Here is a 54,665-nt window from a genome sequence, read left to right on the forward strand (position 1 = left end):
CCTTCGAGGCGGCGCGCAGCGTGCGGGCGGAACGCAGGGGGCTGCTCGGCCCGGACGCGGTGCGCGGGCTGGGCAAGCTCCTGGTCGTCGCGCCAGACCAGATGCAGGCGCGGCGCTACCTCGATATCCTTCGCGGCTGGGTGCCCGCGGCACAGGCTGGCAGCATGGCGCTTGCTGTCTCGGAGGAGCGCGGCGCGCACGAAACCCTGGCCGCGTTCCGCCTCACGGCCGATCCTGCAGTGCTCGTCACCGTTGCCATGGCTTATGAGGGGCTGGACGCGCCAGAGGTCTCGGTGGTGGCAGCGCTGACTCATGTCCGCTCCCGGCCCTGGCTGGAGCAAATGGTCGCGCGGGCGACGCGCGTGGACCCGAATGCCGGTCCTTACGAGAGGCAACGCGCCCTGGTCTTCCATCCCGACGATCCACTCTTCGCCCGCTTCCGCTGGCGGATGGAGCGAGAGCAGGGGACGCGTGCAAAGCCACCTCTGCCACCGCGACAGGCAAGGCTGGCACTGCCCGGCTGGTTGGAGGAGGAGATGGCGGAGGCGCGCGAGCGTCACGGCATCGTGCCGCTTGAAAGCAATGCGCTCGCCCTTCGTCTGAGCACCCTGCGACCCGGCCCTGATCTCGCTGCGGGGCTTGCGGCCGCACGCGAGCCAGACGCGCAAGGCGAGTTGCTCGAACCGCCCTCTGCGGCGGAACGGCGCCTTCGGCAGCGCCTCGCCGAACTCGTCGCCGCGCAGGCAGTGGAGGACGGGCAGGGAGGCGGCCCCGATGCTTCTGTTTCACCAGCACCCGTCGCGCCACGCGGGACTGGCTTGTTCCACGCGTACAACGCGGTGCTGAAGCGTGCTCTCGGCGGGAAGCCGCGGGCAGAGATGGAGCTTGCGGAGTTGGAAGCGGCGCTCGAATGGCTGGGACGCAACCGACTGCGTGACCACCTGCACCTATTGGAAGGTGACCACCGTTACGGGTGGGCGGCAAGGCGCCGCGGTGAGTGGCGACCGCCGGTCGGCCGGCCTGCAGCGCTCTGGGGCGGCGGCAGGAAGGTTGCGGATCACCGAGGGACAACGAAGAGACGCGTCGGACCGACAGGTGGCTGACGCAAATCACTTCCACTTTCACAGATGGGCGAGAGCAATGCGCCGACGCCATAATTAGTCATCCCCGCCGGGCGATAAACAACATGGATTAGAGTCACCTGCTGCTTGCCAGTGAAGGGTGTCGCTGAACGACACGCCCGGAGTTCTGCATACGCCCGCACCTGCCGATCCACTGCCTGGAAGATGGTGCGCATCATATGCGTCTTTCAGCTTGCGACTTTGATGCAGGCGTGGCGTTCCAGCACAGAGCGCTGTCCGAATCCTCCTGTCCGGAGCAGTCATCGCAACAAATCTCTGTGCTGACGACACGTTGTCGGGGTGCGCGTGCATGACGGGTGTGCGGCCATACAGCCGCTCCTGATCTTGGACGACACCGGAGTGGATGCATGAGGCGTGCAGTGATAAGCGGAGGCAAGGGTCTTGCCCTTGCCGCGATCGGCTTGTTCGCGGCAGTGGAGGCGCGGGCTGCCGATGCACCTGCTGGTGCCGCCTGCCTGTCCGATGCCTCGCGTGCGGCCGCCGCGCGGGAGCGCGCGCCGGAAGATCAGCGCGGTCATCTCGACGAGCTGATCGCGACCGCCGAACGTGCTGCCCGCGACAAGGACGGTGAGGCCTGCAGACGTGCTGCCGACGACGCGCTGCGCACGGCCGGCCTTCCGCCGCTCGCACCCATTCTTCTCTCCACCAGCATGGCCGGTGAGCGCCGCGGTGCAGAGGCGGCAGTCCCGCCGCCGCCCCGCCACAACAGGGCGCGCAGCAGCAGGCCGCCGCACCGGCTGCAGCGCCGGCACCGCCACCACAGCAGCCCGCGCCAGCCGCTCCTTCGCCATCCGCTCAGGCATCGGCTCCCGCTCCTGCTGGAGACGCCGCTCCCTGGCTGATCACCGGTCGGGAACTGCTTGGCAAGCGGGTCGTGGCGATGTGCAACTACGGCACGGAACTCGGGACCATTGAGGATCTCGTGGTCTCTGGCGCGACGGAAGGCCGGGTTACCTACCTCATCGTTCGTCCGGCCGGTGCGCGCGGCGGAGCTGTGGCCTCCCTGTTTGGAGCGGCGGCCGACGTGATCGTGCCCTTGCAGGCGATGCGCTTCAGCGGCCAGACCGATGCCGTACGCCTTGATGCCACCATTGAGAAGCTGCGTGATGCACCGCGCTTCAGGGCCGAGGATGTTCGTCGTCTTCAGGACGATCCGACGCTAGGCCGCGCGCTGGCTGTCTACTACGGCGTGGAGCAGGCGCCAGCCGAGCAGGCCCCAGCGCCTGCCCCCACGCAACAGGCCGCGGCGGCACCTCCTCCCGCGGCCGCGCCGGCGCCGGCACCGGCACCGGCACCGGCCGGACCGACGAACCAGAGGGTAGTCGCGCCAGCCCCAGCCGCCCCGGCGGGAGGAGCGAGCCAGCCCAGCCCACCCGCCCAGCAGGCCGATGCTGCGCACGGCAAGACCGTGGCCAGCCGCGTCTGCACGGCTTGCCACAGCCTTGATCGGGGTGGGCCGGTGCGCGTGGGACCGCCGCTCTGGGGTGTGGAGGGGCGTCAGGTCGCCTCCGTGTCCGGCTTCAGCTACTCGGGCGGGTTGCGTAACCGCGGCGGCACTTGGGACGACGCATCGCTCGATGCGTTCCTCAAGAACCCGCGCGGCTACGCGCCGGGCACGCGGATGGCTTATCCCGGCATTCAGAACAACCGCGACCGCGCCGACGTCGTCGCGTTCCTCAACACGCTTCGCTAGGGCATCGGACGATGGCAGCGCCACCCAGTCATTGCTTCAACCGTCGCGGCTTTCTCGTGTCCACGGCGGCAACACCACTGGCCGGACTCGTCGGTCAGGCTGAGGCACAAACACCGCCCGCTGCACCAGCAGCCCCGCCGGCAGGCCCAGAGCACGCGCCGCCGGCAACGGAGCAGGGCGCCCGGATTTTCCTGAACAACCCAGAATCGGACATGCTGACCGCGCTGGTCGACCGGCTGATCCCGGCCGGGGAGGGCGGACCGGGCGGCGTCGAGTCCGGTGTCGTCACCTTCATCGATCATCAGCTGTCCGGTACCTTCGGCGCTGCGAGCAACTGGTACATGCGCGGCCCCTTTGCGGAGGGAAAGCCAAGCCAGGGTTGGCAGTACGCGCTGACGCCGGCCGCCATGTACCGCCACTCCCTCGAAGCGCTGAACCGCGTCGTGCGGGCGGAGAGCGGCAAGGGTGTTGCCGAATTGGATGAGGTGCAGCGTGACGCGCTGCTGACGCGGATGGAGAAGCAGCCTTTCGATCTCAACGGGCTCTCCTCCTCCGTGTTCTTTGGGCTGCTGTTGAATAACACCATCGAGGGCTACTTCCCGGACCCGCTCTACGGCGGCAACCGCGGTGCCGCCACCTGGAAGCAGATTGGCTATCCCGGCGCGAACCCTGTGCGTGGCGACCTAGTTACCGACAAGACCCCTTACGACGGCGATCCCGTCTCGATCGGATAGAGGAAGAACGCCGTGAAGGAGATGCCGAAGGCGGACGTCGTGATCGTGGGAATGGGCTGGACAGGTTCCATCGCCGCCCGCGAACTTGCAGCCGAAGGATTGCGCGTGGTTGGGCTGGAGCGCGGCGGCTTCCGTGACACCGCCAGCGACTTCCCTGCACCGAACGTGCTCGATGAGCTGAAATACTCCCTCCGCGGAGCCCTGTTCCAGGATCTTTCGCGGGACGCGCTGACTTTTCGGAACAACCCCAACGAGGCAGCGCTGCCGATGAGGAGGCTCGGTGCTTTTCTCCTGGGGGACGGGCTGGGTGGGGCTGGCGTTCACTGGAACGGGCAGCACTTCCGGTTCCTGCCAGCTGACTTCCAGATGCTGAGCCACAACAAGCAGCGCTACGGCGACGGTGCGATCACCGATGACATGACGATCCAGGATTGGGGCGTCACCTACGAGGACATGGAGCCGCATTACGACCGCTTCGAATATCTTTGCGGCACCTCCGGCAAAGCGGGCAACCTGCGCGGCCAGATCCAGGAGGGCGGCAATCCCTTCGAAGGGGCGCGGGCCCGCGAGTATCCCACTCCGCCGATGGAGATGGGACTGGTGCAGCAGCGCTTCATGGAAGGCGCGCGCAAGCTCGGGTTGAAGCCTTACCCTCAGCCTTCGTCGAACCTGTCTCAGGACTACACCAATCCTGACGGCGCGCAGATGCAGGCCTGCACCTACTGCGGCCACTGCGAACGCTTCGGCTGCTACAACTGGTCCAAGGCGAGCCCGCTCACGACCGTGCTGCCGGTAGCGCTGCGTAACCCGAACTTCGAGCTGCGGTTGGGCTCCCGCGTAACCAGGGTGGAGCTCACCCCGGACAAGAAGCACGCGACTGGCGTGGTTTACGTCGATGCGCTGGGGCACGAGACGCGTCAGCCCGCAGACATGGTCCTGCTTTGCGCCTTCCAGATCCACAACGTGCGCCTGATGCTGCTCAGCGGCATCGGGACCCCCTATGACCCCGCCACGGGGTAGGGACAGGTGGGGCGCAACTTCAGCTACCAGACGGTCGCAACGGCGCGCGCCTTCTTCGAGAAGGTACGCTTCAATCAGTTCGCTGGCGCCGGCGCACTCGGTGCGATCGTGGACGAGTTCAACGGGGACAACTTCGACCACGCCCCGCACGGCTTCATCGGCGGCGGCTACATCATCGGTCAGAACACCGGGCTGCGACCGATCGAGCAGCGTGTGCTGCCCGCGGATTCACCGCGTTGGGGCGCCGCCTGGAAGCAGGCGAACAACAAGTGGTACGATCACAACGTCAATGTCGGGGTCCATGCAGGCAGCACGTCCCGGCGACAAAACTACATTTCGCTCGATCCGACCTATACGGATGACCTCGGCTTGCCGCTCGCGCGCATGACCTTCGACTTCTCCCCGAATGACCTGCGGATGCGAAGCTTCATGCTTGCGCGCGCGGAGGAAATCGCGCGGGCTATGAACCCGGACATCGTGAACACCAGCGCGCCGCCCGTACCGGCAAGCGTCGTGCCCTATCAAACGACCCATATCTGTGGCGGCGCCATCATGGGCACCGACCCGTCCAACTCGGCGGTGAATAAGCGGCTGCAGAGTTGGGACGTGCCGAATGTCTTCTCGATCGGCGCGAGCGCCTTCCCGCAGAACGCCGGGTACAACCCGACGAACACCGTGGGGGCACTTACCTACTTGTCGCTGCAAGGGATCAAGGAGGGATACCTCAAGAACCCTGGTCGGTTGATCGACATGTGAACCGTAGTGGGCGCCACTCCGCAGCGCTGCGGAGATGGCGCTCTCTCTACATTACTCGGGCTGGTAGTTAACGCTGCGGAGCAGTTCCCGCGCTCGGGTGATCTCTGAACTGATGAACCGCTTGGTTTCGTCAATGCTTTCGGTCACGGGCTCCAGCACCTGCGTCGTGAGGCGTTGCACCATGGCCGGCTCGCGCATCGTTTCCTGCATCAGCGTATTCACGCGGTTGCAGATCTCGGCCGGTGTACCCTTGGGTGCCCAGACGCCGTACCAGGACTGAAATTCGTAGCCCGGCAGCCCGGCCTCGCCCATCGTCGGCACGTCTGGGGCAAGGTTGGAGCGTTCGGCGGCGGCGATGCCCAGCGCACGGATCTTGCCGTCCCCGGCGGCAGGCAGCAGGTTGAAGCTGGGGTCGATCAGAAGCTGGGTGTTCCCGGACATGAGGTCAGTCAGTGCCGGCTGCGTGCCACGATAGTTCACCATGTTCAGATCGAGCCCAGTGCGCCGGTTGAACTCGATGGTCGCAAGGTGACCGGCCGAACCAAGTGAAGAAATGGCGATATTCCACTCCCGTGGGCGGGCCTTCACTGAGGCAATAACTTCCGCCAGGGTCTTCTCCGGCCTCGTTCCGCTAACCACCATCACCAGCGGTGCGCGAGCTGTGCGGGCCATGACCTCCAGGTCGATCTGCGGGTCGAAATTGGCGCCGCGCAGCACGAGCGGCATGACTGCAGTATTGAACGCGGATGCAAGCAGCGTATAGCCATCGGCCGGTGCCTGGAGCACGGCATTGGTTCCGACTAGGCCCGCACCGCCGGTGCGGTTCTCGGCCACCGCCGTTGCGCCGAGCTTCTCCTGCAACCGGGCGGCAAGGAGGCGGGCGAGGGTGTCGTTGGCCGCACCTGGAGGCCAGGGGCAGATCACGCGGATAGGCTTTCCGGTCGGCCAGACGCCTTGGGCGTGCACCGCCGGTGCGGCGAGCAGGCCAACCGCGCCGGCAGCCCTTATCAGGTCGCGTCTAAACATCCTCTTCCTCCTTTTAAGGCCGGCCTTTTCGGGCCGGCTCGGTCGTGGTTCAGCCGGCGAGCAGCGCTGTCGCCTCATCAGGCAGCAGCGGCAGCATCGGCGGGCGCATGCGGGTCCAGCCCTCGTCATTCAGCCGGGCGGCGAGAAGCGTCTTCAGGGAAGCCATCTGCGCGAAACGGGACGCCTGGTTCCGAGCCGCCACGACGCGGGCCTGTGCGGCCTCAACCGCTGCCGCGCGGCTCTCATCGGCAAAATGCCGGAAAACAAATGCCAGGTCGGATGCGACGAGGTTGGAAGTGGCGGTAATGCAGCCCGCTCCTCCACGCCGCAGCAGGGGCAGCATCAGCGGGTCGGCGCCCGCGAGCACAGCGAGGCCTGGGAAGCGTTCCACCAGGGCCTCCATGTGAGAGATCTCGCCGGCGGAGTCCTTGATGCCCGTGAAGGTACCCGGGAAGCGTTCCCGCAGCCGCTCGATGACCGGGAAGGTGATGGGCACTGCGGAGAACTGCGGAATGTGGTAGAGGACGACCCGTAGCCGTGGATCGCCCACGCGCTCCACCACCTCGGCGTAGCTCGCGAAGACGCCGTCGTCGGACACGCCCTTGTAGTAGAAGGGCGGCAGCATCACGACCGTCGTAACACCCAGCGACAGCGCGTGGCGCGTGAGCGCGACCGTCTCCGTCAGCGCGGCGACGCCCGTGCCGGGAAGCAAGCTCTCCGGCGCAATGCCGGAGGCGACGGCGGCCTCCAGCAGGCCCTGTCGTTCGGCTGTGGAGAAGGAGTTCGCCTCGCCGGTGGTGCCGAGAAGGGCGATGCCGTCGCACCCATCCTGAAGGAGGCGGTGGCAATGCTTGGTGAAGCGATCGTGGTCGGGCGAGAGGTCGGCTGTGACGGGAGTCAGTGCCGCGCAGAACACGCCGCGCGGATGAAGGGCGATGCTCAACGGACTTCTCCTCGAACCCACGCCGCGGTTACCCGGACGTATTTGATGGCCTGTCGCCAGTAGGTGTAGCTGATATGCAGTGCCCCGTCGGCCGTCTCGCAGATCGAAGGGTAGGAGAACTCGCGGTTCAGGCGGTCCTTCGAATTGTTCGTCATGCAGTATCCGTCCCCTGTCTCGAGGATCCGGCGATGCGGCCAGGTCCGGCCCCCGTCATCGGAGATAGCGACGGTCATCGGCGCGCGCGGGGCGCCCCAGAAGGCGCTTCGCTCGGTGAGCGGCGCCACCTCGTCGCCACCAATGTCGTCATAGAGCGACAGACGACGGCCGGTCGCATCGGCAGCACTGGATTCGTTGAAGACGATGGCGATGCCACCGTCGGAAAGGCGCGTCGCCTGGATCGAGGAATTATTGTTCGGCAGTGGGGTCGGCGTGGGGGCAGTCCAGCTGCGGCCGCCATCCTCCGATCGGCTCGCATAGATCCAGTCGGCCCAACGGCTGCGGAAGAAGGAGACGAAGCGGTCACCACCAAGGTCCACGAGGCTCATATGCACGAGGCCGGTGCTTTCCGGCACAGGGTGCTCCGCCCAGCTCGCGCCACCGTCCGAGGAGATCATGACCGAGCTGGTGTCCAGGTCACCCGTCCAGGCGCCGACAGGCGGCTTCGTGCATCGCCAGATCGGTAGGAGCCAATCGCCGCGACCGGTGACGAGGATGGGGTTGCGGATGAAGGTGCCGAAGCCCGGCTGCTCCGGGAACAGCGTCTCCACTGGACCCCAGCTGCGCCCGTCATCGCTCGAGATGCGACGGCGCACCATCGCGGTGTCCTGATTACCGGCGATCTGCGCCGTCCAGAGCAGCCAGAGGCGGCCGTCGGGCGCGGGGAAGAGCAGGGGGTTCTGCTCCGAGCGCGCGGGATCGTCCGACAGACGCTCGGCCGGTGACCAGTGCGCGGCACCGGGTGTGAGGCGGGAGAAGTGCACGGAGATGTCCGGCACCCCCTCCTGCGTGCCGCCGAACCAGACGCATCCGAGATCCCCGTTGCGCAGGGGCATGAGGAAGGAGGCGTGGTTCTGCACGCAGGGCGTGGGGATGAAGGCTTCGGCCCTTCCCGGCTCGTCGCGGACGGGGGAGAGGGTCTCGGGCCGCTCGATCAGCCCGGCAGTGTCCGGCATGGCGTTCCTCCTGGCGACGTTCAGTAGGCGGCGCGATACATGGCGAGGATTTCCTCGCGGCTGAGATCGCGCGGGTTGTTGTCGAGCAGGCGGCGGATCGCGTGCGCCTCCTCGGCCATGGCCGGGAGGTCACCCTCGGGAACGCCGAGCGCCGAGAGGTGCATCTTGATGCCGAGCGCGGCGCAGTAGCCGTAAGCGGCCACCTTCACGGCACCCGGATCGGTCAGCCCGGGCGCACCCAGCGCCTGAAGGATCATCGCGGTCTTCTCGGGCACTGCCGGCGCGTTGTGCGCGAGGGTGTGCGGGAAGATCACCGCGCAGGCGAGGCCGTGGGCGATGTGGTGACGCGTGCCGAGCGGGTAGGCGACGGCGTGGCCGGCCGTGGTGTTCACCGGGCCGAGGCAGAACCCGCCGTAGAGGGAGGCGAGGGAGAGACCCGCCCGCGCCTCGCGATCCTGCCCGTCGGCAACGGCGCGCGCGAGATAGCGGCCGACAAGGCGGATGCCCTCCAGGGCGTAAAGGTCGATCAGCGGATGGGCGCGCCGGCTGGTGAAGGCTTCGGCGCAGTGGGCGAGCGCGTCCACGCCGGTTGCGGCGGTCACGTCGGGCGGCACCGTGATGGTAAGGTCCGGGTCCACCACCGCAAGGTCGGCCATCATGTGGCGGCTCTGCACCGCGAGCTTGTTGCGCGTGGCGGGATCGGTAACGAGGGCGCGCGTGCCGGCCTCGCTGCCCGTGCCTGATGTGGTCGGCACCTGCACGAGAGCCACCCTGCGGCCAAGCACCTTCTCCGGCCCGACCACGTCGTGGATGGATTGGCCGCTGCCCGGCAGGACAGCGACGAGCTTCGCCAGGTCCATCGCGCTGCCGCCACCGAAGCCGATGACGAGTTCCGGCTCCACCCGTTCGGCAACGGCGATAGCTGCTTCGAGGTTCGGGATGTCAGGTTCGGGTCGAACCTCGCCGAAGACCGTGACCTCGCCCGGCAGGTGCAGCTGCGCGACGCGGGCGGCGATCGGCGGGGTCGCGATGACGAGGCTGCGCTTAATGCCGCGCGCCGTCGCCCACTCGCCTACGCGGCCGGCAAGGCCCGCGCCGAACTCCAGGCTTGCTGGCCGCTGGATTTCAATGGGGCTGAGAAGACTGTTCATGCAGCTGCCTTATGGGAAGCGAGTTGCTTGGCGCGCCCGAATGCATCGGACACGCTGCGCAGGCTGGCGATGCGCTTGCTCCGAACGCCGGAGGTGGTGCCGCATTCGACAAAGGTAGGGGCGAGGGGCAGGAAGACGCTCATATGGAAGCCGGGCGTTGCCGCTCGCGGGCACGGTGCAGGATCCACGGAGAAGCCGCGCAGCTTGTTTGGGAGGCGCCGCCGGTTACGGAGCATGGCGACCGCCGAAGCGCACTGAACGGCGCGAGGCCTCACGACAGTCTTGTCGCTGCCGATCATGATCGGGCGCAAGCTGGCTGCGGTCCGAACAGGACCGAAGAGCGAGATTCTCGTGCCGCCGTTCATCGCGAACCCTGCGCGACCGCAATCGCGCCGAGCGAGAGGTGCAATCCCTCCGCCAGTTCGGCGGCCGTACGGAGCGCCTCGGGGGCGGCGCGGGCGATGAAGTCGGGCGTGGCGATCTGGCCTGGACCAACGGTCAGACTGACCCCCGCGACGGGCGTGCCCGCCGCGTTCAGTACCGGGGCGGCGACGGTGCGCAGCCCGTAGGCGTTCTCGCCGTCCGACACCGCATAGCCGCGCGCGCGAACCTCGGCGAGACGGTCGAGCAGGGCATCGAGATGCGTCAGCGTGCGCTCGGAAAGCTTCACGCGCTCCACGCCCTCAAGCTGGGCAACCTGCTCCTCCCGCGGGAGCCAGGCCAGGATGGCCTGCCCAAGCGCGGTGGCATAGGCACCGATGCGGGTGCCCGGACGGCGTACGAGGCCGTTGCGCTCCATGCCGGTCTCGACGCGCGCGAGGTAGACGACCTGCCCGCGATCAAGGATGCCCAAGGACGCAGCATCCGCAATCCCCGGCACGTGTTCCCGCAGGAGCGGCGTCGCGTGGCCGGCCAGGTCGCCGGAGGAGAGCGCCGCGAACCCCAGCTCAAGGCATTTCAGCGTGAGGCGGAAGCGCCGGCGATCAGTCGTCCCACTCAGGTATCCGAGGCCGACGAGGGTGTGGACGAGCCGGAAGGAGGTGCCACGGTCCAGCCCCGAGCGGAGCGCCACCTCCGCCACCGTCAGCTCCGGCAGGTCGCTCCCGAAAGCCTTGAGGACGGCGAAGGCCTTCGCGACCGACTGCACCTGGTTCTTCGGGTTCTCCGAAGCCCGATTCCTTGAACCGTTCAGGCCGGAAGCGTGCTCGCCCAAGCCGTCCTCCATTTTCTTCGCCGCATTCTCGCGTCAGTCATTTGATCGGAATGCGTGCGTTTGTTCGAATTATTCTGCCGGTCTAAAGGGCTGGCGAAGCCGGTGTCAACAAGTGACTGGCCACCCCTGAGGAGCGGCGACCATGACGGCCGATAAAACCCGAAAGCGACACGCGGTGGTGACGGGTACGAGCTCCGGCATCGGCGCCTCCATTGCCGATCGGCTTCTGCGCGAGGGCTGGCATGTCACGGGGCTCAGCCGCACCGACCCGGGTGGCCGTCCGGACGCCTTCACGCATCGCGCGGTGAATCTGCTGGATGCCGAAGCCCTGCGTGCCGCGGTGGTGGGGCTCCGCCCGGCCGCGCTGGTCCATGCCGCCGGGCTGATGAGGACGGCGCCGCTCGGCTCCCTCGATCCGGCGGCAGGGGCGGAGATGTGGCGGCTGCACGTGGACGTGGCCTCGCGGCTTGCGGACGCGATCGTGCCGGAGATGGAGGACGGGGGGCGCGTCGTGCTGATCGGCAGCCGGACCGCGGCCGGCGCCGCTGGCCGCAGCCAGTATGCCGCCACTAAGGCCGCCCTGGTCGGGATGGCCAGGTCCTGGGCAGCGGAGCTTGCCCCGCGCGGCATTACCGTGAACGTGGTCGCTCCGGCGGCGACCGACACGCCCATGCTTCGCGACCCTGGCCGGGCCGGCGTGTCGCCACGCCTACCGCCGATCGGTCGGCTGATCGACCCGGCGGAGGTGGCGGCCCTCACCGCCTTTCTCCTCGGCCCGGAGGCGGGCGCCATCACCGGGCAGCAGATCGTGATCTGCGGTGGGAGCTCCCTCTGACAACAGCGCCCTCTTTCGCCCGACGGACGCCGTCGGCCATGCTGCGGCCCCGCTCACGTTCCCGGTTCGGGTGCGGAAAGCGTCGGCAGGAAGGAACGCCCGATGGAATTGCAGCTCTCCGGCAAACGTGCCCTCGTGACAGGAGCATCGAAAGGCATCGGCAAGGCGATCGCGCGTGGGCTTGCCTCTGAGGGTTGCATACTCACCCTCGTCTCGCGCGATGAGGCGGCCCTGCGCCGCGCGGCGGAGGAGATCGTGGCCGAGGGCGGCTCCGCGCCGCGCGTGATCCCGGCGGACCTCTCCCGCCAGGCGGAGGTGGAGAGGGTGGCATCGCGAGCCGGCGCGCTCGACATCCTCGTGAACAACGCCGGCGCCATCCCGGCCGGCGGCCTGCTGGAGGTGGACGACGCCGCCTGGCGGGCGGCCTGGGACCTCAAGGTCTTCGGCACGATCGGTCTCAGCCGCGCCTTCTATCCCGTGCTGAAGGCCAGCCGCGGGGTGATCATCAACATCATCGGCGCGGCGGGGGAGCGGATGAATCCCGACTACATCGCCGGCAGCAGCGGCAACGCGGCGCTGATGGCCTTTACCCGCAGTCTGGCGATCGGCGCTGCGAAGGACGGGATCCGCGTGATGGGCATCAATCCCGGGCCCGTCGCCACCGAACGGAACGAGGTGCTGCTCCGCGCCCGCGCGACGAAGGAATTGGGCGACGCAGGGCGCTGGCGCGAGTTCCAGTCCACCATGCCTTTCGGTCGCGCCGCCACGGTGGAGGAGATCGCGGCCGCCGCGACCTTCCTCGCCTCATCCCGCTCCGGCTACACGAGCGGCAGCATCCTGACGATCAACGGCGCGCCGCCATGAGGGCGCCGCCAGGCTGGACCGGTGCTCACTCCTCCTCCAGCATTCCGCAGCTCGGCAGTGCTGCGACCCGCTCGAACGCTGCGGCAAGGTCGAGCAGCCGGGCCTCCTGGAAGTAGCCCGCGGCGAACTGCACCGAGAGCGGAAGGCCGCCACTCGAGAGACCTGCCATCATCGCCAGGGCCGGATGGCCTGTGACGTTGAAGGGCGTACGCGCCTGCCGGGGATAGGTGCGGGCCACCTCCGCCGCGTCCTCAATCCGCGCGGGCGGGTCCATGGAGCTGGCAGTCAGCAGCACGTCCACCTCGTCAAGCGCCTGCTCCACCCGCTCGATCATCCAGCCGCGCGCCCGTTGCGCCTGGATGTAGTCGTCGGCTGTCAGGAACGCTCCGGTAAGCAGGGATGAGCGGGTAAGCTGCGCGTAGTCACCCGGGCGGTCACGCAGCCAGGGGGCGTGGATGGCGTAGGCCTCGGCGTGAAGGATGGCCCGGTTCACCGCCGCGAAGTCGTTGAGCGAGGGCAGCGTGACGTCCCGTACGATCGCGCCTTCCGCGGATAGGAGTGCGGCTGCTCGCTCGAGTGCGGCGGCGACCTCGGGATCGGCTGGCATGTCGGTCTCGTGGAAATGGCGAACGAAGCCGACGCGGAGCCCCGCAATGCCGGCGCCGGTCGCACGCAGCAGCGGAGCCGGCACGCTGCCCGGGTCCAGCGCGTCATGGCCGGCGATGGCCTGCAGGAGCAGCGCCGCGTCCTCCGCGCGGCGGGCCATCGGGCCGACATGGTCCAGCGTGAAGGCGAGGGGAAAGACGCCGCGGCGCGACACGAGGCCATAGGTCGGCTTCAGCCCGACGATGCCGCACTGGCTGGCAGGGTTCCGGACCGAGCCCCCCGTATCCGTTCCGAGCGCAAGCGGGAAGAGCCCTGCCGCAAGCCCCGCGCCCGAGCCGGAGGAGGAGCCGCCGGGATGGTGATCCGTATTCCAGGGATTTCGCGCAGGTGGGAAGGGGAGGTCGAAGGCGGGGCCGCCAAGCGCGAACTCGTGCGTGGAGAGCTTGCCGATGATGATTGCGCCCGCCGCCCTCAGCCGCGCGACAACGGTGGCATCCGTGGCGGCCACATTGCCGAGCAGGATGCGCGAATGGCAGGTCGTTGGCAGCCCCGCGACATCGATGATGTCCTTTATGCCGACGGGGATACCGTGCAGCGGGCCCCGCGCGCGGCCGCGTGCGATCTCGGCCCCCGCCGCCTCGGCGGCCAGCATGGCGGCCTCGGCATCGACCTGGATGAAGGCGTGCACGCGCTGATCCAGGCGCTCGATACGGTCCAGCAGATGGCGCAGCAGGCGTGGCGGCGTGAGCGTGCCCTCGCGATAGGCGGCGCCGATCTCGGTGACACCGAGGCTGTGAAGGGGTTTCATCGGCGCGGGCCCGGGCACATTGGCGGGAAGGGTTCGGCCGCAGGGTCGCGCAACTGCGGCAGGTTGGCGCGGATGGTCTCGGCGCGATTGGAGGCCGCAACGACGTCGTCGCGGTGGGCCGCGAGCGCCTTCTCCAGTCCGAGCGACCGTGCCAGAGCCTCAGTGAGAGATACTTCCATGCGGTTGGCCTTGTGCAGGGTGGGCGCGCCCATCGTGCCAGCCATCGTGGCGCGAGGGTAGCGCCCTGCGGGCTCGCTCAGCCAAGCCGCAGGACGTCGCCTCGCCGTCGCCTCGCCGGCCAAGCGCACGTGGCCGCCGGCACGGCAAGCACGGTCCTAACGGCCCTGGAAGACCGCCTTGCGCTTCTCCGCGAAGGCGCGCTGCGCCTCGCGCGTGTCCTCGGTGCGGGCGAGCGCCACGGTCTGGCTCTGCTCGTAGCGGTAACCATCCCGCAGCGGCATCTCCTCCGTCATGCTGAAGGAGCGCTTGGCGGCCTGGACAGCGAGCGGCGCCTTGGAGGCGATCTGGCGCGCGATGGCCGTCGCCTCCTCCAGCAGCCGCTCGCGCGGGACGCAGAGGGAGGCGGCGTTCATGCGCAGCAGCTCCGGCCCCGTGACGCGCTTTGCGGTCAGAATCATCAGCCGTGCGTCCGACTGCCCGAAGAAGCGCATGACGTGCCGCACGCCGCCAGCCAGGCCGACATCCACCTCGGTCATGGCCAGGAAGCTCTCCTCCGCCACCACCAGGATATCGCAGCACAGTGCGAGCACGCACCCGGCGCCGATGGCCGCGCCGTTCACGGCGGCCACGACGGGCTTGCTGCATTCCATCACGGCATCGAAGGAGGCACGGACAAGGCGGTTGTGGCGAGGATAGGCGCCGGGCTCCTCCGCGAGGTTCGGGCGCTCCCTCAGGTCCGCGCCGGCGGAAAAGGCGCGGCCCTCGCCGGTGAGGACGACCGCGCGCACCTCCGCCGTGTCGTGCAGCACGTCGAAGACGCGGACGATTTCTTCCCGGAAGCGCCGATCCTGCGCGTTCACCGGGGGGGCGGTGATGGTGACGGTGGCGACGTGCTCGTCCAGTTCGACGCGGAAGCGTTCCAGCCCTTCCAGTCCAGGGATCATGGCGTCTTCTCCCTCTTCCTGCCGACTAGCGCGCGGTAGCGGCGAGCTGGGCGGGCGGCAGAGGGGCAAGCCCTTCCGCCGGCGCCTGCAGCGGCGGCGCGATACCGTCCGGAAGCGGGATCTCATGGGCGTTCAGCGTCATCGAAACCATCGTGTAGTAGCCGATGACGGCGGTCAGCTCGACCACGCCGCGCGCGCCCCAGCGCTGCTGCGCCTCCTGATAGACGGGCAGCGGCACCTGGCCGGAGAGGTGGAGATGCCGGGCGAACTCATAGACCAGCGCGTCGTCCGCCTCATCGAAGATGGGCGGCTCCCCCGCTCGAATGGCCTCGATCGCGGCAGGCGCGATGCCAGCCTCGGCGGCGGCCCGCGCATGCACCCACCACTCCACCTGGCTCGACCAGCGCCGGCCCGTCACGATGATGGCAAGCTCGTTTAGTCGCCGCGGCAGCGAGGTGCCGAAACGCAGGATCTCGCCGAGCCGCGACCAGCGATCCGCAAGGTCGGCGTTGTGGATCACCGCGCGCAGCGGGCCGATGACCTGCCCGCGCGGGCCGGCGACCACGGCATCGAAGACGCGCCGCTGCTCGGGCGACAGTTCGTCGCCGGAGGGGAGGGGAATGCGGGCCATGCGTCGGTTCCTCAGATCACGCCTTGCGCGGCAAGGCCCGCGACGGCTTCCTCGTCCATCCCCAGCTCCGCCAGCACCTCCGCCGTGTGCTGCCCCAGGGTGGGTGGCGCACGGTCGAAGCGCAACGCGGCCTCGGCAAAGCGAAGCGGGCTGACCACCTGGGGCACGGTGCCGGCGACCGGATGCGGCAGGTGCCGAAGCATCTCGCGGTGACGCAACTGCGGGTCCTCAAAGACCTCAGGGATCGAATTGATGGGCGCACAGGGCACGCCCGCGGCATCCAGCGCCGCCATCAGCGGGGCGCGCTCGAACTCGCGGAAGCGCTCCGAGAGAAGCGCGGTGAGAGCCGGGTTGTTCCGCACGCGCGCAGAGTTGGTGGCGAAGCGCTCGTCCTCCGCCCATTCTGGCCTACCGAGCGCGCCACAAAGCTTACGGAACTGCCCGTCATTCCCAACAGCGAGCACAAGCTGCCCATCAGAGCATGGAAATACGTCCTGCGGCTGGATGTTGGGATGCCGGTTGCCGCCCCGCTTCGGCGCGCGGCCGGAGAGAAGCCAGTTCATCGACTGGTTCGCGAGAAACGCCGCGGAAACGTCGAGCATCGCGAGGTCGATCGTATCGCCGGTCCCTGTCTGGTCGCGGCGCGCGATCGCGGCAAGCACGGCCACGGCCGCGTACATGCCGGTCATCAGATCCACGATCGGCACGCCCACCTTCTGCGGGCCGCCACCAGGCGCATCGTCGCGCTCGCCCGTGATGCTCATAAGGCCGCCCATGGCCTGAATGGCGAAGTCGTAGGCCGCTTGGTCGGCGCGCGGCCCGTCCTGCCCAAAGCCGGTCACGGAGCAGTAGACGAGGCGCGGGTTGATCGCCCGAAGCGAGGCCGCGTCCAGGCCGTAGCGGGCGAGGGCACCAGCCTTGAAATTCTCGATCACGATGTCCGCGCCCTCTGCGAGACGTCGGATCACGGCCTGTCCCTCCGGCTTGGCCATGTCCACCGTCACCGAGCGCTTGCCACGGTTGACGGCGAGGAAGTACCCGGCATCGCGCGTCGGCTGGCCGGCAGCATCGGCAAGGAAGGGTGGGCCCCAGCTGCGCGTATCGTCGCCAGCGCCGGGACGCTCCACCTTAATCACGTCGGCGCCGAGATCTGCAAGGATCTGCGTCGCCCAGGGCGCCGCCATGATGCGGCTGAGATCGAGCACCCGGATATGGGACAGGGGCCCCTGGCGGGCGGGGATTTCAGTCATCGACGGCCTCCGTCGCGCGCGCCGAAGGGCGAGCCGAGAATTCCGCGTGCCATCCGGCAAGCGCTGGATGCCCGTCGCGCCAGGGCAGGTCGGGGAAGCGGAAGTCGAGATAGGAGAGGGCGCAACCGATGGCGATCTGGCCAATGCAAAGGGGCGTTCCCGCGAGCGACGGCGCGTCGCGCTCCAAATGGTCAAGCGTCGCGGCCGTCTTCGCGGCGAAGCTGTCGAGCCATTCCTGCGTGCGTGCCCCGTGCGGCTTGTCGCGCTCGTTCCGCCATAAAATCAGGAGGTCCAGCAGGCCGTTGCCCAGCGCATGGCGCGTCATCGCCGTCCAACGCGCGTCTCCTGCGGGCACAAGGCGACCGCCGCCCGCGAGGTGGTCGAGGTATTCCATGATCGTCAGGCTGTCGAAGAGCACGCGGCCGTCCTCGAGCACGAGCGTTGGGATCTTGCTGAGCGGATTCTCCGGAGCCAGATCGGCGTTCAGAGTGCCCATGCGGACGACGGTGCGCACGGTCTGGATGCGGTCGGCCAGGCCTAGCTCATGGGCAGCCACCATCACCTTGCGCACGAAAGGTGAGCGCGGGGACCAGTGAAGCCTCATGGGGCGCTCCTCAATGACACGTTAGGCCAGTTCTATGGCCTTTATGGGGCGGACCTCTCGCCGCGTCCACCCGGAAACGGCGTGTTACTTCAACTTGATGTCGATGCGGACCACGTCGCCGCGATAGATCCCATCAGCCACGAGCACGAGCGTGCCGTGCTGGTCCACCGCAGCGCGATGAACATGCGCGACCGGCGCGTTCAGCGGTAGGTGAAGGGCTTTCGCGCTCTCCACATCGGCCACGCCGATCGTCAGGGTCTGCCGCGCATCGGCAATCTGCACGCCCTTCAGTCCGGCCACGAGCCGCAGCGCCGTCTTGCTGCCGAGGTCCTCCGCACTGACAAGCGCGGAGAGGCGGGTGTCGAGATAGACGTCCGCCAGAAGGAAGGGCTGTCCATCGCGCCAGTGTCGGCGACGGATGTGGCGGTAGAGCGGTGCGGCTTCGCCGATGCTGTCCGGAATGGCGCCGCCCGGGATGTCCGTCGTGTCGGAGAGGATCTCGATCTCCGCGCCCTCCCTGGAGCGCAACAGCCCGTTCCAGTCGGCCTCCACATCGCACCAGAGCCGTTCGACCGGTGCCTTGCGCACGAAGGTGCCCTTGGCGCGGAACCGCTCGATCAGGCCATCTCGTTCAAGCTCGTCGAGCGCCTGCCGGATGGTGGCACGGGCAACGCTGCACTCGGCCGCCAGCTCGTCCACCGTCGGGATCTGTTGCCCCAGCTTCCAGGATCCCTGCTCGACGCGCCGGCGGAACAGCGTCGCGAGCTGGATGTAGCGCGGCACGGCACTGCGGCTGAAGTCCACCTTTCCCTGCGACGCGTTCATGGCGCTTCCTCCCGGACGCAGGGGACGGGCACGGGCTCAGGCAGCGGCATTGAAGAAGGTCTCGCCCGTGCGGAAAGCACCGATGTCGCGCAGCATGCGCGCGATGATCGCCGCCCGTGTTTCATCCGTCAGAGAGGCGTAGTGCGGTGCAAGCACCGCGTTCTCGAGCGCGACGAAGCGGGAGTCCAGCGCGGGCTCGCTGGCGAACACGTCCAGGCCGGCCCCTGCAATCGTGCGGCCCTCCAGCGCGGCCAGCAGCGCGGCTTCGTCCACCACGGACCCGCGCGCTATGTTGACGAGGATGCCGCGCGGGCCGAGCGCCGCCAGGACCGCGGCGTCGACCATGTGCCGCGTCTCCTCGCCCCCCGGGCTCGCCAGGATCAGCACGTCCGAGCGCGCGGCCAGCCCGACGATATCGGCAACATAGGGCCAGGGTGCCTCCGGTTTCGGCCGCGGGCCGGTCCATGCCACGTCCATGCCGATACCGCCGGCGCGGCGCGCGATCGCAGTGCCAATCCGCCCGAGCGCGACGATGCCCGCAGCCTTGCCATGCAGTCCGATGCTCGGTGACATGCGTTCGCGCGACCAGCGGCCGGCCCGCACGAAGCGATCGGCCTCGGCGATACGGCGCGATGCGGCGTACATGAGACCGATGGCGAAATCGGCTACGTCTTCCGTCAGCTCGTCCGGCGTGTGGCAGACCGCGATTCCCTTGCTGCGTGCAGCAGAGAGATCGATCTTGTCCAGGCCCACACCCATGGACGCGATAAGACGCAGCGAGGGAAAGGCCGACATCGTCGCGGCATCGGCACCGCTCATGCCGGAGGTGACGGCGATACGAGCGCTGGGTGCCGCATTGCTGTCTCGCTCTACGAGAGAGTAGTCCTCAGCCAGGGCGTCGCGTAGATCCTTAGGGACAGTCGTGAGCAGGAGCAGGGGTTCCCGGTTCATCGCATATGCTCCGCTTCATCGCGTTCCCGGCCGAGCTCCGCCATGATCGCGGGCATGCGGTCGGTCGCGGCCTGGCTGAGATCGCCATAGAGGCTGTTGCCGTGGGCGTCGATCCCTACGGTGACCGGACCCAGCGCCTCGACGCGCAACGTGACGAGGCGATAGTGGGAAACGAGGTCGTTCCAGTGGACGGAGACGACCTCCCGAATGGCGTCCGAGAGCAGCGGCGCGCCGCCGCCAACGAAGGAGAAGTAGACGCAGCCAACCTCCCGCATCGCGTTCACACAGGCCGCGTCCAGCCCCCCCTTGCCACCGACAGCGGTGAGTCCGAAACCGCGGATGAGCCCGGGCATCAGCGCGTTGAAACGCGTGCTCGTCGTCGGATTCATGTAAAGCACCTCGAAGCCTCCCCCGGGTGCCTCGCGCGAGTAGCTACCGAGATGAAACAGGCCGACGCCGTCCAGCGGACGCGGCAGCTCGCGCCGCCCCTCCACGCACTCGGCCAGGCGCTGGCAAGTTGGCAGGCCCGCCGTGATGACGAGCTCGCCGTCCAGCAGCACCATGTCACCCGCGTGCAAGGAGAGCGCGTCCTCGCGCGAGAGCGGCATCCGCACCCGCCGGATCTCCTCCATGCCGGGCGCGCTCACTCGATCCGCTCCAGCCGCCCATCCTCGTAGAGCTTGGCGCGAGTACGGCGATTGATCCAGCAGTTGAAGGCAACGGCGACGGGCGTGAAGCCGTGGCCGGCACAGTAATCGATGTGCACGCCGAGCGCCGTCGTGTCGCCGCCTGTCCCCATCGGGCCAAAGCCGGTGGCGTTCACGGCCTTTAGCAGGCGCTCCTCCATGGCGGCGAGGATCGGTTCCGGGTTGACGGTGCCGTAGGGCCGCAGCGTCGCCTTCGCCGCCATCTTCGCGCAGTGGTCGAAGGACCCGCCGATGCCGACGCCGATATTCACGGGCGGGCAGTGCTGCGATCCGGCCTTGAGAACGCACTCCATGACGTAGCGCTCAATCTGCTCGAGCGAGGGGAAGGTGAAGATCTCGAGCGCCGCCCAACGGCCGGAGCCGAGCGCCTTCGGCTGGCAGATGATGTCCACGTGGTCCGCGCCGTCTGCGATGTCCCAGGTCACCAGCGGCATGTCCTTACCCTGATAGCCGCGCTCGTTGGTCAGCGGGTTGGTCACGTGCTTCAGCAGCGGCGGATTGGTCGTGGCGACCAGTTCCTCGAAGCCGTCCACGATCGCGCGGCGGATGTCGCCTTCGAGCCGGACCCCGGTGCCGATGGCGATCGTATAGGTGGGAACTCCCGAATCCGAGCAGACGAGCCGGTCCTGCGTCTCCGCCATCTCGGCGCTGCGCAGGAGGATGCCGAGGGTGCGCTGCGCCACCACGTTCGTCTCGGCCTCGCGCGCGCGGCGCAGCGCCTCGAGCGTGTCGTCCGGCACCTTGCGGAGCGACCACTCGTAGAGCTGCGCCGTGCTCCGTTTCATCATTTCATAGGTGATGGGCAAGTCGGTGCTTCCGGAAAGAGGCCAAGCCCCGCTTCAATCGTCGAAGAAGGGCGTTTCCTCCGCTGGGTCGCCGCGGAGGCGGATGTCGAAACGAAATACGCGCAACCCACCCTCCTCGCCGGCCAGCTTCGCGACGATATGCGCGCGTCGGCTTTCCGGTACGAGGTTCAGCACGGGGTCGGCCGCGTTCTCGGCGGGAAAGTCCGGAAAGAACAGCGTGGCCAGCACACGGCGCATCAGCCCGGCGCCCATGATGGTCAGGTTGACGTGCGGCGCGCGGTGCCCGGCAGGATCGTCGTAGCCACCGGGCATAAGGGTGCGGAACTCGAAGGCGCCCGCCTCATCCGTCCAGGTACGGCCCCAGCCGAGGAAATCGGGATCGGCGAGGTGCCGCTCCGGGTCCAGCGGATGGTTGAAGCGGCCTCCGGCATCGGCCTGCCAGGCCTCGAGGATGGCATTGAGGCAGGGCACGCCGCCCTCCCGCGTGACCTGCCCGTGCAGGAGGATCGTCTCGCCCCGCGTGCTCGGCGGCGCCTCCGTGTTCACGCGGGTGAGGTCGTTGTCGCCCTCGTTGAAGAAGGTGCGGGGAAAGAAGGGCCCTATCGTGTGCTGCGAGCTGGGCAGGAGGGTCTCGGTCATCACGGCGCCTCCGGCGTCGCGTGGCGCCCGCGCAGGACGATATCGTGCGTGAAAGCGATCCAGCCGTCCCCAACCTCCGCCGGGTGCGTCTGGCGCGCGATCAGCCGGCCACGCGCAGCGGGGTCGGGCAGGGAGTTGAGGATACGATCCCACTCGTTCATCGGATCGCCGGGGAAATACATCTGGGTCACCAGCCGCGACAGCGAGGAGGGACCGAGCACGGAGAAATGCACGTGCGGCGGCCGCCACCAGGTGTCCTTCACCGGCACCGGATAGGCCCCGGGCTTGATCGTGAAGAAGGCGTATCGCCCCTCCTCGTCGGTCCGCACGCGGCCCTTGCCGATGAAGTTAGGGTCGAGCGGTGCGTCGCGCTGGTCGATGGGGTGAAAGTAGCGGCCCGCGGCGTTCGCCTGCCAGAGTTCCACTACCGCCCCGCGCACGGGCTTTCCGTCCTCGTCGAGGATGCGGCCGGACATGTACGTGAGCTGACCCATGGCGATCCGACCGGGCGCGAGAACGGCTAGGTTGCTCTCGTCACAAGGCAGCTTGCGCCACAGATCCATGGGGCCGGTCACTTCTGTCCGCGTCACCGGGCGGCGCAGCAAGGGCTGGGCCGGGGTATGCGTCCAGGTATTCGGGTAGCCCGGCACCGGCACCTCTGGCTCGATCCCCGGCGGGAAGGGATCGAAGCGGTTCGGCGGCAGGTCCAGCGGAAGATTGGTGTCCACGCCCTGCCTCAATCGTCCGGGCGGAAACCGGAGGCGGCCACGATCGGCCCCCAGACCTCGATCTCGCGCGCGATGCGTTCCTGGAAGGCAGCCGGTTCCATCACCTGCGGCATGATGTCGATGCGCGTCAGTGCTTCCTTGATCTCGGACGTCGCGGCGGCGGTGACGATCGCCTCGTGCAGCGCCGAGATGGTAGCGGACGAGGCACCCGCGGGAAGCATGGCGCCGTACCACTCCTCATGCGTCAGGTCCGGGAAACCGGACTCCGCGAAGGTGGGAACATCGCCCAGGCGCGGCAGGCGCTGGGGCGAGGAGATGGCGAGGAGCCGCGCCTCGCCGGCGCGATGGAACGCGGTCAGCTCGCCGAGCGGCAGGATCACCGCCTGCACCGTTCCCGCCAGCAGGTCCGCCGCGGCCGGGGCGGAGCCGCGATAAGGAATGTGGTTCATCGAAAGCCCGGCCATCCGGCCAAGCTCCGTGCCGATGAAATGCGGCATGGAACCGGGTACGGGCGAAGCCCAGTCCACGGTGGGCCGCGTTTTGCCCCAGGCCACGAACTCGGCGACGCTCTTCGCCGGGTGCCGCGCCGCGAGCGCAAGGCCGAAGGGAAAGATGCAGAGCGGCGAAACCGGGCTGAAATCCTTCAGCGGATCGTAGCGCAGCCGCCGCGCATAGAGGTGCGGGTAGATGGTCAGCATGGAGGCCGGCGTTACGACGAAGGCCGAGCCATCGGCCGGCAGCGGCTTCAGCACGTCGAGCGCGAGGCGGCCGCCGGCACCGGGGCGGTTGTCCACCACCATCTGCCCGCCACCGGTGGCGCGCAGCCGCTCCACGTAGAGCCGCGTGACGCTGTCAGCCGTGCCGCCCGGCGGGAAGCCGACGATGGCGCGACCTGTCCGGGCGTTCTGGGCCAGCACCGGGCGTGTGGCCAGTGCCACCCCGCCGAAGGCGGCGAGCGCCGCGCGCCGTCCGATCTCTCCGTGCATCGCCTTGTTCTTCCTCCCGTTCGACGCTGTTAAGTCCTTCGGCGACCTGGGCCTGCCTCTGCGGCTTCTGACCCTATCATTCCCACGATAGGCTGGCAGTTGCAGGGGCTAAGTGTCAATAGGATGACCTTTTGACAGTATATGTTCCGTCTGGCACGGTTCGCCCCAATCAGGTGGGGGAGCGATCCATGCGGCGCCGTGCCGCCTTGCAGCTTGCCGCCGGGCTCCCGGCGTTGTTTTTCCAGGGAGAGGCGGAAGCGATGGCAGCTCACACGAAGCTGGACCTCCCCGCGGGCGTGCTGGAGGTGTTGGACGAAGGGCAGGGGCCTGCGATCGTTCTGTTGCCCTCTCTCGGCCGAGGCGCAGAGGATTTCGATGTCCTCGCGCCGATGCTCGCTGAGGCGGGGTTCCGCGTGCTTCGGCCCGAGCCGCGGGGCATTGGCGGTTCGGCGCCGCTTCGCGCAGGCGCAACGCTGCACAACATGGCGACCGACATTGCCGCGGCCATCGAGGCCGTCGGCGCGGCGCCCGCGCTCGTCGTCGGTCACGCGGCCGGCAACTGGGTCGCGCGCGTGCTGGCGCATGATCGGCCGGAGCTCGTCCGTGCCGTCGGGATGCTGGCCGCGGTCACCGGCACGGAGATCGATCCGGAGATCCGCCGCTCCATCACGGCGAGCTTCACGCTCTCGCTCTCCGACGAGGAGCGGCTCGGCCACCTGCAACGTGCGTACTTCGCACGGGGCAACGACGCCCGCGTCTGGCTGCCGGGCTGGCACCCCGAGGTTTCCATCGCACAGCGCGCTGCCAGCGCCGCTACCACGGACAAGGCTTGGCTCCGCGCGGCCGAGCGGCACCCGCTGCTCTACGTCGCGGCGGCGGATGACGCCATCGCCGCCCCGCCTTCCGAGGCCGAGCTGCGGGACGTACTGGGCCCACGTGTCACGCGCGTGGTGGTGGAGCGCGCGGGGCACGCCCTTGTGCCCGAGCAGCCGCGCGCCGTCGCCGATGCTCTCATCGCTTTCGCCCGGAGCCTGCCATGAACCGCCGCACCATTCTCGGCGCCACATTCGCCGCCGCGCCGCTGCTCCGCTCCGCGCCCGCCTGGGCCGAGTTCCCCGGGCGCGCGCCGCGGCTCATCGTGCCTTATCCGCCCGGCGGCATCACCGACCTCGTCGCCCGCAAGGTCGCGGACGGGCTTGGCGCCCTCTGGGAACGCGGCGTGGTCGTGGACAATCGCCCCGGCGCCGGCGGCAACATGGCCGCGGCCATGGCGGCGCGTGCGGCACCCGACGGGAACACGCTCTATATCGGCTTTGCCGGCACGCATGCGATGAATGTCAGCCTCTACCGGAAGCTGGACTACGATCCAGTAGCGGATTTTACACCGATCTCGCTGCTCATCGAATCCCCACTGGCGCTGACGCTGCATCCCTCCGTGCCCGCGACGAACCTTGCGGAGCTGACCGCCTATGCCCGCGCCAATCCGGGGAAGCTTGCCTTCGGCTCTTCGGGCAACGGCGGCGCCTCGCACCGGGCTTTGGAGATCTACAAGTCGCTCGCGGGGGTAGACATCCTCCATGTGCCTTATCGCGGCGCGGCGCAGTCGAACACGGACCTTCTCGGCGGCAAGATCCAGGGGATGTTCGACACGCTGATCACGGCCGCGCCGAACATCCGCGCGGGCGGGGTGCGCGCCCTGGCCGTCACCGGCCGCAGCCGTGCCGCGCTGTTGCCGGAACTTCCGACGATGGAGGAGGCGGGACTGCCGGGCTGCGTGTTCCTTACCTGGCTCGGCCTGCTGACCCCGGCCGGGCTCGCGCCGGAGCTGCGAGACCGCCTGAACCGCGATACCCGCACGCTGCTTGCGGGGGAGGGGATGCGGCGGTGGTGCGCGGAGAACGGGCTGGAGCCAGCGCCGTCTTCGCCGGAAGAGTTCGCGGCCTACATGGCCGAGGAGACCCGCCGCTTCGCCGCCTTCGTGCGCGAGACCGGCATGAGTGTGGAATAAGGACGCCGCATGGATCAGATCTCGCTTAACGCCAACGGCCTCCGCTTCCGCTGCCGGCTGGATGGGCCGGAAGGCGCACCCTGGCTCGTTTTCAGCAACTCGCTCCTGACCGACCTCTCCCTTTGGGACGCGCAGGTCGATGCACTCTCCGGAAGGTTCCGCATTCTCCGCTACGACCAGCGCGGGCACGGCGGCACCGAGGTGCCGGAGGGACCGGCGAATTTCGATCAGCTGGCTTCCGACGCGGAAGCCCTGATGGCGCAGGTCGGCGCCGAGCGCGCGACCTTCGTCGGCGTGTCGATGGGTGCTGCGACCGGTCTGCTGCTCGCTTCCCGCGCACCCGACCGGGTGGCGGCGCTGATCGCCTCGGATGGGCAGGCCGGCACCGCGCCGGGCGGCGCCGAGGCTTGGCAGGAGCGCATCGACGCGGTCGCGAAGGGAGGAATGGAGGCGATCGTGGAGCCGACGTTGCGGCGCTGGTTCTCGCCAGCCTCCCTCGACGCCGGAAATCCCGCAATCCCGCGGGTGAGGGAGATGATCAGCCGAACGCCGCAGGGCGGCTTCGTCGCCTGCGCGCGCGCACTCCAATCCTACGATCTGCGCGCCGCACTGCCGCAACTCGCGCAGCCTGTCCTGCTGGTTGCGGGCGCCATGGACGGCGCCATGCCGCAGACCATGCGTCGCATGGCGGAGGAAATCCCGAAGGCCCGCTTCGTAGAGATTCTCGATGCCGGTCACCTGCCCTGCATCGAGCGGCCCGAGGCTTTCAACGAGGCAGTCCTCGGCTTCCTCGCGGAACGGACCAGCGGCTGAGAGCAGAGGCAGGGGGTCAAGCCCGCACGTCCTCTTCCCAGCCCTTCAAGTCGCCAATAGCGATGTCGCCGGCGAGCGGTGCTTACCCATCGGCTGCGGGCAGGAGTACGGTCGCGTCGGTGATCAGCAGGGTGGTGCCCTCCGGCGGAGGAGGCGGCTGCATGCCGCCTAAGCTCCGGTCGGGACGGCCTGGTTCAGGGCGCGTACGTCCTCGCGGCGCTGGAGCCACCAAGCGTAAGGACGCGGCAGCAACTCGTGCGGCTTCGCCACCCCAAGGGCGGCCGCTGCGTGGACCGGCCAGTTCGGGTTCCACATCATCTCCCGGGCCAGGGCGACGATGTCGCACTGACCTGCTTGCAGATAACCTTCTGCCTGATGCGCGTCGGTGATCAGGCCGACCGCCATGGTGGGGATGCTCGTTTCCCGCTTGATGCGCTCGGCGAAGGGCACGTGGTAGCCGGGCACGCGGGGCACGAGGTGCAGGGTCAGCGGCCCCTCGATGCCGCCGGAGGAGCAGTCGAGCACGTCCACGCCGCGCGACTTCAACTCGGCGGCCAACACCACGGTGTCGTCCATCGCCCAGCCCCCGCCATCGACGCAGGAGACGCGGAAGAAGAGCGGTAGTTCCTGTGGCCACGCTGCCCGCACCGCCTCGATCAATTCGAGCCCGAAGCGTATCCGGCCCTGGCGGTCGCCGCCATAGCCGTCCTTCCGCTGGTTCGTCGCCGGGGAGAGGAACTGCTGGATGATGTAACCATGCGCGCCGTGGATCTCGCAGATCTCGAAGCCCGCATCGAGGGTGCGCTTCGTCGCTTCGACGTGCAGGCGGATCACCTCGTGGATGTCATCAACATCCATCTCCTTCGGCACCAGTGCACCTTCGCGGAAGGGGATCGGGCTAGGGGCAAGGCCCGACCAGGGCGCACGGCCGTTCTCCGCATCCTCCTCGCTGAGGGGCGCGAAGCCATCCCAGGGTGCCCGCGTGGCCACCTTGCGCCCGGCATGGCCAAGCTGCATGGCTGGTGCGGCGCCAGGCCTTCGCCTGCTCGTCCGTATAGATCCCGGGGCAGTCGTAGGTCTTGCGGCTGCGCTGGGAAACCGAGGTCTCCTCACAGAAGACGATGCCCGCGCCGCCCATGGCGAACTTACCGAGGTGGACCAGGTGCCAGTCTGTGGGGGCGGCATCGACCGCCGAGTACTGCGACATTGGCGAGACGGCGATGCGGTTGCGGATCGTCAGCCCGCGGATCGTCATGGGCGTGAAGAGGAGCGGGGAAGGGCCTGGTTCGGTCATGATCGTCGCGTCCATGGAATTGCTTTTTGTTGGGGGCCAGCGCGGCCGTCACAGCGCGGCCAGGTGACGGAGGATGCCGGTGCGCAGCGCATCCACGTGCCGTGTCATCGCCGATCGCGCCGCTTCAGGATCTGCCCCGGCAAGCGCGTCAATGATGGCCTCGTACTGTGCGCAGACATCTTCCAGCCGCTCCGCCGGACGAGGTGTCGCGAAGAGCAGCATGCGCCGGCGCAGGTCCTCCAGCAGGCGGGCGAGGGTGGCGTTGGTCGTCGCCGCGGCAATGGCCCGGTGCAATGCGAGGTCGATCGCGAGCCGGTCTTGCTGCTGCGCCGGAGAGGGCCGAGAGGAGGCGAGCAAGGATGCGATGCGGGCGCGCAGCCCGCGCAGCAGCCCCTGATCGACGCGGCCCGCCGCCTGCACCGCAGCCTCTCCCTCCAACAGCCGGCGAAGCTGCTGGATCTCCAGAAATTCCCCCACCGTGATCCGCCGAACGCCGAGCACGCCGCCGGGCAACCGTTCAAGTAGGCCTTCGCCCTCCAGCCGTCGGAGCGCCTCGCGTAGCGGCGTGCGCGAGATGTCGAGTTCAGCGGCAAGGTTGCGTTCGGAAACGGGCGCGTCGTGGGGCAGGCGGTGCGTCAGCAGCATCTCGTGAAGGTGCGCGTAGGCACCGTCTGCCATGCTGCCCTCGGGCAGGAGCACCCGGCCTAGACCTTCAGCTCCCCCCATACCGTTCCTCTCGCATGCGCAAGCCGCATGCTCCATGAGTGGTATAACCTTGGTATACCACTCCTGCAAAGCGGCTTTCCGATCGTCATTAGGCGACGGCGCGAGAAGTGGCGGGACTGGCCTCCAGCTTTGAGCGGAGGTGACCTTTGCTTATAGGCGCGGCATGCGAAGGTTAAGCGTAGCCCTGATCCGATGTGGAACGTGATGCGGACCTGCGGCAGGGGCAGCTTCCCCCTACCTCCACCCAAACGAAGTGCAGAGTAGTAGTCGATCAGCAATATGCCGGTCGTCGCCTAGTCTGTGTGCCTCACTGAACGAGCGGCTTTCGCCGACTGAGCTCCGGCTTGCGCTAATCAACGGGAATATCGTTGTCTCGTCAACGGCGCTCGGTATCCTCATCTGGTGTGGTGGGGTCGACAGCGTCCGCTAACTCTTCATTCTTCGCGTCCTCTGGTGGCACACCACAGTGCCGACCGAGATAACCGCCGAGGCGGACATTGAGGCAGTGTTCGTCAATCATGCGGCTTCAACGCCACTCGGGCCGCAACGTCGCAGGTGTTTCCGCACTCGCAACACCCGCCGGGAAATCAGACCCGACCAGTCCACCGCCTGGAACCATTCTGGCTGGTTAAGGCCTGTTCGGCGTCACGCTCGAACATGTTGCTTCCCACTTGCGGGATGATGTGGCGATGGGTCTGCCGCACTGCCAGTCCCACCTCTCGCCAAGGCGGCGATGCCTCGGCGGCGCGCTCGCCCACGACGATCGTAACGCCCGAAAGGAGGCGGATGCTGCGCGGGAGACGGTCCAAGCCTGAGTCGGGGTTGCGCTTCCGCCCCGATCCGTCGGGACGGAAGCCCGGGCGACCGCGGAGCCTACTCGGCCGTAATCCCGGCGTCCTTCACCACCGCCGCCCAGCGCGGGATAGCGACAGCTACCCGTTCCCGCAGCCCGTCCGACGTGCCGCCCACGATCTCGTAGCCTTGCGAAACGAGGGAGCGAAGCGCATCCGGATTCTTCAGCACGGCATTCGCGGCCTCGTTCAGCTGTACCAGCATTTCCGGCGGCGTTCCGGTCGGGGCGAAGAGCCCGTACCAGTCGCGCATCACCACGCCCGTCACGCCCTGCTCGGCCAGCGTCGGGATACTCGGCAGATAGGGCAGGCGCGTCTCAGAGGTAACGGCGACGACCCGCACCCGCTCGTCCCGCGCCAGCTCCACTGCCTGCGGCGTGTGGATGAACATGGTGGCAACATGGCCCGCCAGGATGTCGGTGATGGCACCGGCGAGGCCGCGATAGGGCACATGCGTGAGGTCCACGCCCGCCCGCCGCTTGAACAGCTCCATCGCCAGGTGATGCGGCGTGCCCACGCCCGGCGAGGCATAGTTGAGCGCGCCCGGGCGCGCCTTGGCGCGCGAGAGAAGTTCCGCGAGGCTTGTGCCGCCCACCGTCGCGTTGAGGGCGAGCGTTCCCTCCGTCTCCATCAGCGTCGCGATCGGCGCGAAGCTACCGACGGGGTCGTAGGGAAGGCGGCGGAAGAGGCTGACGTTCATCGCGAGCGTCGTCGCCTGCACGAGAAGCGTGTTGCCGTCCGGCACCGCGCGGGCGACCGCCTCCGTGCCGATGTTGCCGGAAGCTCCTGGCCGGTTCTCCACCACGACGGGCCGGCCGAGGCGGCGCGACATCCCGTCGCCCACGGCCCGCGCGATGATGTCGGGCGGTGCGCCCGGCGTGTAGGGGACGATGATGGTGATCGGCCGCGCGCCCGCGATCCCCTGCGCCCGCAGGATGCTGGGCATCCCCAGCGCAAGTCCTGCTGCAAGCGCGGCGCGGCGCGGCAGCGCGGCCCCTACCGGGGTGCTCAAGGATGCCATGTTTCTTTCCTCCCGCGGACCTTCAGGCCCTTGTTGCGTCGAATCTACCCGGCGGCGCGGGCCACATCCTTGCCCATGGTCCCATCGAGCTGGAAGAGATTCCAGGCATTCGTGCGTCCGATCTTACGCCTGTCGTTCTCGGAGATGCTGCAGGCATCGAACCACTTCGCCGCGTGATCGATGTTCTCGAAGGGCCAGTCCGCGGAGAAGAGGATGTGGTCGGAGCCGATCTCGAGCATGGCGTCGATCAGCGTCTGCGTGCGGAAGTTGCCGGAAGTGGTGATGTAGAAGTTCTCGCGGAAATACTCGCCCAGCGGCCGCTTCGCCGGATAGGCCTTGGGTGCCTTCACCCAGCCGTTCCGGTTGTCCACCCGCCACATGGAATACGGCAGGCCCTCGCCCATATGGCCGAGGATGATGCGCAGGCCAGGATGCGCGTCGAACAGGCCAGAAGCCATCAGGCGCAGCGCGTGCACCGCCGTCTCCTGCCCGAAGGCCCAGGTCGGGCCCAGCAGCCAGGGATGGCCGTCATAGATGGCCGCGTCCTTCGGCAGGGGGTTGCGGGGATGGAGGTAGAAGGGCACGCCGAGGCGCTCCACCTCCGCCCAGAAGGGCCGGTACTGCGGCAGGTCGTAGTAGGTCGCGTTGTCCTCCGATCCGATCTGCGAGAAGCCGTTCACCAGCCCGCCGACGAAGCCGAGCTCGTTAACGCAACGGGCGAGCTCCCGCGCCGCGCGGTCGGGATCCTGCATCGGCAGCGCGGCGAGGCCACGGAACCGATCGGGGCGCTTGGCGACTTCGCCCGCCAGAAAGTCGTTCGCCCGCATCGCGATCTCGGCCGCGTGCGCCGCGTCCGGAATGCCCTGCACCGCCGGGGCGTTGAGCGAAGGCAGCATCACCTCGATGTTGTGCGCGTCCATCTCCCGCAGGCGCCGCTCCTGCATGTCCAGCAGCCGCGTCTTCAACTCCTCCCAGACCTCGGCGGCCAGGAACCCGGCGCTGTCCATCAGCGTGTCCGGAATCGCGAAATGCTCCTCCAGCGCGACCTTGCCTTGCACTGTTTCTCTCCTGTTCTTGCTGGTTGCGCCGGGCGGTACCGAAGCCGCCCGCGGGCGTCACGAAGGGATAAGGACGTCGCTGCCCTCCAGGGCGCGGGCGACTCGTTGCAGGAGGGCCGCCAGCCCCTCTTCGTCACTGGCAGTGCCGTAGACGTACCAGTCCGGCCGCACGACCGCGACAGCGCAGCCATTCGCGGCGAACCATTCGGCATAGATTCCGCCGCGATCTTCCAGGCCTCCCGGTGCGCCGATGATAGCCAGACGCCCGCCGAGCGCCTCCCACGCCGCCCGTTGGTCCGCCGTCAGAGCCTCGATCAGGCGCGGGCCGACGGCGACGATGCACCAGCCGGTGCCCACGATATCGTCGACGAGGCCGGACCGCACGCCGTCGCTCACCGCGCCCTGGGGGAAAAGGCCGCCATTATTCGCGATCAGCGCGCCCGAGAGCGGCGGGAAGCGCAGCTTCTCCGGCTCCCGCTTCGCCCGCCGTTGAGCGAGCAGCCGCTCGTCTCGCTCGCGAGCCCTCGCGGGGTCTCGCATCGTCTGTACGCGCCCCAACTCAATCGCCCGCTCAGTGATGAAGCGGACATGTGGCTCGCGCTCTTGCTGGTATGTGTCGAGCAACGCCGCATCCGCCCGGCCAGTGAGGACCAAGTCGAGCTTCCAGGCGAGATTATGGCTGTCACGGATGCCGGAACACATGCCCTGGGCGAGGAAGGGCGGCATCTCGTGCGCCGCATCGCCTGCCAAAAATACGCGTCCACGCCGCCAGCGGTCCGCGATGCGCGACCGGAAAACGTAGTTCACCGCCCGGATCAGCTCTGCATCGTCGGGCGCGACGTAGCGGGCTACCCGCGCCCAGACCCGCTCCGACCGCGTTGCTTCCTCCCGCGTCTCGCCAGGGTTCAGCATGAAGGAGAAGCGGTGGTGGTCCGGGCCGATCCGCACGATGGAGGTGGGCTGGGCGGGGTCGCAGACCTGCCGGAACATCGGCAGCCCGGGCACGGCGCGGCGCATCCGAAAGTCGCAAACAAGCCAGTTTTCCTGGAAGCCGTAATCGTCCGCCGCCTCGGCGACCACGCCGCGCGTAAAGCCGTTGCCGCCATCGGCACCGACCACGAAGCGCGCACGCACCGAGAAGTCCCCGCCGCCCTCGCGGGTGCCGCGCAGCGTCACGCCATCCGCGTCCTGCACCAGCGCAGTCACGCTGGCGCCCTGGTGGACGGCTACGCTGGGCAGGGCCTTATCATGCCGGTCCAGCACGTCCTCCACATGGGGCTGGAACATCATGTAGAGCTGCGCCCAGCCGCACGGCGCGGGGTCTGCATAGGTCAGTTCCACCAGCGTCTCGCCGGCCGCGTTGATCCACTCGTAGTCGCGTTGCACAACGGCGCCGCGCCCGATCTCGCCGGCCAGGCCGAGCTTCTGGAAGGTGCGCATGATCTCGTCGTCGAAGCAGGCGGCACGCGGCAGGTTGTAGAGGCCGGTGTAGCGCTCCAGCACGACAACGCGATGTCCATGCTGGCCGAGCAGCGCGGCGAGGGTCATGCCGGTCGGTCCATAGCCGATCACGGCGACGTCGTACTCACCCATGGCATCCTCCCCGGGCCGGCTGGACTTCGGTCCTGCCTTGTTGGAACCAGCATGGCCGGGTTGCAGGACGTTTGCAAATGAAAGTGTTGCGCTAGCAAGTTTTTTCCGGTGGATCGGGCGGCGGAGATGAATCCATGGACGACTACCGCTTCACCGATGCCTTCCCCTACCTGCTGAACCGGGTTGGCGTGCTGATGGGGGAGCTCTTCTCGCGCCACCTCCTGCCGCACGGGCTGACGCTGCCGATGTACCGCGTCATGGCCGCCCTATGGGAGCGCAGCGACCTCGCCCTGGGCGAACTGGCCGCTCTCACGACCGTCGAACTGTCCACCCTGTCGCGCCTCGTCGGGACGATGTCGCGCAAGGGCCTCGTCTCCCGCCGTCGGGTGGAGGGGAACGGCCGCATGGTCGAGATCAGCCTCACGCCTGCCGGGCGACGGCTCGTCGAGCGGCTGATCCCCGTCGCTGTCATGCATGAGGAGGCGGCCCTTCGAGGCCTCACCCCGGAGGAGACGGCTCAGCTTCGTGGGGCGCTGCACAGGGTCTACGGCAATCTAGCCGGGCTGGGCCTCTCCGCCCCGCCGGCGCCGCTCGTGGGAAGCGGGAAGACCGCCCGTTAGTGGCCGCGGCACGCATCTCCGGAACGGCGGCTTTCCCCCGGATCGGGCAGCCATGGCCCTTACGCTTGACCTTCCCACTGTGGGAACCCCCAGGTTGCAGGCCAATCATCCACAGCGACAGGACAGCCCGCATGCGCAAGACGCCCTGCTGCCGCCTCGCGATCTTCGCCGTCACCGTCCTTGCCACCAGCGCGCCGGCCTGGTCGATGGTGGGGGAGGGGGCCGACGAAGGCATCGAGCCCGTGATCGTGACCAGCTACACGGTCGTTCCCTCCGGCTCCCTCGGCGCCGCCCTGAAGGCAGACCGGGACTACCTGGACGGCATGCGCCCACACCACGCTGGTGCGCTGACCATGTCGGAGGAATACCTAAGGGATCCGCGCGGAAGCAGCCCTGTCCTCAGGACCCTGGCGCAGGCGATCATCCATAACCAGCGCTTCGAGATCGCTCTGCTCGACGAGGTCCGCCGCCGGTTGGCCCAGCCGCCCACCCTTTGGGACTTCGGCGTCGCGGCGATCGCGGTGCAGCCGGCTGCCTCGGACGGGCTCGCGATAAGTTACCGGTTCACCCGCTACCCCATTCCGGGCCCGATCCCCGCGACCGGTGTGGTGAACGAGCGTGATGTCCAGTTCGCAAAGGCGATGAGCATCCATCACCAGGGCGCGCTCGACATGGCGAGGGCCTATCAGGCGGATTCAAACGCGCGGAACACGTTCCTGCGCCTGCTGAACGTCGACATCATCACGGACCAGCGCCAGGAGATCGCGCTCATGCAGCGCGTCATCGCCGCCTATCCAGGCGACGCCGACGCGGTCTCGGTCCCCGCCTCCATGGTCCACGGCATGGAAGGGATGGGCCATGTCGGCCACGCCGCATCCGGCATGCCGATGCAGCAGCCGGCGACGGAGAGCCATACCGGCCACGGAACGCCAGCCGAGGGCCGGCGGAGCGCCGCCTCTCCTCAGCATTCACCCGCTGCGACGCGGCCCGGGCGCCTTGCCGGCCCTGGCCACCGCGGCCATCAGCACCACTGACGTCGGATCGGCCGGTCAGCCGCTCCTGGCAAGGGAAAGCCAGCAACAGGCTGTCGGGGCGATGCCCCTGACCAGGGAGTGTAAGGCGCCAAGCGGCTGACCCCGCTGCCTTACTCCAGGCGCAAGGCGAACAAGAGGCGAGTTGATTGTAAAGGTAGCACTACCTGCTTCGGGAATCTTGAAGGCGGGATTTCAACGTTCCCGCCGCCATTAGCCCTCGCGCGGAAATTCGGCGAAGCGGATCAGGTAACCTGGCAGCAAGGCACTTGAGCTGAGTCAGGCGAGATACCGCCTCGGGCGGTAGCAGTTCTGCGATATCACGCACCAGGCTGAAATTTCCGCGCGTGAAAGCAAGATCCAGTGCCCGGCGCCGACGGTCGATGATACTGGCTTTGATGGCGGCAGCGTAAGGTGCCATCGCCGGCCGTGTGCGGAGAATATGTTCCAGCACTTTGCCGTCGCCCAGGTTCATCGCCAGCGTATCTCCGGAGTCATTGGACGTATGCTTCCGGATGCCTACCAGCGGCTGGCGCAAGATACCCAAGGGCGCATGTTCCGCAATCCTGATTGCGGTGGCGAAATCGCGCCCGACGAGTCCACTGGTGCCCTCGTCCCAACCGCCGATCTCCAGCAAAAATTCGCGGTTCGCAACGAGCGCGGAGGGGAAAAACGGCTGGTAGCTCACAAGCCGATCCGCCATGGGACGGTCGAACATGAACAGGCCTTCACTGACCGGCCGAAGCCCATCCCAGAATCCAGTCGGGGCCAAATCGAACTTTGTGGATGTTTCCCACACGCCATCGCGAACGATCTGGAAGTCGGCATACACTGCGCAGGTGCGCGCTTCCCTGTTCCAGCAATCGACCATCATCCTCAGAAAGGTCGATTTCCATAGATCGTCGCTGTCGCAGAATGCGACCAAGGTGCTTTTTGCCGCTTCCAATCCTACATTGCGTGCATGCAGATCACCTGAATTCGAAATCCTGATATTCTTTACGCCTCTGCTCTTGTAGCGATCGAGCAAGGCCTGAGTGCCGTCTTCTGAACCGTCGTCTACGACGATTATCTCCGCTGCGGGGTTGTCCTGTGCAAGAACGCAATCCAGTGTCTCCGGCAGCAGGTCTGCTCTATTCCAAGTTGGGATGACCACGCTGATACTCGGCTCGGGCGGCATTCCTGAGGCTCCGGAAAATAGAATGCGGATGGAGGATTGTTTACAGCAGACTAGAAGTTATCGATGCGCGCATGTCAAGATACCCGCGTTTAACTGATGCGCGAACTGCATCTCCAGGATTGCGCGGTGCCGAACCCGCAGGTTTTTTACTTGTCTGACGTGGTCGCCCTTGCTAGGGCGTCCGAAACACTCGGTGCAGATCTCCGGAATTTGCCCGTAAAAAAATTCATGGTGAAGCGCGGATTGAGAAGACTGATACTGGCGTTACGAAATGCTACTAACCATAACCATGCCTGAATTGCAGTCGGAGAGGCTGCTATGAAGAATGTAAGTGTGGTGTGCCCGGTGCATAACACGGAGCCAACGATGCTGCTGGCGGCGGCACGCTCCGTTCTGCGTCAAGAGGGCGCGGCGGTGGCCGAGTTGATACTGGTGGACGATGTTTCCTCCTGCGAGGCGACCAAGGAGGCTTTAACGCAGTTAGCGGCGGAGGAATTTGAGGGTACGGCTTCTCCGCAACTCCCATAATCTCGGTCCTGCAGGTACTCGGAATGCGGGCGTCCGGGCCGCCACCTCGGAGTGGATCGGCTTTCTCGATGCCGATGATCTTTGGCCGCCGAACAGCCTCGCTACCCGCCTGGCCGCGCCGGCAGGCGAGGACGATTGTGTGCTCGGGGCCTTTGAAGAACTCCTTGTCGGTGACGTTAAAAGGCCATTCGTGCCCCTGCCACTCGAAACTGGCCGGAATCTTGGCGATGGGTGGGTTGCATGGGAGGCACCGCACTCCGCTCACGGAGTAATAGCTCTTTGGCGCATCTGGGAGGATTGCTGGCGCCCAAGAAGGCTCTCGAGAAAATCGGCTTGCTCGATGAAAAACTGCGGGACGGAGAGGATTGGTTGTTACTGGTTCGGTTAACGCTCGTCTGCCGCGTCATAGCCAGCAATAAGCCAGTTTACATATTGCGGCGGCAGCATGAGAGCTTAATGACGAACAGTGCGCGGCTTACCCGTGTTTTCTCCAGGGCTGAGGAAAAGGCATATTCGGATCTTGCGCTTCTGGCCTATCGCAAGCATCTGCGCTGGGCCCTGCTAAGGCAGTATAAAGGTATGGCGGTCAATAACCTTGCGAATGGCCGGCACTGGATGGGAGTACAATTCGCATTGCGCGCGTGGCTGCTCTACCCTCGTGAAATACAGCCGCTGTTGAGGTTCTTGCGCGCCGCCAGCATCCGGGATCCTGCGAGCAGCCTGTCTGCGGCGCGCAGATATACAACAGCGGTAGTCACACCCAATCTGAAGTAGTGGCACGACTGGTTCCTGTGCTGGTGCGGAGGGCCTAGGCGACATGCTCGCTCAGGACGTGCAGAGGGAGGTGCTGATGGACTTCGAACTCGGCGAGGCGCAGCGCCAGCTCGCCGACAGCGTGCGCAAGCTCATGGCGCGCCACGCGACGCGCGACCACATCCGCGAACTCGATCGCGAGGCTCGCTACCCGCTGGAACTTTACGGCGCCTGGGTAGAGGCCGGTCTCCTCGCCCTGCCGTTCCCGGAAGCGGTCGGCGGGTTAGACGGCACACCGCTGGATCTCGCCGTCCTGGCGGAGGCCATGTCCGAGAGCGGCTTCGACTTTTTCACCGCCTATGCCGCGACCGTATTCTGCGGCCTGAACGTCCTTCACAATGGCACGCCCGAGCAGAGCGCACGCATCGTCCCGCGCATCATCTCCGGCGAGCAGCGGATGGCCATCTGCGTGTCCGAGCCGGATGCCGGGTCCGATGCGGCGGCCATGCGCACCACCGCCCGCCGGGATGGCGAGGCGTGGCGGCTGGACGGCCGCAAGCTCTGGTCCACGGGGGCCGGCGCGCCGGACACCCTGCTGAACGTCTACGCCCGAACCGCGCCAGGAGCAGGAACACGCGACGCCCTCTCGCTCTTCCTCGTGCCGAACGACGCACCCGGCGTCAGGCTGCGCAAGCTCGACATGCTCGGCCGGCGCTGCACCGGCACCTACGAGATTACCTTCGACGACGTGCGCGTCCTGCCCGCGGACCTCGTGGGCGAACCCCACAAGGGTTGGTCCTACCTTCTCTCCGGCCTGCAACTTGAGCGGCTCTGCTCCGCCGCCGGCTACTGCGGCAGCAGCAAGGCGGTGCTCGACATGGCCGTCGGCTATGCCCAGGAGCGGCGGCAGTTCGGCCGCCCGATTGGCACGAACCAGGCGATCGCCCACCAGCTCGCGGACATGCGCGTCGAACTGGAGGCCGCGCGCCTCCTCACCTACCGGGCAGCCTGGGCGCTCGGGCGCGGCGATGCGCTGGCCGAGATCACCATGGCGAAGCTGTTCGGCTCCGAGGCCTATGTGCGCGCCACGAATGTCGGCATGCAGGTCATGGGCGCCTATGGATACAGCATGGAGTTCGACATGCAGCGCCATTTCCGGGATGCGCGCAGCACGACGATCGGTGCCGGCACCTCTGAAATGCAGCGCAACCTCCTGGCCGGGCTGATGGGCCTGAAGGTCGGCTGAGGAGCCTCAGTCCGGCGGCGCGCGGCGGGCCGCGAGAACCGTGGCGATCACGTCCTCTCCGATCCCCGCGCGGCGCAGCACCTCCGCCGTGTGCTCGCCCAATTCCGGCGGCGGCCGCGCCTCCATCTCGCGCGAGCCATCGACGCTGACCGGGCGACGGGGCATCCGCATCGGCCCGCGCGTCGGGTGCACCACCTCGCCGAAGAGGCCGAGATGGACCACCTGCGGGTCGGCCTCCAGGTCTTCCAGCCGGTTCTCCGCCGCGAAGGGAATGTCGTGCCGCTCGAGGACGGCCACCCACTCCGCGCGGGGCCGGGCACGGAACACCTCGTTCAGCCGGGCGGCGATCTCCTCATAGGCCGCCACTCGATCGATCCGCTGCGGGTATTTCTCCACCCAGGCCGGACGGTCGATCGCCGTGCAGAGCGCGCGCCAGAACTTGTCGGGCGAGGAGAGGTGGAGCCCGATCCGATGGCCATCCGCACAGGTGAGCGTATAGGCCTGCGACATGGCCGCCCGCTGGTAGATCGGCACCGGCTTCCCGGTCGCGAGGTACTGCCCCAGCGGCTCCGTTCCAAGCGCGATCGTCGCCTCCAGCATCGACAGGTCAATCCGGTGCCCCCGCCCCGTGCGCCCGCGCTCGTGCAGCGCCGCGAGGATGCCTAGCGCCGCGTAGAGGCCGGTCGCCGCATCCGAAACGGCAGGGCCCGCCACACGCGGGTCATCGCCCGAGCGGTGGCGCGACATCCAGCCGGAAACCGCCTGGCCCACATTGTCGAAGGCCGGCCGCAGCGCCGCCGGCCCGTCCGGCCCGAAGCCGGTGATGCCACACCAGATGAGCCGCGGGTTGATGCCGCGCAGCCGCTCCCAGCCCATCCCCGCGCGCTCCGCCGCACCGGGCCTGGTGTTGATGACCAGCACGTCCGCCCCTTCCGCCAGCTGGTCGAAGGCCGCCAAGCCCTCGGGCGTGCCGGTATCGAGCACGACGGAGCGCTTGTGCCGGTTATGAGCCTGGAACTGCGGGCTGTAGGTGCCCTTGCCGAAGGCGCGGAAGGGATCGCCGCCCGGCCGCTCCACTTTGATTACGTCCGCGCCGAACTCGGCGAGCAGCATGGCGGCGAGCGGCGCCGTGATAAAGCTGCCGAGGTCCAGGACACGCACATCCTCCAGCAGCCGCACGGCAACCTCCCCTTCCTTTTCGGGGATCATCGGCCGGACGGCCGGGCCGGGGAATGTCTACCGGGGCCATGAGGCCGATGCACCACGTGAATGTCCGGTGCCAGGAAAGGCGGCGTGCCTAGCCGCGACGTTCCGGCGCGTCGGCGAAAAGGCTCGTTACCAGGCCTCGCAGCCACCGGTTACCGTCATCGCCGTGCAGCCTTTCATGCCAGTAGAGGCCGACATCGATCGGCGCGGTGGGAACCGGCGGTTCCAGCACCGCGATGTCGCCGCTCGCCTCCAGGCCACGGAGCGCGCGCGAGGGCACGGTCGCGATGAGGTCCGTGCCCCGGACCAGCGTGGGCGCCACGAGGAAGTGCGGGACCTTCACGGCGAAGCGCCGACCGCGCCCGGTCGAGAGCAGCGCGTGCTCCACACCGTCATCCGGCAGGCCGGGGGAGATGACCCCGACGTGCCGCCCGGCCAGGTAGTCGTCGAGGGTAAGGCCCTCCCGCGCCGCGCGGCTGTTGGCGCAGACGCAGCAGACGTAGCGGTCCACGAAGAGCCCGCGGCGGTAGAAGCCCGTGCGGAGGAAACCAAGCCCGCCGACGGCGAGATCAGCGCGCCCGGCTTCCAGTGCCTCGCGGTAGGCGGCGCGGGGTATCTCGGCGGCAACGAGGGCGGCGTTCGGCGCCTCGTTCGCGAGCCGCAGGGTGAGTTGAGGCAGGAAGGCTGCCTGCCCGACATCGGAGAGAAGCACCGTGAAGACGCGCTCGCTCGTCGCCGGCTCGAAAGGCAGTTGCCGCGCAAAGCCGGCTCGGACGGTATCGAGGGCGTGCGTGATGGGCCCGATGAGCCGCTCGGCATAGGGCGTGGGCTCCACTCCCGTGCGGGTGCGGACAAAGAGCGGATCGCCGCAGAGCCGACGTAGCCGGCCAAGGGCGTGGCTTACCGTCGGCTGCGCCTGCCCGAGGCGCCGCCCGGCCGCTGTCATGCTGCGAGTCTGGGCCACCGCCTCGAAGACCAGCAGAAGGTTAAGATCCAGGTCCCGGATATTCACGGCGTTCATGGTGAACATGGCGAGGCCGTGGGTGCAAGTCGCGGCATCGGGCGCGCTAGGGTTCGGCATCGAAAGGGCCCGCCGACAGATGCGTGGCCAGGGAGGAAGCTGCGATGTCCGTCGGCCGCAGGGCGTTCTGCGCCATGATTCCTGCCGCCTTGGGCAGCGCCCTCGCTGCCCGGCCGGCGCGCGCGCAAGGAACCTCGAGCTTTCCGAACCGGCCTCTGCGCCTCGTCCTCTCCTTCCCGGCCGGTGGGCTGGCCGACAACCTGGCGCGCGCGCTGGCCCCCGCCGTCTCCGCCGCGCTCGGCCAGCCGCTCGTCGTCGATCCGCGGCCGGGCGGAAGCCAGGTCGTCGCCGCGCAGGCGGTCGCCCGGGCCGTGCCGGACGGCCACACGCTGCTTCTGGCCTCCGACGCGGCCTATATCCTCAACCAGCACCTCTTTTCGAAGCTGCCCTACGATCCCCCGCGTGACCTGGCGCCGGTCACGCTGCTTGCCGCCACGGTCGAGTGCCTTCTCGTCCCGGCCTCGCTCCCGGCCCGTTCGGTCGCGGAGTTGATCACCCTCGCGAAGGCGAAGCCGGGGGTGCTGAACTACGGCTCCTTCGGCCCCGGCTCCCCGCCGCATATCGAGGCCGAAGCCTTCCGGGCAGCCGCGGGTATCGAGATCGTGCATGTGCCTTTCCGCGGCGTGGCGGAGACGGTGCCGGCGCTGCTCGCCGACCAGATCCAGATCCTCTTCGCCTCCCAGGCCCAGGCCCTGCCGCATGTCAGGGCCGGCACGCTGCGGGCGCTCGCCGTGCTGGATGGCGCGCGGCAACCGACGTTGCCGGAGGTACCCTCCATCGCCGAGGCCGGCTTCCCAGGCCTCGTCGCTCGTTCCTGGTTCGGGGTGGCGGCGACCGCCGGCACGCCCGAGCCCGCGCTGGATCGCCTCTCCACCGCCTTCAGCGAGGCCATGGCTGCACCGGAGTGGAAGGAGCGCTTCCTCGACGCTCAGGGCCTTGTCTCCGTACCCGGCGGCCGTGCGGCCTTCGCCGCCGTCTTGCGGGAGGAAGGTGGGCGCGCTGCCGAGCGGCTGCGCGCCATGGATCTGCGGCTGGATTAGGCGCCGTGCTCACCGTCGAGACGCCCGAGGACCTCGCCGCCCATGTCGGCACCCCCATCGGCCCCTCGCCCTGGCGCGCGGTGGACGAGGAGAAGGTGATCGCCTTCGCGCGCCTCTGCGGGGACGATCACTGGATTCACACCGACCCCGAGCGCGCGGCGCGGGAAACGGAGTTTGGCGGCGTGATCGCCCAGGGCTTCCTCACCCTCTCCATGACCACCTCCATGCTCGGGGAGGCCTTCGACGTGCACCGCGCCTCGCGCTGGCTGAACTACGGCATCGAGCGGCTGCGCTTCACGGGCCCGGTGCGCGCCGGCGACCGCGTGCGCCTGCGCGGCGTGCTCGCCGCCGTGGAGCCGGCCCGCGGCGGCGCCACCCGCATCGAGATCGACCTCAGCGTCGAGGCCGAGGGCACGGCCAAGCCCGTCCTCGTCGCCCGCAGCATCCTTCTCGCCTACTCCTGACGGAGCCCCGCATGCCAGAGACCCCAAGCTGGGAGACGATCGCGCTGAGCCGGGAGGAGGGGGGCATCGCCGTCCTCACCCTCAACCGCCCGGCCAAGCGCAACGCCATGAACCCGCGCATGAACGAGGAGGCGGCAGCGGCGCTGGAGGTGCTGCGCTACGACGCCGAGGCGCGCGTGGTGGTGCTGACCGGCGCGGGCGAGGCCTTCTGCGGCGGCATGGACATCAAGGAGTTCCTCGTCGGCCTCAAGGACAAGCCCGACGAGTACGACCGGATCGACCGCCTGACCTATGAGTGGCGCGCGCGCACGCTGCGCCGCTTTCCGAAGCCTGTGATCGCCATGGTGAACGGCTGGACCTTCGGCGGCGGCGTCTCGCTCGTCGAATCCTGCGACCTCGCCATCGCCGCGGAAGACGCGACCTTCGGCGTCTCCGAGATCAACTTCGGCATGTTCCCGGCGGGGCCCGTCACGCGCTCCCTCACGCGCCTCGCGCGGCCACGGGACGGGCTGCTGCACGCCATGACCGGCCGCCCCTTCGACGGGCGCGCGGCGGAACGGATGGGCCTCGTGAACCTCGCCGTGCCACGCGCGTCGCTCCGCGACGAAACCTTCGCCCTCGCGCGTGAGATCGCGTCCAAGGACCCGCACGCGCTGCGTGCGACGAAGGAATCCTTCTGGCTGACGCAGGAGATGTCGCACGACGCGGCGCAGGACTACGTCAGCGCGAAATACCATGAGCTGACGCAGCGCCAAGGCGGAAGCTGGCGAGAAAAGGGGGCGCAGGGCTTCCTCGACAAGGCTTACAAGCCCGGCCTTGGCGGGAGGAGCGCATGAGCAGGGCCGAACTCGTCTCCGGCATGGGCCGGAGCACGCCTGACCGTATCTGGGTGCAGGGGCGCGACCTCTGCCGCGACCTGCTTGGCAAGGTCTCGCTCTCGGACATGGCCTGGCTGGAGATCACCGGCCGCGAGCCGACGCCCGGAGAGTCGAAGGTCTTCGACGCGCTGCTCGTCGTGCTCGTGGAGCACGGGATGACGCCCATGGCGATCGCGACGCGCCTGACCTATCTCGGCGCGCCCGAATCCCTCCAGGCCGCGGTGGCGGCGGGCCTCTGCGGCATGGGCACGACCTTCGCCGGGACGGCCGAAGGCGCGGCGAAGCTGCTCCAGGAGGCACTGCGCGACGCGCCGGCCGAGGCGGACCTGGCGGAGATGGCGCGCGGCATCGTGGCCGAGCGCTTCGCCCGCAAGGCCGTGGTGCCGGGCATCGGCCACCCGCTGCACAAGCCCGTGGACCCGCGCGCGCCCGTCCTCTTCGCACTCGCCGAGGAGCACGGCATCGCCGGCCGCCACGTCGCCCTCATGCAGCAGGTCTCGCGCGCGGCCGAGGCATCCTCCGGCAGGTCGCTGCCGGTGAACGCGACGGGCGCGCTCGGCGCCATCGCCTCCGACATGGGGCTCGACTGGCGCCTCTGCCGCGGCCTCGCGGTGATCGGCCGCGCGGTCGGCCTCGTCGGGCACATCGCGGAGGAACTGCGCCAGCCCATCGCCCGCGAGGTCTGGCTGCGCGTGGAGGAGGAGACGGCGAGGAACGCCGCGAAGGGGGAGGACGAGCATGGCTAGCACCATCGGGCGCCGCTCACTCGGCGCGCTTCTCCTGGCCCCCGCGGCCACCAGGGCGCAGACCGGCACTGTCTGGGCGCCGAGCCGCCCCATGCGCCTCATCGTGCCCTACACGCCCGGCGGCGGCACCGACATCGTTGGCCGCCTCATTGCGCGTGCCCTTGGTGACATGCTGGGCCAGCCCGTCGCCGTGGAGAACCGTCCCGGCGCTTCCGAGATGGTGGGCACCGAGGTCGTGGCGCGCGCCGCGCCCGACGGCCACACGATCGGCCTCGTGACCAATACCATTACCATCAACCCCGCCCTCTACCCGAGCGTGCCCTACGACAACGCGCGCGACCTGCGGCCGCTGAGCTCCCTCTGCACCGTGCCCTTCGCGCTGGTCGTGCACCCCTCCGTGCCCGCGATGAACCTGCGCACGCTCATCACGCTCCTCAAGGCGCGGCCCGACGCCATGTCCTACGCCTCGCTCGGGCCGGGCAGCGTGCACGGGTTGGCGATGGAGTGGTTCAAGAACCTCTCGGGCACGCGGGCCGTGGCTGTGCCCTATCGCGGTGTGGCACCGGCCATGCAGGCGATCGCAACCGGGGAGGTCCAGCTCGGCTTCGCCGGCCTGACCGCGGCCGTGCCGCAGATCCAGGCGGGGCGCCTGCGCGCACTCGCGGTCAGCCCGGCGGAGGGCGTCGCCGCCTTCCCGCAATGGCCGCCCGTCGCCTCGGAAGTGCCGGGCTTCGACATGACCACCTGGTACGGCCTGGTCGTGCCCGCCGGCACACCGGACCCCATCGCTGCCCGCCTCGGCGAGGAAATCCTCAAGGCCTTGGCAAGCGAGGAACTGCTCTCCCGCTTCGCCGCCCTCGGCGTCGAGCCCGCGCCCGCGACGCCCGAGGCCTTCGCCCGGCGTATCGCGGCGGAGACAACCATGTGGGCCCGCGTCGTCGCCGCGACCGGCGCCAAGGCCGAATAGGCGGGGAGGGGAGGCGTCATGCGAGAGCCGGAGCTGACCGAAGACCAGCGGCTGATCCAGGAGACGGCGCGCAGCCTCGCCGAGGAGCACTTCCGCCCCCTGGCCGCGCGCGCCGACCGCGAGTACGCCCCGCCCGTCGGCAACCTGCGCATCCTCGCGGAGCACGGCTTCTGCGGCGCCTTCATCCCCGAGGAATACGGCGGCGCCGGGCTCGGCCTCTTCGACACCGTGATCGTCATGGAACAGGTGGCCCGCAACTGCGCCAATACCGCCATCCTCCTGAGCGGGACGGATGGCGCGACGCCGCGCAGCATCCTTCATCTCGGCACCGAGGAGCAGAAGCGCCGCTGGCTGCCGCGCTTTGCCCGCGCGGAGACGCTCGCCGCCTGGAGCATGAGCGAGCCCGAGGCGGGATCCGACGTCGCGGCCGTCCGCACCCGGGCGCGCAAGGACGGCGATAGCTACATCATCGACGGGGCAAAAACGTGGTGCTCCGGCGCGCAGGTCTCCGACCTCTTCCTCGTCCTCGTGCGGCTCTCGGACGAACCCGGCATGCGGGGCGTCGGCGCCGTGCTGGTGGAGCGCGGCACGCCCGGTTTCACCATCGGCAACCACCTCGACATGATCGGCCTGCGCGCGACGGGCATGGCCGGCCTGAACTTCGACGCCTGCCGCATCCCCGCGGACAACCTCATCGTGCCCGCGGGCGGCATGCGCCACCTGTTCAAGGTGCTGGACGCCGATCGGATCGCCGGCAATCCGACGGTCTGCCTTGGCGTAGCCGGCGCGGCGCTGGACGGGGCGACGGCCTACCTGCGGGAGCGCAAGCAGTTCGGCAAGGCGCTCTCGGAGTTCCAAGGTCTGCAGTGGCGGCTGGCCGACATGGCCATCGATATCGAGGCCGGACGCGCCCTGCTGTGGCGCGCCGCGCGGCGCATCGATGCGAACGAGGCGACGCCGATGGACGCCTCCGTCGCGAAGACCTTTGTCAACGAGATGTCGGTCCGTGTGACGAACGCCGCCATGCAGCTCGCGGGCGGCTACGGCCTCTCGGAGGAATTTCCCTTCGAGCGCTATTTCCGTGACGTGCGCGGCATGTCCGTCGGCTACGGCACGACGGAGATCCACCGCAACACCATCGCGCGCGAGGTCCTGGAGGGTCGTTATGCCGCCTGATCGCCTCACCCGCCGCACAACGCTCGCGCTGCCGAGCCTCCTCCTCGCCGTGAAGGCACGGGCGCAGGGCTGGCCCGATCGCGCCGTCACGATGGTCGTGCCCTTCCCCGCCGCCGGCACGGCGGACCTTGTGGCGCGGTTGCTGGCGCCCGAGCTGTCCCGCGCCCTCGGCCGCCCTTTCGTGGTGGACAACCGGCCCGGCGCGAACGGCACCCTCGGCACGGACCTCGTCGTTCGTGCGCAGGCGGACGGCCACACATTGCTCCTGGGCGCGAGCCCCACGCACACCATCAACCCGCACCTCTATCGCCGCATGCCGCACGACCCCTTGCGCGACACCGCGCCCGTAGCACTGGCGGCGGAGGCGCCGAACGTCATCGTCGTGCATCCCTCGCTCGGTGTGGACAACCTGGGCGGCCTGATTGCCGCGGCCAAGACCCGGCCTTCGAGCATCGCCTACGCCTCGGGCGGCAACGGCAGCAGCGGGCACCTGGCCATGGAACTGCTGAAAACGGCGGCAGGTATCGACATGCTGCACGTGCCCTATCCCGGCGGCCCTGCGGCGCTCAACGACCTGCTCGCGGGGCGCGTGGCGGTAATGGCCTTCACCGCCCCCTCCGTCATGCCGCATGCCGAGGCCGGGCGTCTGCGCGCCCTCGCGGTCACGGGCGCTGCGCGCTCGCCGCTCGCGCCGGAGCTGCCGACAGTGGCCGAGAGCGGCTTCCCCGGCTACGAGGCCGTCGCCTGGTTCGGTCTCTTCGGCCCCGCTGCGTTGCCCGAGCCGATCGCCGCCCGCCTCTCTGCCGCCGTGGCGGAGGCGCTGGCCGATGCGCGCGTCCGGGACGCGCTAGCACGGGCCGGGGCGGAGGCGCGCCACCTTCCGCCCGCCGCCTTCGGGAACTTCCTGCGAGAGGACTCCGCCCGCTGGGCCCGGGTGGTCGAAGCTTCCGGCGCGAGGGTGGACTAGGATGCGCCTCCTTGGCTGGTCGTTGTACCCCGTCCGGCTGCCCTATCGGGCGCCAGTCGAGTGGTCCGATGTGGCGGAGGTCTCCGCCGACCTCCTGATCCTCCGCCTGCGAGCAGAGGACGGGCGGGAAGGGGCCTCCGAGGGAACGGCCAAGCCGACCTGGTCCGGCGCGACCCTCGCCTCCCTCGCCGCAGCGCTGGAGGGCGTGGTGCTGCCGCGCCTGCTCGACCGCGACCTCTCATCCCCCGGCGCCGTGCTCCAAGCCCTGGCACGCGTGCCGGAGAACGCGACCGCCAAGGCGATGGCCGACGCCGCCGTGCGCGACCTGCTGGAGGAGGATGGGCCATCAGGCGAGCTGGCTCTCTCCTGGACGATCACCCTCAAGGACCCGGCCGCGATGGCGCGGGAGGCCGAAGCGATGGTCGCGGCGCACGGCTTCCCGGCCCTGAAGCTGAAAGGCGGCCGCAGCTTCGAGCGGGACATGGAAACGGTGCGCGCCGTCCGCGCCGCCGTGGGGCCAGGCGTGGCGCTCACTCTCGACATGAACGGCCTCTACGCCGACAGTCCCGCCCTGCGCGCGCATGTCGCGTCCCTGGCGGCGGCGGGGCTCACCCATGTGGAGGACCCCACCACCCTCCGCTCCGACGAGTCCTTCCGCAGCATCCAGTCAGCCTGCTCCGCGCCCATCATGGTGGACGCGGCCATCTGGTCGGAGGCGGACGGCGCCGCCTTCCTCGATCGTGGCGCGCGCGCCCTCGGCATCAAGCCCGGCCGCGTCGGCCCCTCCGTCACCGAGGCGATCGCGGCCCGCGCCTTCGCGGCCGGCGCGGAGGTCGCCATCGGCCTCTTCGGCGAGAGCGACTTCGGCGCCGGCGCCACCTGGCGGCTCGCGGCACGGATGCCGCCGGGCTGGCCATCCGCCGAGACCTCCACCTTCCTCCTTTTCGACCGGCCGCTGACAACGGAACCGCCCGCCCTCCGCGGTGGCCGCGTCGCGCTGCCCGCCGGGCGGGCCGCCGCCCGGGCCGACTGGGCGACCATCGCCCGCCTGCACCCCTGAGCCGGGATCATCCGATGCGCACGCTTGCCGACCTTCTCGCCCGCAACGCCGCCCTCTCAGGGCGCCGCCCGGCCCTCACCAGTGCCGGCCGCCAATGGACCCATGCGGAGCACGCCGCACGCATCGCCCGCCTCCGCTCGGCCCTCGCCGCGCGCGGCATCCGCCCGGGCGATCGCGTGGCCGTCCTCTCGCAGAACCGGTCCGAGATGCTGGAGGCCTATGGCGCGGCGGAGATGGGAGGCTGCATCCTGGTGCCGCTCAACTGGCGCCTCGCCGCGCCCGAGCTGGTCGCCATCCTGGCGGATGCCGACCCCGCCGCGCTCCTCTTCGAGGACGGCTACGCCGAGGCGGTTGCGGCGCTGCCCTCGCGGCCGCCACTCCTCGTCTCACTCGGTGCGGCGGTGCCCGGCGCGCTCGGTTACGAAGCTCTGCTCGCCGGCACGGAGACCACGCCCGGCCCCCCTCCGGAGCCGGAGGACGCCGCCTACATCATCTACACCTCCGGCACGACCGGCACGCCCAAGGGCGCGGTGCTCTCGCAGGGCGCGATGCTGCACGCGGCCGGCGACATCGCCTGCGGGGCCGGGCTGCGGCCGACCGACCGTGTGCTGATCACCATGCCGCTCTTCCACGTGGGGGCGAAGATCGAGTGGCTGTCGGTGCAGTACATGGGCGGCTCCTGCGTGCTGCTGCCCCGCTTCGAGCCGGAGAGCGTGTTCCGCGCCATCGAGGCCGAGGCCGTCACCGCCGCGCACCTGGCGCCCGTGATGGTCAAGACCCTCGTCGAGCATCCCGCGCGCACGCGGCACGACCTCTCGACCCTCAGGCGCATCCACTACGGCTCGGCGCCCGTTCCCGTACCCGACCTGCGGCGGGCGGTGGCGGCCTTCGGCCCGGTCTTCCACCAGCTCTACGGCATGACGGAGCACGTTGCCTCCACGATCCTGCTCCCCTTCCAGCAGAACCTCGACACGCCCGAGGGCTCGGCAGAGGCGGGGCGCCTCGCCTCCGCCGGCCAGCCCTATCACGGCACCAGCCTGCGGATCGTGGACGATGCCGGGCAGGACGCGCCGGAAGGCGAGGTGCTGGTCCGCTCGGCCGGCCTCATGTCCGGCTACTGGCGCAACCCCGCGCAAACCGAGGCGGCCTTCGCCCCCGGCGGCTGGCTACGCACCGGCGATGTCGGGCGGATCGATGCGGACGGCTTCCTGCACCTGCTGGACCGCAAGAAGGACGTCATCGTGTCCGGCGGCGAGAACGTGCACAGCCGGGAGGTGGAGGAAGCCTGCCTCTCCCACCCGCTGGTCACGGAATGCGCCGTCATCGGCGTGCCGGACGAGCGCTGGGGCGAGACGGTGATGGCCTATATCGTCCTCCAGCCCGGCGCGGAACTCGAAGCCGCGGCACTGATCGAGCATGTCCGCGGACGCATCGCCTCCTACAAGAAGCCCGGCCGCGTCGCCTTCGTGCCCGACCTGCCGCGGCTGCCGCACGGAAAGGTGGACAAGAAGGCGCTGCGGCGGGAGCACTGGCCGGCAGCCGGGCGCCAGCTCGCCTGAGGCGGCGGGAAGCGCCTCAGCGGCCCGTCTCCAGCAGCGGCCGGGCCGCCGCCATGCTCTCCATCACCGCGCCCAGATGCGCCCGCATCGCCTCCGCGGCCTCCTCGCGCCGGCCGGCCTCCAACAGGTCCAGGATGGCGAGGTGCTCGCGCGCCTGGCGGTAGAAGCGCTGGCGATCCACCAGGGTGCGATAGACCAGCAGCCGCCTCACCCGGTTCACCCGCTGCAGCGCCTCCAGCATAAAGGGATTGCCGGAGGCGCCGACGATCGCCTCGTGGTAGCGCACGCCGCGCTCGTAGAGCGCGTCCGACGAGGCCCGCTCGATCCCGCCGGCCAGCATTCCCTCCTCCACCGCCCGGCACCGGGCGGCGAGGGCTGGATCGAGGCGGTAGCCCGGTTCGAGCAGGCTCGCGGGCTCGATCGCGAGCCGCAGACGATAGCTTCCTTCCAGAGCATCCGGCGTGGTCAGCACGGCCGAGAAGCGCCATCCATAGCCGGGCCGCCGCTCGGCCCATCCCTCCGCCGCGATGCGATCCAGCAACTGGCCGAGCTGCCCGCGGCTGAGGCCGTATCGCTCGCGCAGGGCTGCCCCGGAAATGCTGTCCGGCAGGCGTCCGGCGAGCCGGTCCTCGGCCATCGCGAAATAGACGGCTGACAGGCCATCGGGCTTCCGCCGCCCGCTCAGGGCAGCCGCGGGCAGCCGTCCCTCCGGTGCCACGAAGAAGCCTCGGCCCGGTGTCGCCACGACAATCCCGTGCTCGGCCAGGACCCGCAGCGCCTGGCCTACCGGAAAGCGTGACACGCCGAAGCGGTCCGCCAGCCGCTGCGCCGGCAGCCGGGCGCCGGCCGGCAACGCGCCCGCGCTCACCTCGTCGGCGAGGGCATGCACGATCGCCGAAACGGTACTCGTGGGGCTCTCGGACAAACGCGGGAGGTCTCCAGGCCGGGCAACTTGGCTGGCGGCAGGTTCTTGCATTTCAGACGTTCAACATGCAAGGTCCCCGAAAGCCGCCTGAGCGAGGAAGCGACGCCATGATCACCCGCCGCCATCTGGCCGCGACTGCCGGCCTTGTCCTGGCTTCTCGAGGTGCCCGCGCCCAGGGCGGCTTTCCCAGCCGCCCGATCCGCGCCATCGTCGGCTATCCCCCGGGCGGAGGCGTCGACATCGTCGCGCGGCTGATTGGCGAGCCCATGCGCTCGGCCCTCGGCCAGCCCCTCGTCGTCGAGAACCGTCCGGGCGCCAGCGCCATGATCGCCGCGCAGGCCGTCGCGAAGGCGCCGGGCGACGGCTACACGCTTCTTTTCGCCGCTGCGGGCGAGATCGCGGCAAACCCTGCCCTCTACAAGGAGCGGATGTCCTATGACGCGGAGCGCGAACTCGCCCCCGTCACCCTCTGCGGCACCGTGCCGTGCCTCGTCGTCGTCCCGGCCGACCTGCCCGTCCGCAACCCCGCGGAACTGATCGCCTATGCGCGGGCGAACAAGGGCACTCTCTCCTTCTCCTCCTCCGGCATCGGCAACCCGCAGCACCTGGCGGGGGAGTTGATGAACCGCATGGCCGGCACGGACGTGCTGCACGTGCCCTATCGCGGCTCCGTCCCGGCAGTAACCGATGTAGCCTCGGGGCGGGTGACGATGAGCTTCAGCAGCCTCGGCGCCGCGCTTCCGCTCATCCAGGAGGGCAAGCTGCGGCCCGTTGCCGTCACCTCAAGGGAGCGCATGCCGCAGCTGCCGGAGGTGGCCCCCCTGCGCGAGGCGCCGGGCCTCGAAAACTACGAGTTGGTGAACTGGTTCGGCATCTTCGCGCCGGGCACCACGCCCGCGCCCGTGCTGGAGCGCCTCGCCACCGCTGCCGAAGCCGCGCTGGCGGAACCGAGCCTTTCGGCGAAGCTGACCGACCAGGGGATCATCCCCCGCCGCCTCTCCACCACCGCCTTCCGCGCCTTCGTGCGGGAGGAGGCAGGCAAGTTTGCCGCCATCATCCGCGACGCCGGTATCACGGCCGAGGGCTGAGCGCCGCGGCCTTTTAGCGAAAGTTCAGCATGACCGAGACGACCATCGCCGAGGACGCGCTCCTCGACCTCGCCACCCGCGCCCTCGTGGCGGGCGGCATGCGCGAGGCCGACGCCGCGCTCACCGCCAGGGTTCTTGTCCTCGCCGACATGTTCGGCGTCCGCACCCACGGGATCAGCCGGGTCGCGCAGTATCTCGGCCGCGTGCAGGTGGGCGGCATCGACCCGGCGGCGGAGGTGCAGGTCGCGCGCATGGCGCCGGGCCTCTCCATGGTGGACGGCCGCAACGGCATCGGCCCGCTGATCGGCATGCGCGCGCTCCAGGCAGCGACGGAATCCGCGCGCGAGGTCGGCATCGGCGCCGCGTTCGCCCGCGGCAGCAACCATTTCGGCCCGATCCTGCCCTACGCCTATCTGGCCGCGGAGGAGGGGTTCGCGAGCATCATCGCGAGCAACGCCACCACCACCATCGCGCCCTGGGGCGGCAAGGACACGCGGGTCGGCAACAACCCCGTCGGCCTCGGCATGCCCAACCCGGAGGGTGACCCGATCATCCTCGACATGGCGCTTTCCGTTGCGGCGCGCGCCAAGATCCGCAAGTTGCTGGAACAGGGGCAGCCCATGCCGGAGGGCTGGGCCGCGGATGCCGAGGGCAAGCCCACGACCGACCCGAAGAAGGGGTTGGAGGGATTCCTCCTGCCGGTCGGCGGCCACAAGGGCTACGGCCTCGCCGTGATGGTGGACCTCTTCGCGGGGCTCCTCTCCGGCGCCGCCTTCCTCACGCATGTGCAGGCCTGGGACAAGAACCCGGAGGCCGCGCAGAACCTCGGCCACGTCTTCGTCCTCATCGACACGAAGCGCCTGCACGCGGCGGACTGGATGCGCGAGCGGATGGCCGATTTCGGCGAGATCCTCCGCAGCACCCCGCCCGCTGATCCCGCCCAGCCCGTGATGGCGCCCGGCGACCGCGAGATGGCACTGCACGCGCGGGCGAAGCGCGAAGGGGTCACGGTGGGGACCGCCGATCTCGAGGCTGTCCGGGCACTGGCCGCCTGAAGCCATCGCGCAGAGGGGAGGGAAAGAGCACATGTCCTGGACGGTCGAGAGCCTGCAGCAGGGCTATCCCGGAAAGTCGAAATACCACGGCGGCCTCGGCTGGAGCACCATCGGCCTCGCGCGCGGGCCGGAGGGCCGGATCGCCGTGCTCGATACGGGCGGCTTCGGGGCCAGGCGCCGCCTGCTTACCCAGCTTCAGGCGGCCGGCGTAGCGCCCGAAGAGGTCACCGACCTCCTCCTCACGCATCTCCATTACGACCACTGCCTCAACTGGCCGATGTTCCCGCGCGCTACGATCCATGCCGGCGCGGCGGAGCTCGAGATGGCGCTCGCCCTGCCGGACGGGGATCCGCTCTACCCTGAATTCACCATCCGCGAGCTTGCGCGCCACCCCCGGCTGCGCCGCCTCACCGATGGCGCGACGGAACTGCCGGGCATCACCTGCTTCACCGCCCCTGGTCACACGATGCATCACCTCGTCTTCGTGCTGGAGGGCGAGACGCGCACCATCTTCTCCGCCGACGTCGCGAAGAACCGCTCAGAACTGGTCACCGGCCGCGCCGACATGACCCTCGACGCCGAGGCGCATGCGGCCTCCATCGCCCGGCTGAACGCCACTTGGCGGGAGGTGCCGGGGACGGTTCTCCTGCCCGGCCACGACCTTCCGCTGCGGCTGGACGCCGCCGGAAACATGGTTCCCCTCGCCGAGCGTGCCTGCGCCATCGAGGCTTGGTTCGGCAACGCGCTGGAGGACGTCACCCGCTTCGACCTGACGGAGAAGGGAACCGCGTCCTCTCCGGCCTGACCGGCCTTTCCGCCCGCGTTCTGTAAAGACGGCTCAACGGCCGGAGGGCTGCTCGACCGGGCAGCTCTTCGCCTTTTCGGGCACCCTGCAAGGGCCGACCGAGCTGACCCTTCTGATGGCCGATGCACCCTGGGACGACCGTTGGTCTCCCGTTCGTGATCGGCGATGCCGGCGCACCGTGCGTTAGCGGCTTTGAAGATTCGCGATCCTCCCCGCCGCATCCAGCTCGTGAGGGGAGGACCAGCGCAGCGTCCGTGCGATGCGGCCCGAAGCGATGGCAGCGCTTTGCCGCTGCGGGCGTTCTAACAGATAGAAAATCCGAGCCTGAGATCGGCACCGGGCTGCCGGTCGGGCGAGGAGAGGAGTCAGAGCAAGCCATGCAGAAAATCGACGATCTTGAACTTTCCCGGCGCGGGCTCTTGGCCAGTGCGGCGGTGACGGCGATGGCGCCCGCGACACCGGTCGCCGCGCAGGCGCCGGCGCAGGCGGAGGGGGCGGGGACCGCCGCCGTGCCGGTGCTTGCCCGGACCTCGCTGACGGTGAACGGCCAGCAGCGCAGCCTCGACCTCGACACGCGGACGACGCTGCTCGACGCCCTTCGCGAGCACCTGCACCTGACGGGCAGCAAGAAGGGCTGCGACCACGGCCAGTGCGGCGCCTGCACGGTGATGGTGGACGGGCGCCGCGTGCTCTCCTGCCTGACCCTGGCCGTGATGCACGACGGCGACGAGGTCACGACCATCGAGGGCCTCGGCCAGCCGGACAAGCTGCACCCCATGCAGGCGGCCTTCGTGAAGCACGATGGCTACCAGTGCGGCTATTGCACGCCCGGCCAGATCTGCTCGGCCACCGCCGTGCTGGACGAGATCAGGCAGGGCATCCCCAGCTACGCGACCGCCGACCTGACGGCGACGCCCCAGGTTACCCCCGAGGAGATCCGTGAGCGCATGAGCGGCAACATCTGCCGCTGCGGTGCCTACTCGAACATCCTCGACGCGATCACCGAAGTTGCGGGGAGGCAGGCATGAGGCCCTTCACCTACGAGCGCGCCAGCACCCCCGCCGAGGCCGCCGCCATTGCGGCACACCGGGAGGGCGCGAGGTTCATCGCGGGCGGGACCAACCTGCTCGACCTGATGAAGCTGGGGATCGAGACCCCGGCCCACCTGATCGATGTTAACAGTTTGTCGCTCGACAAGATCGAGCCCACGCCGGTGGGCGGACTGCGCATCGGCGCCCTGGTGCGCAACACCGACCTCGCCGCCGACGAGCGCGTGCGCCGCGACTACGCGGTGCTGTCGCGCGCCCTGCTGGCGGGCGCCACCGGGCAGCTGCGCAACAAGGCGACCACGGCCGGCAACCTTCTCCAGCGTACGCGCTGCCCGTACTTCTACGACACCGCCCAGCCCTGCAACAAACGCCAGCCCGGCAGCGGCTGCTCGGCCATCGGCGGGGTCACCCGGCACCTGGCAGTCATCGGCGCGAGCGAGGCCTGCATCGCCACCCATCCCTCGGACATGGCGGTCGCGATGCGCGCCCTGGACGCGGTGGTGGAGACAGTGAAGCCAGACGGCACGACGCGCGCGATCCCGATCGCCGAGTTCCACCGCCTACCGGGTGACGCGCCCCAGCTGGACACGACGCTGGAGCGCGGCGAGATCATCACGGCGGTGACGCTGCCCCCGCCGGCTGGCGGCCGGCAGTTCTACCGCAAGG

The 54,665-nt window shown here is 68.9% G+C and carries 60 protein-coding genes (2 of these 60 running past the window's edge); 31 read left to right on the forward strand and 29 right to left on the reverse strand.

All coding sequences use genetic code 11. The features are described from left to right. The 6 genes from BO39_RS02130 to BO39_RS35125 form a co-directional block, all read left to right on the forward strand. Positions 1 to 1,103, forward strand: the 3' portion of a protein-coding gene (locus tag BO39_RS02130) for a DEAD/DEAH box helicase (protein WP_245614893.1). 880 nt of this gene lie to the left of the window's left edge; only the last 1,103 of its 1,983 coding nucleotides appear in the window; its start codon lies off the left edge, out of view; the stop codon is at positions 1,101 to 1,103. 386 nt (positions 1,104 to 1,489) lie between these two features. Then, positions 1,490 to 1,984 carry a hypothetical protein gene (locus BO39_RS02135; RefSeq protein WP_156963380.1) on the forward strand — a complete coding sequence of 165 codons (495 nt, stop codon included), beginning with the start codon at positions 1,490 to 1,492 and terminating at the stop codon, positions 1,982 to 1,984. A gap of 14 nt (positions 1,985 to 1,998) precedes the next feature. Further along, entirely contained in the window at positions 1,999 to 2,835 is an 837-nt protein-coding gene (locus BO39_RS29565) for a c-type cytochrome (protein ID WP_281175520.1), read from the forward strand. Positions 2,836 to 3,047: 212 nt separating this feature from the next. Then, a complete protein-coding gene (locus BO39_RS02145; protein WP_052401321.1) occupies positions 3,048 to 3,569 on the forward strand; it encodes a gluconate 2-dehydrogenase subunit 3 family protein in 522 nt (173 codons plus the stop codon). A gap of 21 nt (positions 3,570 to 3,590) precedes the next feature. Then, the gene (locus BO39_RS35120) at positions 3,591 to 4,589 is read left to right on the forward strand and encodes an FAD-dependent oxidoreductase (protein WP_342666308.1); all 999 of its coding nucleotides are present in this window, start codon (positions 3,591 to 3,593) and stop codon (positions 4,587 to 4,589) included. A 6-nt stretch (positions 4,590 to 4,595) separates the two neighbouring features. Beyond that, a complete protein-coding gene (locus tag BO39_RS35125) occupies positions 4,596 to 5,345 on the forward strand; it encodes a GMC oxidoreductase (RefSeq protein ID WP_342666304.1) in 750 nt (249 codons plus the stop codon). A gap of 51 nt (positions 5,346 to 5,396) precedes the next feature. Here BO39_RS35125 and BO39_RS02155 read toward each other — a convergent pair whose 3' ends face one another. From BO39_RS02155 to BO39_RS02175, 6 genes are all read right to left on the reverse strand, one after another. After that, positions 5,397 to 6,371 carry a Bug family tripartite tricarboxylate transporter substrate binding protein gene (locus tag BO39_RS02155; protein WP_043829418.1) on the reverse strand — a complete coding sequence of 325 codons (975 nt, stop codon included), beginning with the start codon at positions 6,369 to 6,371 and terminating at the stop codon, positions 5,397 to 5,399. 49 nt (positions 6,372 to 6,420) lie between these two features. Beyond that, entirely contained in the window at positions 6,421 to 7,314 is an 894-nt protein-coding gene (locus BO39_RS02160; RefSeq protein WP_211257353.1) for a dihydrodipicolinate synthase family protein, read from the reverse strand. Further along, positions 7,311 to 8,486: a sialidase family protein gene (locus BO39_RS02165; RefSeq protein WP_052401322.1), complete on the reverse strand. Its 1,176-nt coding sequence runs from the start codon at positions 8,484 to 8,486 to the stop codon at positions 7,311 to 7,313. Before BO39_RS02165 ends, BO39_RS02160 begins: the two co-directional genes overlap by 4 nt. A 20-nt stretch (positions 8,487 to 8,506) precedes the next feature. Beyond that, positions 8,507 to 9,637 (reverse strand): iron-containing alcohol dehydrogenase, encoded by a 1,131-nt coding sequence (locus BO39_RS02170; RefSeq protein WP_043829420.1) that lies wholly within the window; start codon positions 9,635 to 9,637, stop codon positions 8,507 to 8,509. After that, entirely contained in the window at positions 9,634 to 9,780 is a 147-nt protein-coding gene (locus BO39_RS32390) for a hypothetical protein (RefSeq protein ID WP_156963383.1), read from the reverse strand. The genes BO39_RS02170 and BO39_RS32390 overlap by 4 nt, the downstream gene beginning before the upstream one ends. A gap of 218 nt (positions 9,781 to 9,998) precedes the next feature. Next, complete coding sequence (locus BO39_RS02175) at positions 9,999 to 10,862, reverse strand: IclR family transcriptional regulator (protein WP_052401323.1); 864 nt, start codon at positions 10,860 to 10,862, stop codon at positions 9,999 to 10,001. A 130-nt stretch (positions 10,863 to 10,992) separates the two neighbouring features. On the opposite strand from BO39_RS02175, the gene BO39_RS02180 reads away from it, so the two are divergent. Together BO39_RS02180 and BO39_RS02185 are read left to right on the forward strand one after the other, a co-directional pair. Next, positions 10,993 to 11,685, forward strand: coding sequence for an SDR family NAD(P)-dependent oxidoreductase (locus BO39_RS02180; protein ID WP_043829422.1), 693 nt, complete (start codon positions 10,993 to 10,995; stop codon positions 11,683 to 11,685). 102 nt (positions 11,686 to 11,787) lie between these two features. Then, entirely contained in the window at positions 11,788 to 12,549 is a 762-nt protein-coding gene (locus tag BO39_RS02185; protein WP_043829425.1) for a short-chain dehydrogenase/reductase, read from the forward strand. A 25-nt stretch (positions 12,550 to 12,574) separates the two neighbouring features. On the opposite strand, the gene BO39_RS02190 is transcribed toward BO39_RS02185, so the two are convergent. The 13 genes from BO39_RS02190 to BO39_RS02250 form a co-directional block, all read right to left on the reverse strand. After that, positions 12,575 to 13,963, reverse strand: a complete 1,389-nt coding sequence (locus tag BO39_RS02190; protein WP_043829852.1) for an amidase — start codon at positions 13,961 to 13,963, stop codon at positions 12,575 to 12,577. Continuing rightward, entirely contained in the window at positions 13,960 to 14,175 is a 216-nt protein-coding gene (locus tag BO39_RS02195) for a hypothetical protein (protein WP_156963385.1), read from the reverse strand. Before BO39_RS02195 ends, BO39_RS02190 begins: the two co-directional genes overlap by 4 nt. 123 nt (positions 14,176 to 14,298) lie before the next feature. After that, on the reverse strand, positions 14,299 to 15,087 hold the full coding sequence (locus BO39_RS02200) for an enoyl-CoA hydratase/isomerase family protein (RefSeq protein ID WP_043829429.1): 789 nt from the start codon (positions 15,085 to 15,087) through the stop codon (positions 14,299 to 14,301). Between the two features lie 25 nt (positions 15,088 to 15,112). Next, positions 15,113 to 15,718: a carboxymuconolactone decarboxylase family protein gene (locus tag BO39_RS02205; RefSeq protein WP_043829431.1), complete on the reverse strand. Its 606-nt coding sequence runs from the start codon at positions 15,716 to 15,718 to the stop codon at positions 15,113 to 15,115. Positions 15,719 to 15,729: 11 nt separating this feature from the next. Beyond that, on the reverse strand, positions 15,730 to 16,968 hold the full coding sequence (locus BO39_RS02210; protein WP_043829433.1) for a CaiB/BaiF CoA transferase family protein: 1,239 nt from the start codon (positions 16,966 to 16,968) through the stop codon (positions 15,730 to 15,732). Further along, entirely contained in the window at positions 16,961 to 17,572 is a 612-nt protein-coding gene (locus BO39_RS02215) for a glutathione S-transferase family protein (RefSeq protein ID WP_043829435.1), read from the reverse strand. Before BO39_RS02215 ends, BO39_RS02210 begins: the two co-directional genes overlap by 8 nt. Positions 17,573 to 17,656: 84 nt before the next feature. Continuing rightward, positions 17,657 to 18,397, reverse strand: a complete 741-nt coding sequence (locus BO39_RS02220) for a GntR family transcriptional regulator (protein ID WP_211257354.1) — start codon at positions 18,395 to 18,397, stop codon at positions 17,657 to 17,659. A 36-nt stretch (positions 18,398 to 18,433) separates the two neighbouring features. Then, entirely contained in the window at positions 18,434 to 19,348 is a 915-nt protein-coding gene (locus tag BO39_RS02225; RefSeq protein WP_043829437.1) for a 2-hydroxyacid dehydrogenase, read from the reverse strand. Beyond that, positions 19,345 to 19,995: a fumarate hydratase C-terminal domain-containing protein gene (locus BO39_RS02230; RefSeq protein ID WP_211257355.1), complete on the reverse strand. Its 651-nt coding sequence runs from the start codon at positions 19,993 to 19,995 to the stop codon at positions 19,345 to 19,347. The genes BO39_RS02225 and BO39_RS02230 overlap by 4 nt, the downstream gene beginning before the upstream one ends. Further along, on the reverse strand, positions 19,992 to 20,861 hold the full coding sequence (locus BO39_RS02235; RefSeq protein WP_156963387.1) for a fumarate hydratase: 870 nt from the start codon (positions 20,859 to 20,861) through the stop codon (positions 19,992 to 19,994). The genes BO39_RS02230 and BO39_RS02235 overlap by 4 nt, the downstream gene beginning before the upstream one ends. A 33-nt stretch (positions 20,862 to 20,894) precedes the next feature. Continuing rightward, positions 20,895 to 21,500 carry a protocatechuate 3,4-dioxygenase subunit alpha gene (gene pcaG / locus BO39_RS02240; RefSeq protein ID WP_043829439.1) on the reverse strand — a complete coding sequence of 202 codons (606 nt, stop codon included), beginning with the start codon at positions 21,498 to 21,500 and terminating at the stop codon, positions 20,895 to 20,897. Next, complete coding sequence (locus BO39_RS02245; protein ID WP_052401324.1) at positions 21,500 to 22,228, reverse strand: dioxygenase family protein; 729 nt, start codon at positions 22,226 to 22,228, stop codon at positions 21,500 to 21,502. Before BO39_RS02245 ends, pcaG begins: the two co-directional genes overlap by 1 nt. A gap of 8 nt (positions 22,229 to 22,236) precedes the next feature. Beyond that, complete coding sequence (locus BO39_RS02250) at positions 22,237 to 23,214, reverse strand: Bug family tripartite tricarboxylate transporter substrate binding protein (protein WP_043829441.1); 978 nt, start codon at positions 23,212 to 23,214, stop codon at positions 22,237 to 22,239. A 188-nt stretch (positions 23,215 to 23,402) separates the two neighbouring features. On the opposite strand from BO39_RS02250, the gene BO39_RS02255 reads away from it, so the two are divergent. Genes BO39_RS02255 through BO39_RS02265 form a run of 3 tightly spaced genes read left to right on the forward strand, consistent with a single transcriptional unit; the run spans position 23,403 to position 26,035 of the window. Further along, positions 23,403 to 24,254, forward strand: coding sequence for an alpha/beta fold hydrolase (locus BO39_RS02255; RefSeq protein ID WP_211257356.1), 852 nt, complete (start codon positions 23,403 to 23,405; stop codon positions 24,252 to 24,254). Further along, complete coding sequence (locus tag BO39_RS02260) at positions 24,251 to 25,222, forward strand: Bug family tripartite tricarboxylate transporter substrate binding protein (RefSeq protein ID WP_043829443.1); 972 nt, start codon at positions 24,251 to 24,253, stop codon at positions 25,220 to 25,222. Before BO39_RS02255 ends, BO39_RS02260 begins: the two co-directional genes overlap by 4 nt. 9 nt (positions 25,223 to 25,231) lie before the next feature. Continuing rightward, the gene (locus BO39_RS02265; protein WP_043829445.1) at positions 25,232 to 26,035 is read left to right on the forward strand and encodes an alpha/beta fold hydrolase; all 804 of its coding nucleotides are present in this window, start codon (positions 25,232 to 25,234) and stop codon (positions 26,033 to 26,035) included. Positions 26,036 to 26,203: 168 nt separating this feature from the next. Here the strand turns inward: BO39_RS02265 and BO39_RS33895 are convergent, their stop codons facing one another. From BO39_RS33895 to mhpA, 6 genes are all read right to left on the reverse strand, one after another. Then, positions 26,204 to 26,905 carry an oxidoreductase gene (locus BO39_RS33895; RefSeq protein ID WP_211257357.1) on the reverse strand — a complete coding sequence of 234 codons (702 nt, stop codon included), beginning with the start codon at positions 26,903 to 26,905 and terminating at the stop codon, positions 26,204 to 26,206. Positions 26,906 to 26,933: 28 nt separating this feature from the next. Further along, on the reverse strand, positions 26,934 to 27,344 hold the full coding sequence (locus tag BO39_RS33900) for an oxidoreductase (RefSeq protein WP_211257358.1): 411 nt from the start codon (positions 27,342 to 27,344) through the stop codon (positions 26,934 to 26,936). A 33-nt stretch (positions 27,345 to 27,377) separates the two neighbouring features. Continuing rightward, complete coding sequence (locus BO39_RS02275; RefSeq protein ID WP_043829865.1) at positions 27,378 to 28,007, reverse strand: GntR family transcriptional regulator; 630 nt, start codon at positions 28,005 to 28,007, stop codon at positions 27,378 to 27,380. A 921-nt stretch (positions 28,008 to 28,928) separates the two neighbouring features. Continuing rightward, positions 28,929 to 29,927 (reverse strand): tripartite tricarboxylate transporter substrate binding protein, encoded by a 999-nt coding sequence (locus BO39_RS02280; protein ID WP_052401326.1) that lies wholly within the window; start codon positions 29,925 to 29,927, stop codon positions 28,929 to 28,931. A gap of 44 nt (positions 29,928 to 29,971) precedes the next feature. Next, complete coding sequence (locus tag BO39_RS02285; protein ID WP_052401327.1) at positions 29,972 to 30,985, reverse strand: amidohydrolase family protein; 1,014 nt, start codon at positions 30,983 to 30,985, stop codon at positions 29,972 to 29,974. Between the two features lie 57 nt (positions 30,986 to 31,042). Continuing rightward, on the reverse strand, positions 31,043 to 32,578 hold the full coding sequence (gene mhpA, locus BO39_RS02290; protein ID WP_043829447.1) for a bifunctional 3-(3-hydroxy-phenyl)propionate/3-hydroxycinnamic acid hydroxylase MhpA: 1,536 nt from the start codon (positions 32,576 to 32,578) through the stop codon (positions 31,043 to 31,045). A 134-nt stretch (positions 32,579 to 32,712) separates the two neighbouring features. On the opposite strand from mhpA, the gene BO39_RS02295 reads away from it, so the two are divergent. After that, the gene (locus tag BO39_RS02295; protein WP_084697766.1) at positions 32,713 to 33,198 is read left to right on the forward strand and encodes a MarR family winged helix-turn-helix transcriptional regulator; all 486 of its coding nucleotides are present in this window, start codon (positions 32,713 to 32,715) and stop codon (positions 33,196 to 33,198) included. 131 nt (positions 33,199 to 33,329) lie between these two features. Next, entirely contained in the window at positions 33,330 to 34,232 is a 903-nt protein-coding gene (locus BO39_RS02300) for a DUF305 domain-containing protein (protein WP_052401328.1), read from the forward strand. 160 nt (positions 34,233 to 34,392) lie between these two features. On the opposite strand, the gene BO39_RS30830 is transcribed toward BO39_RS02300, so the two are convergent. Next, positions 34,393 to 35,406, reverse strand: a complete 1,014-nt coding sequence (locus BO39_RS30830) for a glycosyltransferase family 2 protein (protein WP_084697767.1) — start codon at positions 35,404 to 35,406, stop codon at positions 34,393 to 34,395. 366 nt (positions 35,407 to 35,772) lie between these two features. On the opposite strand from BO39_RS30830, the gene BO39_RS32395 reads away from it, so the two are divergent. Genes BO39_RS32395 through BO39_RS02305 form a run of 4 tightly spaced genes read left to right on the forward strand, consistent with a single transcriptional unit; the run spans position 35,773 to position 37,933 of the window. Further along, complete coding sequence (locus tag BO39_RS32395; RefSeq protein WP_169742708.1) at positions 35,773 to 35,934, forward strand: hypothetical protein; 162 nt, start codon at positions 35,773 to 35,775, stop codon at positions 35,932 to 35,934. Then, entirely contained in the window at positions 35,903 to 36,322 is a 420-nt protein-coding gene (locus BO39_RS35190; RefSeq protein ID WP_084697768.1) for a glycosyltransferase family 2 protein, read from the forward strand. The genes BO39_RS32395 and BO39_RS35190 overlap by 32 nt, the downstream gene beginning before the upstream one ends. Beyond that, entirely contained in the window at positions 36,214 to 36,708 is a 495-nt protein-coding gene (locus BO39_RS33555) for a hypothetical protein (protein ID WP_169742709.1), read from the forward strand. The genes BO39_RS35190 and BO39_RS33555 overlap by 109 nt, the downstream gene beginning before the upstream one ends. A gap of 43 nt (positions 36,709 to 36,751) precedes the next feature. Next, positions 36,752 to 37,933: an acyl-CoA dehydrogenase family protein gene (locus tag BO39_RS02305; protein WP_052401329.1), complete on the forward strand. Its 1,182-nt coding sequence runs from the start codon at positions 36,752 to 36,754 to the stop codon at positions 37,931 to 37,933. Between the two features lie 6 nt (positions 37,934 to 37,939). On the opposite strand, the gene BO39_RS02310 is transcribed toward BO39_RS02305, so the two are convergent. Both BO39_RS02310 and BO39_RS02315 read right to left on the reverse strand, forming a co-directional pair. Further along, complete coding sequence (locus tag BO39_RS02310) at positions 37,940 to 39,142, reverse strand: CaiB/BaiF CoA transferase family protein (protein ID WP_211257359.1); 1,203 nt, start codon at positions 39,140 to 39,142, stop codon at positions 37,940 to 37,942. An 88-nt stretch (positions 39,143 to 39,230) separates the two neighbouring features. Beyond that, entirely contained in the window at positions 39,231 to 40,220 is a 990-nt protein-coding gene (locus BO39_RS02315; protein WP_084697769.1) for a LysR family transcriptional regulator, read from the reverse strand. A gap of 44 nt (positions 40,221 to 40,264) precedes the next feature. On the opposite strand from BO39_RS02315, the gene BO39_RS02320 reads away from it, so the two are divergent. The 9 genes from BO39_RS02320 to BO39_RS02360 are packed head-to-tail and all read left to right on the forward strand — an operon-like array spanning position 40,265 to position 49,077. Continuing rightward, positions 40,265 to 41,260: a Bug family tripartite tricarboxylate transporter substrate binding protein gene (locus tag BO39_RS02320; RefSeq protein WP_052401332.1), complete on the forward strand. Its 996-nt coding sequence runs from the start codon at positions 40,265 to 40,267 to the stop codon at positions 41,258 to 41,260. A gap of 5 nt (positions 41,261 to 41,265) precedes the next feature. After that, on the forward strand, positions 41,266 to 41,724 hold the full coding sequence (locus BO39_RS02325; RefSeq protein ID WP_043829449.1) for a MaoC family dehydratase: 459 nt from the start codon (positions 41,266 to 41,268) through the stop codon (positions 41,722 to 41,724). Positions 41,725 to 41,735: 11 nt separating this feature from the next. Further along, positions 41,736 to 42,560 (forward strand): p-hydroxycinnamoyl CoA hydratase/lyase, encoded by an 825-nt coding sequence (locus BO39_RS02330; protein WP_043829451.1) that lies wholly within the window; start codon positions 41,736 to 41,738, stop codon positions 42,558 to 42,560. Then, on the forward strand, positions 42,557 to 43,348 hold the full coding sequence (locus BO39_RS02335; RefSeq protein WP_043829453.1) for a citryl-CoA lyase: 792 nt from the start codon (positions 42,557 to 42,559) through the stop codon (positions 43,346 to 43,348). The genes BO39_RS02330 and BO39_RS02335 overlap by 4 nt, the downstream gene beginning before the upstream one ends. After that, entirely contained in the window at positions 43,341 to 44,315 is a 975-nt protein-coding gene (locus BO39_RS02340) for a tripartite tricarboxylate transporter substrate binding protein (protein ID WP_043829455.1), read from the forward strand. The genes BO39_RS02335 and BO39_RS02340 overlap by 8 nt, the downstream gene beginning before the upstream one ends. An 18-nt stretch (positions 44,316 to 44,333) precedes the next feature. Further along, positions 44,334 to 45,491, forward strand: a complete 1,158-nt coding sequence (locus BO39_RS02345; protein WP_043829457.1) for an acyl-CoA dehydrogenase family protein — start codon at positions 44,334 to 44,336, stop codon at positions 45,489 to 45,491. Further along, the gene (locus BO39_RS02350) at positions 45,481 to 46,458 is read left to right on the forward strand and encodes a Bug family tripartite tricarboxylate transporter substrate binding protein (RefSeq protein WP_043829459.1); all 978 of its coding nucleotides are present in this window, start codon (positions 45,481 to 45,483) and stop codon (positions 46,456 to 46,458) included. Before BO39_RS02345 ends, BO39_RS02350 begins: the two co-directional genes overlap by 11 nt. 1 nt (position 46,459) lies before the next feature. After that, a complete protein-coding gene (locus BO39_RS02355) occupies positions 46,460 to 47,518 on the forward strand; it encodes a mandelate racemase/muconate lactonizing enzyme family protein (protein WP_156963392.1) in 1,059 nt (352 codons plus the stop codon). Between the two features lie 14 nt (positions 47,519 to 47,532). Next, entirely contained in the window at positions 47,533 to 49,077 is a 1,545-nt protein-coding gene (locus BO39_RS02360; RefSeq protein ID WP_043829464.1) for a class I adenylate-forming enzyme family protein, read from the forward strand. Positions 49,078 to 49,093: 16 nt separating this feature from the next. On the opposite strand, the gene BO39_RS02365 is transcribed toward BO39_RS02360, so the two are convergent. Further along, positions 49,094 to 50,002 (reverse strand): GntR family transcriptional regulator, encoded by a 909-nt coding sequence (locus tag BO39_RS02365; protein WP_245614895.1) that lies wholly within the window; start codon positions 50,000 to 50,002, stop codon positions 49,094 to 49,096. Between the two features lie 107 nt (positions 50,003 to 50,109). Here BO39_RS02365 and BO39_RS02370 point away from each other — a divergent pair, with 107 nt between their 5' ends. The 5 genes from BO39_RS02370 to BO39_RS02390 form a co-directional block, all read left to right on the forward strand. After that, positions 50,110 to 51,090, forward strand: a complete 981-nt coding sequence (locus tag BO39_RS02370; RefSeq protein WP_043829465.1) for a Bug family tripartite tricarboxylate transporter substrate binding protein — start codon at positions 50,110 to 50,112, stop codon at positions 51,088 to 51,090. 29 nt (positions 51,091 to 51,119) lie between these two features. Then, positions 51,120 to 52,145, forward strand: coding sequence for an Ldh family oxidoreductase (locus BO39_RS02375; RefSeq protein WP_043829467.1), 1,026 nt, complete (start codon positions 51,120 to 51,122; stop codon positions 52,143 to 52,145). Positions 52,146 to 52,176: 31 nt separating this feature from the next. Next, positions 52,177 to 52,950 (forward strand): MBL fold metallo-hydrolase, encoded by a 774-nt coding sequence (locus tag BO39_RS02380; protein WP_043829469.1) that lies wholly within the window; start codon positions 52,177 to 52,179, stop codon positions 52,948 to 52,950. A gap of 377 nt (positions 52,951 to 53,327) precedes the next feature. Continuing rightward, on the forward strand, positions 53,328 to 53,978 hold the full coding sequence (paoA, locus tag BO39_RS02385) for an aldehyde dehydrogenase iron-sulfur subunit PaoA (RefSeq protein ID WP_043829470.1): 651 nt from the start codon (positions 53,328 to 53,330) through the stop codon (positions 53,976 to 53,978). Next, positions 53,975 to 54,665, forward strand: partial view of an FAD binding domain-containing protein gene (locus BO39_RS02390; RefSeq protein WP_043829472.1) — the 5' portion only. Its footprint extends 260 nt past the window's final position; only the first 691 of its 951 coding nucleotides appear in the window; the start codon lies at positions 53,975 to 53,977; its stop codon lies off the right edge, out of view. The genes paoA and BO39_RS02390 overlap by 4 nt, the downstream gene beginning before the upstream one ends.

Origin of the sequence: Roseomonas aerilata DSM 19363, assembly GCF_000711725.1 — a bacterium.
GTDB classification, from domain to species: Bacteria; Pseudomonadota; Alphaproteobacteria; order Acetobacterales; family Acetobacteraceae; genus Roseomonas; species Roseomonas aerilata.

Coding starts and splice junctions, on each gene's coding strand:
- BO39_RS02280 (WP_052401326.1), bottom strand. CDS start 29,927: ATGGCATCCTTGAGCACCCCGGTAGGGGCCGCGCTGCCGCGCCGCGCC.
- BO39_RS02340 (WP_043829455.1), top strand. CDS start 43,341: ATGGCTAGCACCATCGGGCGCCGCTCACTCGGCGCGCTTCTCCTGGCC.
- BO39_RS02255 (WP_211257356.1), top strand. CDS start 23,403: ATGCGGCGCCGTGCCGCCTTGCAGCTTGCCGCCGGGCTCCCGGCGTTG.
- BO39_RS02320 (WP_052401332.1), top strand. CDS start 40,265: ATGTCCGTCGGCCGCAGGGCGTTCTGCGCCATGATTCCTGCCGCCTTG.
- BO39_RS02145 (WP_052401321.1), top strand. CDS start 3,048: ATGCTGACCGCGCTGGTCGACCGGCTGATCCCGGCCGGGGAGGGCGGA.
- BO39_RS02330 (WP_043829451.1), top strand. CDS start 41,736: ATGCCAGAGACCCCAAGCTGGGAGACGATCGCGCTGAGCCGGGAGGAG.
- BO39_RS02200 (WP_043829429.1), bottom strand. CDS start 15,087: ATGATCCCTGGACTGGAAGGGCTGGAACGCTTCCGCGTCGAACTGGAC.
- BO39_RS02250 (WP_043829441.1), bottom strand. CDS start 23,214: ATGCACGGAGAGATCGGACGGCGCGCGGCGCTCGCCGCCTTCGGCGGG.
- BO39_RS02165 (WP_052401322.1), bottom strand. CDS start 8,486: ATGCCGGACACTGCCGGGCTGATCGAGCGGCCCGAGACCCTCTCCCCC.
- BO39_RS02210 (WP_043829433.1), bottom strand. CDS start 16,968: ATGACTGAAATCCCCGCCCGCCAGGGGCCCCTGTCCCATATCCGGGTG.
- BO39_RS30830 (WP_084697767.1), bottom strand. CDS start 35,406: ATGCCGCCCGAGCCGAGTATCAGCGTGGTCATCCCAACTTGGAATAGA.
- BO39_RS02260 (WP_043829443.1), top strand. CDS start 24,251: ATGAACCGCCGCACCATTCTCGGCGCCACATTCGCCGCCGCGCCGCTG.
- BO39_RS02380 (WP_043829469.1), top strand. CDS start 52,177: ATGTCCTGGACGGTCGAGAGCCTGCAGCAGGGCTATCCCGGAAAGTCG.
- paoA (WP_043829470.1), top strand. CDS start 53,328: ATGCAGAAAATCGACGATCTTGAACTTTCCCGGCGCGGGCTCTTGGCC.
- BO39_RS02310 (WP_211257359.1), bottom strand. CDS start 39,142: ATGATCCCCGAAAAGGAAGGGGAGGTTGCCGTGCGGCTGCTGGAGGAT.
- BO39_RS02300 (WP_052401328.1), top strand. CDS start 33,330: ATGCGCAAGACGCCCTGCTGCCGCCTCGCGATCTTCGCCGTCACCGTC.
- BO39_RS02370 (WP_043829465.1), top strand. CDS start 50,110: ATGATCACCCGCCGCCATCTGGCCGCGACTGCCGGCCTTGTCCTGGCT.
- BO39_RS32390 (WP_156963383.1), bottom strand. CDS start 9,780: ATGAGCGTCTTCCTGCCCCTCGCCCCTACCTTTGTCGAATGCGGCACC.
- BO39_RS02195 (WP_156963385.1), bottom strand. CDS start 14,175: ATGGGCGCGCCCACCCTGCACAAGGCCAACCGCATGGAAGTATCTCTC.
- BO39_RS02215 (WP_043829435.1), bottom strand. CDS start 17,572: ATGAGGCTTCACTGGTCCCCGCGCTCACCTTTCGTGCGCAAGGTGATG.
- BO39_RS02275 (WP_043829865.1), bottom strand. CDS start 28,007: ATGGCAGACGGTGCCTACGCGCACCTTCACGAGATGCTGCTGACGCAC.
- BO39_RS02305 (WP_052401329.1), top strand. CDS start 36,752: ATGCTCGCTCAGGACGTGCAGAGGGAGGTGCTGATGGACTTCGAACTC.
- BO39_RS02355 (WP_156963392.1), top strand. CDS start 46,460: ATGCGCCTCCTTGGCTGGTCGTTGTACCCCGTCCGGCTGCCCTATCGG.
- BO39_RS02170 (WP_043829420.1), bottom strand. CDS start 9,637: ATGAACAGTCTTCTCAGCCCCATTGAAATCCAGCGGCCAGCAAGCCTG.
- BO39_RS02190 (WP_043829852.1), bottom strand. CDS start 13,963: ATGAAACCCCTTCACAGCCTCGGTGTCACCGAGATCGGCGCCGCCTAT.
- BO39_RS02335 (WP_043829453.1), top strand. CDS start 42,557: ATGAGCAGGGCCGAACTCGTCTCCGGCATGGGCCGGAGCACGCCTGAC.
- BO39_RS02175 (WP_052401323.1), bottom strand. CDS start 10,862: ATGGAGGACGGCTTGGGCGAGCACGCTTCCGGCCTGAACGGTTCAAGG.
- BO39_RS02375 (WP_043829467.1), top strand. CDS start 51,120: ATGACCGAGACGACCATCGCCGAGGACGCGCTCCTCGACCTCGCCACC.
- BO39_RS32395 (WP_169742708.1), top strand. CDS start 35,773: ATGCTGCTGGCGGCGGCACGCTCCGTTCTGCGTCAAGAGGGCGCGGCG.
- pcaG (WP_043829439.1), bottom strand. CDS start 21,500: ATGACCGAGACCCTCCTGCCCAGCTCGCAGCACACGATAGGGCCCTTC.
- mhpA (WP_043829447.1), bottom strand. CDS start 32,578: ATGGGTGAGTACGACGTCGCCGTGATCGGCTATGGACCGACCGGCATG.
- BO39_RS02265 (WP_043829445.1), top strand. CDS start 25,232: ATGGATCAGATCTCGCTTAACGCCAACGGCCTCCGCTTCCGCTGCCGG.
- BO39_RS02315 (WP_084697769.1), bottom strand. CDS start 40,220: ATGCCGAACCCTAGCGCGCCCGATGCCGCGACTTGCACCCACGGCCTC.
- BO39_RS02135 (WP_156963380.1), top strand. CDS start 1,490: ATGAGGCGTGCAGTGATAAGCGGAGGCAAGGGTCTTGCCCTTGCCGCG.
- BO39_RS02180 (WP_043829422.1), top strand. CDS start 10,993: ATGACGGCCGATAAAACCCGAAAGCGACACGCGGTGGTGACGGGTACG.
- BO39_RS02185 (WP_043829425.1), top strand. CDS start 11,788: ATGGAATTGCAGCTCTCCGGCAAACGTGCCCTCGTGACAGGAGCATCG.
- BO39_RS33900 (WP_211257358.1), bottom strand. CDS start 27,344: ATGGACGCGACGATCATGACCGAACCAGGCCCTTCCCCGCTCCTCTTC.
- BO39_RS02295 (WP_084697766.1), top strand. CDS start 32,713: ATGGACGACTACCGCTTCACCGATGCCTTCCCCTACCTGCTGAACCGG.
- BO39_RS02155 (WP_043829418.1), bottom strand. CDS start 6,371: ATGTTTAGACGCGACCTGATAAGGGCTGCCGGCGCGGTTGGCCTGCTC.
- BO39_RS02205 (WP_043829431.1), bottom strand. CDS start 15,718: ATGGCCCGCATTCCCCTCCCCTCCGGCGACGAACTGTCGCCCGAGCAG.
- BO39_RS35120 (WP_342666308.1), top strand. CDS start 3,591: ATGCCGAAGGCGGACGTCGTGATCGTGGGAATGGGCTGGACAGGTTCC.
- BO39_RS02345 (WP_043829457.1), top strand. CDS start 44,334: ATGCGAGAGCCGGAGCTGACCGAAGACCAGCGGCTGATCCAGGAGACG.
- BO39_RS02220 (WP_211257354.1), bottom strand. CDS start 18,397: ATGAACGCGTCGCAGGGAAAGGTGGACTTCAGCCGCAGTGCCGTGCCG.
- BO39_RS02360 (WP_043829464.1), top strand. CDS start 47,533: ATGCGCACGCTTGCCGACCTTCTCGCCCGCAACGCCGCCCTCTCAGGG.
- BO39_RS02225 (WP_043829437.1), bottom strand. CDS start 19,348: ATGAACCGGGAACCCCTGCTCCTGCTCACGACTGTCCCTAAGGATCTA.
- BO39_RS02350 (WP_043829459.1), top strand. CDS start 45,481: ATGCCGCCTGATCGCCTCACCCGCCGCACAACGCTCGCGCTGCCGAGC.